We start from the raw sequence: 55,471 nt of genomic DNA, 5'->3' as shown, positions 1-55,471 counted from the left end.
TCCGGCGCGGAGGTGACGCCCGGCGGAGGTGCGGGCCGCGGTGCGGGCTCGGACGGTGCGTCACAGCCCGTCAGGAGGAACAGCAGTGCGCACGCCGTGGCTCCTTCGCGTCTCATCGGTCTGCCGGAACGTAGGTCAGTTCGCCGAACAGCGGATCGGAGACGACCAGGATGTCGACGCCGACGCTGTTGGGCAGCCGGGTCCAGGAGGCTGTGCGCTCCTGCGTTCGTACGCCGTCGGCCAGCACCGGGCGCAGCAGGATCTCGTCGGCGTCGCCCACGATCCAGCCCTTCTCGACGAAGGCGGGTATCGCCGGAGTCTCTTTGTGTTCCAGCTGGTACTGACCTTTCGACGTGGCGATGAATCGGTAGTCGGTGCGGTTGTCCTGGCCGCCGTGCCAGCTCCCCAGGACGAGCCTGGGCACGGTGCCTTCGGGGCGGGGCGGCTGGTTCACCGTGGTCTTCTCCTCGACCTGCCGCGCCGTGGTGGTCGTCGGCGCGGCGGCCGGTGCGGAGTAGTCGTACGTCTCCGGCGACGAGCACCCGGCGAGCAGAAGTCCATGGACCACCAGTGCCGTCGACACGGAGCGGACTGATTTCGGCGTACGCATCAGAGAATCCTTCACAGTCGTCCGATGGTGGTTTTCCGTCTGCTGGTACGGCCGATGTCAGGAACCGGATGGCGAACCGTCGTGCCGTTCGGTGTCGAATCAAGGACACCGGAGGCATAAGCGATCATGCGGAACGGCCGGACCGGCGGCGCGGGAACAAGCCCCGCCCCGGCGGCGCTGGAACGGTGGTGATCGACCACCCACCGCGGCTGTCCCTTCTGGACCGGTCCCGAACCCGCGTCGGCGAGGCCGAGTCCGTGTCGCTGCGGGCCACGGTGGCCCGGGCCGTCCAGGCCGAACGGCTCGGCTACCACCGGTTCTGGGTCGCCGAGCATCACGGGGTACCCGGGATCGCCGGCGCGTCGCCGGCGGTGCTGCTGGCTGCCGTCGCCGGCGCGACGACGACCATCCGGATCGGCTCCGCCGGCGTCATGCTGCCCCACCACCAGCCGCTCGTCGTCGCCGAGCAATTCGCCACGCTGACCGCTTTCGCGACCGGCCGGGTCGATTTGGGACTCGGCCGGTCACCCGGCTTCACCGCGCCGGTACGCCGAGCGCTGCGGCAGGCCGACAACGACTTCACGGCGGACCTCGTCGAGCTCCGCGCCTACCTCGCCGGGACGGCGGAGATCAGCCTGCACCCGCAACCGCAGGGCGCCCTGCCGCTGTACGTGCTGGCCACCGGAACCGGACTGCGGGTGGCAGCCGAACTCGGACTGCCGGTGATCGTGGGCGGCCCCCTGCTGGGAGTCGGCGGCGACCCGGAGCCCGGCCTGGCAGCGCTGGCCGGATACCGGCGTGCCTTCCGGCCGTCCCCGCAGCAGCCGCAACCGTGGGTGGCGATCAGCCTGGACGTGCTGATCGCCGACACCGCAGCCGAGGCCGCCGACCTGCTGTTACCCGAAGCATGGGCGATGGCGTGCGGCCGTACGACCGGGGTGTTTCCGCCGTTGGAACCGGTGGCCGCGGTCCGTGTCGCGAGCCGCACGCCGCGCCAGCAGCAGTATCTGGAGCAGACCGTCGCCGCCGCGGTCGCCGGTACGCCGGCCCGGGTCGAACGCGCGCTCGCGGAACTGGCCGACCGCACCGGGGCGGCGGAGATCGTCGCCTCGGGCAGCACCTTCGACCGGGCCGCTCTCGCCGCCTCGGACGCGGCTCTGGCCGCCTTGTTCGGTCGTGAGCCGTCGACGGTGGCCCCGGTCGAACCGGGTCGGTGAGGAATTCCCGACCCAAGGCTATTGATGTTACTGAATGAGTAGGCAACTCTTAACAAGCCTTACTTATTCGTGGCCCGGAGGTTCGTCGTGCGGAAGTCGTTGCTTGCCGTCGCTGTGGTTCTGGCCGTCACCGTGGCGCCGGCGCCGGCCTCGGCCTCGGTCACCGGCCATCACGGGGAGTGCGCCACCCCGTCGATCAACCGGTACCAGCAGTGGCTGGCCAGCGGGGAGGGCGCCACGATTCCCGCGACCGGCAGCATGCTGGTCCCGGTGCGCGGGCACGGGAAATACGCCGCACGCATCGAGTTCGTCGGCACCGAGTGGCACGTGGCGGTCCTGTGGCTGGCCAACGAGTTCGAGGCGCAGGCCGACCTGTCACGCTCGGCCGGGTTCCTGCTGACCTACAGCGCCACCGACGACCTCTACCTGCAACTGCGGCCGGCATCGCACTGGAGCGGCGGTGCACAGTGGGCCACCCTCATCCCCTCCACCCGCGGGCGTACGGTGACCCGGTTCTTCAGCCTGCGGCCGCACGCCTGGACATCGGTACCCGAACTCGGGGAGCCCGCCCACTCGTTCGAGACGGCCCGTACCGAGGCGCGCGGTTTCGTCTTCGTCGGCAAGACGGCCAACAGGATCGAGTTCCGCGGCCTGCGTATCGACCGCTACACGCCGCCCTGCCTCTGACCCGCGCGGAACGGCGGGCGAATCAGGACGGCTCTCTTGCCAGAGCAGTCACCGCGACGGCGATGATGCCGACCAGTAGGACGGCGAAGCACACGGTGTACCCCGCCGATCGGCCGGTGCTCAACGTCAAGAAGATGAGGCCCCCGAAGAACGGCACGCCGATGCCCAGGCCGACGACCGCACCGCGATGAGCCCGCACCCGGCGCTGCGATGCGGTGAGCGGTGGACGGTCATCGCGGCGGCCGGCGGCTCGGGGATAGGTCCGCTGCGCCCACCCGAGCGCCATCCACCCCAGGGCGAAGAGGGCTCCCCGCAGTCCGCTGGCGGCCACGATCTCGGCGATCGGATCGCCTCTGTCGAGCAGCAGACGAAACGGGAACCACGCCACGGTCCACGCCACACACGCCGCCGCGTACAGGCCGGGCGGCCCGCCGAGCCGATCCAGCAGTGCATCGCCCCGACTGCGTTTCACCCGCTCCTCGGCCATGGGCCGTAGGTTCCCACCACGACCCGGACATACTCAGATCACCGTGACTTGCGTTCCTGGCGAACTCGCAGCACCGATCGACGAAGTTGAAAGTGCCGCGGCGCGAAGCCATCCTGTGTGGATGAGCGTCCTGCCCACGGTTCTCGGCTTCGTCCTGGTCGCGTACGGCGGTTATGTCGTGGGGGGCGGCAATCTGTGGATCACCATTCCCCTCGCACTCGCCGGTGCATCACTGATCGACTGGGTCCGGGCACGGCAGGGTCCGCGTCTGCGGTTCAGCGTCGTGGTCGTCGGCGGCTGCTTCGTCCTGGCCGCTCACGGCGTCGAGTGGCTCCGCGACGGGCGTTCAGCCCTCGGAGCGGCCGCCGTCCTCATCAGCGTCGCTGTCGCCCTGATGGTCCAGAGATCCTTGAATTCCGTGCGACACCTGACGGCGCGACTGATCGATCTGTCCGAGTCCCGGCGACGCAACCGCGGCCGGCTCACCGCCATGGGGCCGCTGTTCCTGTCGCCCAAGTCGGACGGGATCATCAAACGGGGGCGGGCGGCCCAGCGGACGGGGGATCAACGCGCCGTCGACCGTACGATCAAGAAGCTCCTCTATGGCCATATCGGTTTCGCCAACGACGACGACGTCCCCGGCTGCATGGTCTACGCGGCCGAGTTCCTGTCCACCCGCGACGAGCCGGGCGATCTGGAGCCGGCGATCGCGCTCAGTGACGAATGCGCCTGGTGGATGCGATCACGGACGGGCATCATGATCGAGCTGCAGGTTCTCCGGGCCGACCTGCAGGCACGCTGGTACCGGAACACCGGTGACCCTGAAGCCCTGGCGAACGCGGTGGTGATGCAGTCCGACGCCGTCGAACTCGCGGGCCCTCCACGGGAAGCCGCCGAACCACATGCGGAAACGCTTGTCACGCTCCTGCTGAAGCATCACCGGATCTTCGCCACGACCGACAGCCTGGACCGCGCGGAGCAGCTCTGCCACCAGTACCCCGCGATCGGCGAACGCCACCTGGCCGAGATACAGGCCGCCCGCGGCAGCGATCCCGGATCCGATCCCGGCTGATCGAGTTGCCGTCATAGCCGAACGGTGAAGCCGGCAACGGTCGGGGAGACCCGAATTCCGGGGGCATCCCAAGGGTGAAGCCGAAAACCCTCGATCAGACGTCCTCTGCGGAAGCCTCAGCAGGTGCTTCTACGAGCCGGAAGCGCTGCGTCAGCACCTGGGTGTCGTCGTCGACGGTGAAATCGGGATCGCCCAGTTCGGCTCGGACCTCCTCGCTGTGCCAGAACTTCTCGTGCCCGGCCCGCCACTGCGCCACGGATTCGTCGCCCTCGCCCTCGTCGACGGCGTGCCGCAGATCCACATCGGCAAGGCGAATCACGCGTACGTCAGTCACCTCGATCGTCGCGACGGGCTGGTCGGCCGAGTCGACCACTACGCGCCGCTGTCCTGTCTCGGGTAGCGGCGCCCCATCGACCTCGTATCCCACCAGCAACGCCGTAGTCGTCGTCTTGGCCCCGGACAGCACCGCGGCGACCAGCCGGTCACGTAACGGGCCGGGGAAGGCGAACTCCATGCGCGGCAGGTCCTCGATGGTCATCCTCGAAACCGTACTCTCGGGCCTGGCCGCCAAGCCGACAGGCATGGCTGTCCGCGGTAATCCCGGCGGTCGACCGATGTGCCCGCAGTGGCGGCGATCGGGCGACGAGCCGTTGACTTCCGGCTGCGGAAGCAGCCATCCATAGATGGGCGGCCAGTCGCTTTCGCTGCTATCGCCCGAACTTTTGGAGCACACATGCAGGGCTTATTGATTTGCTTCGATTAGCGTCGTAGCGTTACGCACGTTCCGTGCGCTGCGAACAGGAGTGTGCGATGTCGCGCAAGACCGGCAAGCCATCGTGGATCAAAGCGGGGCCCAGGGCGGCAACAACCAGCCAGATGCCCGGTAAGGCGCTGCGCGCGGCCGTCGCGCTGCTGACGGCTGCCGCGGTAGGCCTGTTCATCGGGGTGCAGGTGGCCAGTCCCAGCGCCACCGATGCGGCGATCACCTCGCTGCGCGCGGACGAGGCCAAGCGGGAGGCCGCCCAGATCGTCGAGTTGACCGCGCTGGCTCGCAGCACCTCGCAGCAGATCAAACCGGTGGTGGACGGGCTGCAGTCCGGGTTGCCGGCTACGGACACCGGCGCTGCGGCTACCCGGCCGGTCACCGCCGAGCAGTTGGCCCAATGGAAGCAGATCATGGCGCAGCAGGTGGAGCGGCACAAAGGTACCCCGTCAGGCAGCACCGCCTCCAACGTCGCGCGCAACGGTCTGCGCAACGCGGTCAACCAGCTCGCGGTCGCGCTCGACACCGCCGCGGCCGCCCACGCGCTGCCGACCGACCGACAGGCCCCTCTGCTGGCAGTGGCCTCGCGCCAGCGACTGCTCGCGGTCAACGTCTGGTCCGTGACGGCCACCCAGCTCGACCAGCTCAACATCGACGCCGGCAACGGACACCAGCACGTCTACCTCACGGACACCCCCGAGGGCGGCGCGACCATCGGTGACGAGTCACCCGAGGGCCGCTGACAAGGTCCCGGGAGAACCGGATAACCCGGCGAAGCCTGGCGGGCTCGTCCGAATCAGGACACCAGCCATGATCCGTCGCCTATGCGCCGTATGACGTGGTCGGTCGGGTGGTCCTCTGATCTACCAGTGCCTGGGGCCGCGGTCCGCTGCCGCGTTGACCTACTCGGCGGGCGGCTTCATGTACCAGTACTGGCAGGGTGAACTCTGTTTCGAAAGCTCCGTCTCGAAGATACCTGGGCGGTGGGTGCCGCCGGTCCACCGTCCACGGGGCCTCGAAGGAGTTCTCCGCGCCGCCCAACCGGCCGGGCGTCTCGTTACGGACGTCATCGTTTCGTTGCCGCCGTCACGGTAGTGGCTCGTCATTGATCTCGTAGCCGACCAGCAACGTCGTCGTCTTCGCCCAGGACAGCGCCGCGGCGACCAGCTGGTCCCGCAAAGGGCCGGGAAAGGCGAACTCCAGGCGCAGTGTGTCCTCGATGTTCATCCCCGTACCGCGAGCCGTCCGGCCGCTACCGAGGTTCGGCGGTGTCCCAGGCGTAGTGGAACTGGTTCGGATCGAGCTGCCATTCCGCCAGCACCGCCAGGAGTTCGGCTTCGTCGACCGCGACGGCGCTGCGCAGCAGCACGGCGCCGATGTCGTAGTCGTATCCGTCGATCAGGTCGGCGTCGTACTCCCAGTGCTCGACCTTGAAGGACCGGCCGGTGCTTCCGTGGGTCCATCCCTCGCGGAGCGCCTGTGCGTCAGCGGCGACTCGGCCCGGTGTGATGTCGACGAAGGCGCGCCGTTCCGGTCTGGTGGCCGGTACCTCGATCGCCAGGCGCCTACCGAGCCGGAGCGCGGACAGCTTGTCCAGTGGCCAGGCGGACTCACCCGTCACGGTGGCCCTCGACGCGCACAGGCATGGCGCCAGCCTAAAGGAGCGCGCCTTCGACGGAACGTTCCCACCTGGTACTGCCCGGTCCGGGTCAGGCGGCGGTGCGTACCGGTGGCAGGGCGGTGAGGCCGAGGGCCGTGGCGGTGCGTTCGTAGACCCGGGCGGTCAGCGCCGGGTCGAGGGCCGTGGCCGGCGGTGACGCGACGGTGCCCTTGGCGAACAGGCCTCCGTTGGGCTGCGGCGCGGTGATGGCGGTGGCGAGCCCGACCGGTGTGCCGGCCGCCTTTTCGGGGCTTCCGGCGAACAGGTTGCTGACCGAGGCGGCGAGTTTAAGCAGGCCACCGGCCTTGGTGTTGAAGCCGGTCCGGATGACACCGGGATTGGCGCTGTAGGCGTGCATGCCGGCCGGGAGCCGGGCGGCGAGCGCCGTGGTCGCGAGCAGGGCCGCCAGCTTCGCGCTGCCGTAGACGTTCATCTGGGAGTAGCGGTCACGCCAGGTGACGCCGGTGACATCGGGGTCGTCGGTGTCCAGTCGTCCCCGGCTCACCAGGTCGCTGGAGATGGTGATGACGCGGGCGGTCGGTGCCAGCAGGTCGCCGGCGAGCAGGAGATGCGTGAGGTGGAACGGCGCCAGATGGTTGACGGCGTGGGTGCGTTCCACACCGTCGGCGGTCGGTGCGTAGGCGGCGAAGGCGGCGCCGGCGTTGTTGACCAGGACATCGACGCGGCCTACGGCCTCATGCAGACGGTGCGTCAGGGCCCGTACGGCGTCGTGGTCGGCCAGGTCGGCGTGCAGGGCCTGGACCGTACGGCCGGGGGCCTCGGTGATGAGACTCTGCCGGGTCGCCGCGGCGCTGGGCGAGTCGCGGGTGACGGCGACGACGTCGAAGCCGGCGGCAAGAAGCCGCCGGGCGGTGGCGTGGCCGAGGCCGCCTGCCGCGCCGGTGATGACGGCGGTGGGTGCGTTCATGGATCGCTCCTGGTCAGTGGCGGATCTGCAGGGTGATGTCGGCGCGGTGGCCGTCGCCGGCGGGATGGAGGGTGGGCCAGCTGCCGGGGGATCCCTTGGCGAGCCGGATCTCCACGTCGTGGTCGTTGACGTACGGGCTGCGGCCGCGGGCGGCGTACGGCGGCAGCGATGCGATGTGCTGGGCGAAGTCGTCGGGGAAATACAGTTCGGTGCCGAGCAGGGCGGTGCCGGCCCGGCTGACGCGGACGTGGATGTGCAGGGTCCGCGGCGTGTACCAGCCGGGCACGATGGTCTGGAAATCGGCGTACCCGTCGTCGTCGGTGGTCTGCCGGCCGCGCAGGAAGGTCGCGGTGTCGGTGGGCCGGAACCGGCGCAGTGTCAGTGAGACCAGTGCGGGGAAGCGGTCGGCGCCGTACCGCTGGTAGCCGGAGTAGATGCCGTCCGCGTCGCAGTGCCAGATCTCCACGGTCGCGCCGGTCAGCGGTGCGAGGGTGCCGGTCCGCACGGTGCGGAGGCGCAGCAGCAGTGGTACGCCGTCGCGTCCCTCGCGGATGTCGCGGCGGTGCGGCGATCCGGGTACGTAGTACGGGCCGTTGCCCTGGTGCGCCGTGGCCTGGTCCGCGTCGAGGCGGGCGGCCCGCTGGATGTCGGCCCGGTTGTCGATGCGGCGCAGCACCGTCGTCAGGATGCGGCGGCGCAGGGTGTCGCGCATCGGTGGGTCTCCCGTCGCCATTGCTTGGAGTGTCCAAGCTTAGTCGATCGTGGAGGAGAATGCTTGGAGTTGTCAAGCTTGGAGTGCCCAAGTAAATTGGGTGCGGTGGGAAGCGAAGCCTCGACCTACCGACTGCTGCGGCTGGTGCACGCCATGGACGGCGCCACCAACACCGCAATCCTGGACGTGCTCGGCGAGCTCAAGCTCACCCACGCCCTGGCCGACGCCCTGTGGCAACTCGACCCGGCCCTGCCGGCCCCCACGATGCGGCAGATGGCGGCCCGGCTGCAGTGCGACCCGTCGACCGTGACGTTCCTGGCGGACCGGCTGGAACAGCTCGGCTACACGACCCGCGAGGCGGCCGCCGGCGACCGGCGGGCCAAGGCGCTGCACCTCACCACCGACGGGCGTACGGCACGGGAGCGACTGGTGCACGCCGCGACCACCCGTACTCCGCTGGCCCGGCTGACCAGCACCGAACAGGACCAGCTGCACCACCTGTTGACCAGGGCGATGACCGACCGGGACGGCACCCCGACGTCACCTGGGGGTGAGGTCGCGGGTCCTCTGGTTGATCAGCTCGACGACGTGCGCCATCCCGGCCGGGCTGAGGGGCACGGCGTTGCGTGAGATGCTCCAGTCCTTGGCGCCCTGCAACCAGAGAAGCGTCTCGACGTCGCGCCGCTCCGGCTCACCGGGCTTGCGGACCGTGATCCACATCGCCTCGGCCGACTGGCGGCGAGCCGGCCCGACCCAGGCCCGCTCCACCTGCGACCAGGGAATGACGCGGGTCCACAGCACCATCCTGAGCCGGACACCATGGTCGTTGACGGCCACGCCGACGGTCGATATCCGCCAGGCATACACGCCGGCGACGACGAGACCGGCCGGGGGGACGAGCCATCCGAGGTGCGGTTCCCGCGCCTCCGCGACGAAGACACCGACCATGATCAGAGCCAGGAACGCCAGGAACAAGGTGAATGTCGTGTGGTCGCGGTGTACCTCGTACGGTTCAGCCCATGGGCACATGACCGCATGATCGCAAAGGCCTGCCAGCCGGATCTGCCGACGTCACACCGGCCGACCGGTGATCTCCTCGTAGATGGTGTCGTAACCCGCGGCATCGACCAGGTCCAGTAGGCCGCTGTCGTCCAACGCGTACACCGCCCGGGCGAAGCAGGTGTTGGTGACGGTCACCAGCTCCGCGATGGAACCGAACTCGACGACCGGGCTTCCGGGATCCAGCAGGGACACGACCACCGGTTCTTCGCCCACGCCGGACCAGGCGGCCGCGGGCAGGTCCGCACCGAGCACGGCGGCGATCTCCTCGGGCGGGCGTCCGGGACGTAGCCATGAGGCGACCGGCGCTAGTCACGTCACCGTGACGACCGGCGAGTCGGCCCCAGGATCAACAGCGCATACTCACCGACATGTCTGATCTGTCAATCCGGCCGACCGAGGCGACGTGAACCTCGGCAGCCTTCACGCCGAGGACCTCCGGGTTGACGCCCTCAACCGGATCGAGGCGGTCATCGCGCGGGAACCGGTCGGCTTCGTCTCGGCGGAACGGTACCGGGCGGAAATGGCCCGGCGGACATTCCGCCCGGAATGGACCTGGGTCGCCGAGAACGAGGGCCGTATCGCGGCCCGAGCGGTGTGGTGGGGCCGGCCGGACGGGGCCCGGCCGCTGCTGCTCGACTGCCTATGGACGGATCCCGCCGTCCCCGATCGGGCCGGCCTGGCCGCGCGCCTGCTCGTCGCCGCGCATCGGCGCTTCCGGGAGCACGGCGACCTGTCACCGGAGGCATTCCGGATGAATCTGCGAAACGACTGGCGGTCCGATCCGGCCACCCGTGACGCGGTGGCATGGCGCCGGGATGCCGCCGCGGCAGTCGGCTTCACGCATGCGGTGGAGCGGCTGCAGTTCGAGTGGACGCCGGCCTGCGGTGTGCCGGAGGCGGACGATCGGCTCGTCTTCGTGGCGGAGCCGGACGACGAGAAGATGCTCGAGGTCTTCCGCCGCATCGGTGACGGCAGTCTCGATGACGAGACCCGCAAGATGCGCGCACGGACGAGTGCGGACGAGGTGGCCCGGCATGAGATGGACTTCTATCTCAGCGCACCAGGCGAGCGCGACTGGTGGCGGGTGGCGTATCAGCCGGACGGCGCGCTGGCCGGTCTGGCGATTCCCTCCGCGACGTCGTACCACCCGAACGTCGGGTACCTCGGTGTGGTACCCGAAATGCGAGGGCGAGGGTACGCGCGGATCATCCTCGCCGCGATCACCCGTAGCCACGCGAGCCGGGGCGCCGAACGGATCACCGCGACCACGGACACGGCGAACTTCCCGATGGCCGCGGCCTTCCGCGAATCGGGATACCGCAATACCGGGATCCGCCTGATGCTGTCGGCGGCATAGGCACCCCCGCGACCTGCTGATGGTTCATGGGCGGGGGATCGGCAGCTCTCGCAGCGGGCTCCCACCGTCGATGAACAGGCGGGCATCCGCCGTGGTGGCGGCGGCGAGGCGGCGCAGTATCAGCCGGCCCACGCCGGGATGCCGCCCGTCCAGGCCGCCGACACGGATGGCGAAGACAAGGTCGTACGGCTGCTCCCCGGCCTCCAGGACGAAGTCCTCCGCCGCCACCTGGCGTACGCTCATGCGCCCCGCCGCGATGGCCTGCGCCGCCCCGGCCGTGGCCTGGGCGATGGCCGTCGCCGAACGGTCGACGGCCAGGATGTGACCGGTGTCGAGGCGGGCCGCCACCTCCCGCGCGGCCGCTCCGGGCCCGCATCCGATCTCCAGGACCCGGGAGTACGGCTTCAGCGGAAGAGCATTCACGACGGCGAGGAGGCGAGGCGACACTGAAACCGGCACGGGCGAAACGATAACGAGCGACGGCTACCGGGACCGGGGCCACGAAACGGGGCGGCCGTTCACCGTGAGCCGGAACCTGCTGCTGTGAACACCCACGGCCATCGGCTCGATCGCCACCCGCGGCCCGAACTTGGACAGGGTGATCAGCATGCCGCCGATCACCACCACGGCGATACCGAGCCACACCATGTTCATCAGGGTCACCACGATGCCGCCGATCGCGAGACCGGCACCGGTGACGGGCAGCATAGACTGATACACGAACTCTTCACTCCTTCAATGAGAACCGGCCGGCTCAGGTCGCCGACCAGGAGCCCTTCTTGCCGCGTACGAACGAGGCCAGGGCTTTGCTGTAGATGAACGTCAGCAGCAGCGTGTACAGCTGCTCCGGAACGAACAGGGCGGCATAGAGGCGGGCGCGCCAGCCCATCGCCCACACCGACCACACCCGCTCGGCCAGCAGCACCAGCGACGGCACCGTCCAGTACCAGGCGAAGTCGACACCACCCATCCACACCAGCGACACCGTCAGGGCCAGCAGGTAGATCGCGGCGATGAGCGCGGAGACGAGCAGCCCGGCCTGCTGGCGCCAGTACACCCATCGCATGTGGAACGGCATGCGGCGCCCGTACTGGGCGATGTTGCGCATCGCGCCGAGGTACCAGCGTTCCCGCTGACCGACCAGCTTCGGGACGGTCTCCATCACGTCGGTGGTCGCCCACATGCCCTGCGGGGACAGCACCTGGTAGCCGCACGTCTGGAGGGCGAACGTCAGCTCGTTGTCCTCGGTGAGGCTGTGCGTGTCGTAGAACGACCAGCCGTCCGGCAGCAGCCGGCCGGACCGCCGCTGGGCGCGCACGTCGAGCAGGGCACCGTACGAGAACAGGGTGCCGGTGCCGGTCAGTACGAAGGCCCGGCTGTTCAGACGTTCGGCGACCTTGCCGTAGCGGTGGTATTCCATGCGTTGCAGGTAGCCGAGCACGCTCCGGCACTGGCGCCCGGCGAAGGTGCCGCCGACCCCGCCGACGCCGGCGATGAGGTGCTTCTCGGCGACCTCCAGGAAGCCCGGCGACAGGGTGGTGTCGGCGTCCATGACGAGCATCGCCCAGTTCCACGGATCGCCGAGGTGCGGTTCGAGGCGATCGAGCGCGTAGTTGATCGCACCGGCCTTCTTGTCCGGGTTCCGTCCGGGGTACTCCATGACCTGGGCACCGGCCAGTCGTGCGGCGTCGGCGGTGTCGTCGGTGCAGTTGTTCGGTACGACCACGATCAGGTCGGGCTGCCGGGTCTGCTGCCGCAGCGAGGCGATGGTGGCCGCGATGGCGTCGCCCTCGTTGTAGGCGGGCACGATGGCCGCGATCTGCAACCTGGTCTGGTCTACTCCCACCCGCCTGGTGTACTCGCCGGGAACCCGCTGGATGGGGGCGCCTGTTGCGCGATGCCGTGGAGCGGTCCGGGTGCCCGAGGCCATACATTCATCCTTGATCGCTCAATCGATGTCGTTGCGTACCTCAATGAACGTAGGGGAAATGCGCGCTACTGACAGTCGCGCATTGGGGGTCGTCCAATCGGTGGCGTTCTCATCGATGATCGAGGCAGTGGGAATGAAGGCGAACGGGTGACCGGACCGTCAGGCGCCGTCGAGTTCGAAGTCGGCGCGGGCCGACTCGGTTCCGTTGATCTGTAGTGAGATCGCGTGCATGCCCGGGTGGTAGCGGCGTGTCGTGATCGGGCGGAACGAATGCTCCCGTACCACCGTGATCTGTTCTCCCGGGGCGAGGACGCGGGTGGTGAGCTTGAAGGTCTTGCCGGTCTGGCCGCCGTTGGCCTTGCGGTGGTGAACGATGTAGTCGATCGTGAGTCTGGCCTGGTCGGAGCCGGTGTTGCGGATCGCGGCGGTGAACCGGACGCTGCCGCCGGCCGGGACGGTGGTCCGGTCCAGATGGGGCCCGTCGACCTCCACGGTGGCGGGAGTGAAGCCGAGGAGTCCCAGCGCCGCGGGGTCGCCGCGTTTGATGAGCGTGCGCAGTCCGTGGCGGACGAGCCGTCCGGTGTCCGGGCCGGGGTCGGCGAGCCAGCGGCGGGCGGTGTCGACGACGAGTCCGGGATGGTCGCGGCTGAGATCGTTGAGGTGGTTGGCGACCGAACGGCGTACGTATTCGCTCTCGTCGCGGTAGAGGGCGTCCAGGATCGGCACGGTCACGCCGGGACGGGCCAGGATGCCCGGCACTCTCGTCGACCACGGCAGATAGGGGCGGGTGCCTTCGGAGGCGAGCCGGCGTACGTCGGTGTCGGCCGACGCGGTCCAGCCGGTGATGATGCCGAGGGCCCGGTCGAGGTCGTGCCGCAGCAGTGTCCGGATCGCGAATTCCGCGGTGAGACGCCCGGTCAGATCGGCGAGCAACGCCATCGCACCGTCGAACGCGGCCGTGCCGCCGTCCTGCACCGCGCGGGTGGCGACGGCGCCGGTGACCGGCCAGATCAGCCAGCCGGTGAACTGCGGGGCATGGTCGCGGGCGTGGCGTACCGTCCGGTCCAGTGCGGCGTAGTCCCCGGGCAGGTCGGTGAGCAGCGCATCGCGCAGCAGGTCGGCGCGTTCCCGCAACGCCAGCGGCGCGATCCGGGAGCGGGCCGCCCGCAGGGAGGCCAGGTCGGCGCCGGGGGCGGCGGTCCGGATAGCGCTGATCAGGTCGTCGACGGCCGGCAGGCCGATGAGTTCGTCGGCGGATGGCATGCGTTCTCTTCCTGGCGTGGGCGATCGGGGCCCCTCACCCTAGAAGGTCGCACATCCCTTCACCGGCAGGCCGGCGCCCGTACTGACGGTGCCGTGCGCTGGCCTCTGCTCAATACGCTGCGCCCATGACGAACCCTGAATTGATCGATCGGCTGATCGTGGAAGCGTCACAGGCGGCCGACTGGCGCAGCGGCTGCGCCCGGGAAGGGTACTTACCGCTTTTCAACAACTTCGGACAGGTCTCTTACCTGAGCCCGGCCGGTGACCTCCTCATCGACGACCTGGAGGACGGCCCGTTGCGGCCGGCCGACCCGGGCGAACGCGACTTCGCGCTCGCCCGGGCTGCCGAGAATTATCCGGAACTCACCGACCTGCGGCCATCGAGGCCGCAGTTCGCGACGACCTGCGAGCTGTGCCGTGGCGGAGGCAAGGTGAAGTTGTCCCAGGGGGCGATCGTGCCGTGGCAGGGCGACAACGAAACGAGGCCGTTCCTGTACTGTCCGGGCTGCAACAGCCTCGGATGGACCGTGACCGTCGCCTCCTAAGGAGTCCGTCGATGTCGTTTCCCCGTCTGGCCGGGCTGGCCGGCATCGGGTTCGTCGTCATTCTGATCCTGGCGAACCTGATCCTGACCGCCGCCGGATTCCCCACGCCGTCGCAGGCGGTGTCCGTTGAGGAGGTCGCCGCCGTCTTCACCGCCGAATCCGGGCGGCTGCGGCTGGCCTCGGCGCTCCTGCCGACCGCCTGGTTGCTGGCCACGGTCTTCGCGACCGGCGTGGCCGTCCACCTCGGCCGTCCGCGGGAGGGCCGGATCGACCCCTGGTGGATCGTCGGTCTCGCCGGCGTACTCATGCAGTCCGTGGTCTTCACCAGCGTCGAGGCCACCCGGCTGGCGCTGATGTCCGCCGGCCCGGACGGTGTCGCCGGGATCTGGGCCCTGCACAACGCGCTGTTCGGCTTCAACCAGGTGTTCCTGGCCACCGCCCTCATCGGGTTCTCGATGGCCGGCGTCCGTGCGGCCGCCGTCGCCCGGTGGCATGCGGCCATCGGCTTCCTCGCCGCCGCCCTGCTGTTCGCCACCGCGACCACCAGCCCGTACGGCATAGGTGATGTCAATCCGCTGGCGCTGGCCGGCCTCGCCGGATGGCTGCTCTGGCTGTTGTGGATCCTGGTCTTCAGTGCCCGGTTGATCCGGGACCGGGTGCACGGCGATCATTGACCTGCCGCCGGGCCGTCGCGAGCGGCAGCGACCGGGACGTGGTCGTGGGGCCGTTCAGCCTGCGGCAGGTCGGCTGTTCGCGATCATCCGTTGCATGACCTTGAGCGCTGCGACGTACTCCTCGTCCGGGATTCCCTCGTGGATCCGCGCACGCAGGTCCGTCACGAGTGCCCTGATGCGGCCTTGAGCCGCCCGCCCGGCCTCGGTCAAATGCAGCCGTCGGGCCTCGTCCAGCTCGAGCCAGCCGCGGTGCAGAAGCTGATCGACGGCACGAGGCACCTCGAACGGACTCTCTGCGACGTCTGCCAGCTGCGCCGCGACGGCCTCCCGGGTCAGTCCGTCACCGGCGTCCACCCGGGTGAGGGTCCACCATTGCGGCTGGGTGACGTCGATACCGGCCATGGCGTCGCGGAGCCGGTTGACGACGGCCTTGTGTACGGCGCCGCTCCAATATCCGATGGGCTGCGCGGCAAGGGCACCGTCGGCAGCGAACGGATCGGCGGTCGCGGGCACGACATCGGAGCTCACGGGACCTCGAATCCATCGGCGTCGAATGATGTCGGCCATCCTATCGGCGGCACCGGCCGGGCAGCCCACCCGGATCTCGCTCCGCTGCGGTGGTCAGGCGGCGTTCACGGGGATCCGGCGCCGCCGGGCGGCCTCGGTCTTGGGGACGTGGACGGTGAGTACCCCGCCGGCGAGGTCGGCGCTGATGTGCCCGCTGTCGATGTCGCCGGGCAGCCGGGTGTGGTGGGCGAACCGGCCGACGCGGCGGGTGCGGTGCCGCAGCCAGCCGATCTTCTCCTTCTCGACGATCTCGCCGTGCACCCGCAGCACGGTGCCGGTGATCTCGACGGTCAGATGCTTGCGGTCGACGCCGGGTACGTCGATCTCGACCAGGTAGGCGTCGTCGGTCTCGGTGATGTCCGCCGGTGGTGTCCACGCGCGCGCCGCCGGGAACGGGAAGGCGCCGAGCATGGTGGTGACGAGCCGGTGCAGTGACGCGAGCTCGCGTAGCGGTTCGACGCCGGTGGCAGTGGCCGGCGGGTTCTGCGATCGAAGAACGGGAAGTGTCATCGTCTTCTCCACAGGGGTGTCCGAAGCACCCGGGAGGGTGCCCGGTGCGGCTGGTCGCGGCCCGGCATCCGGTCGGGGTGCCGGGCCGCTTCGGAGGTGACCAGGAGAAGGTCACGGGTACGCCGGCCGCAACAGCAGGCCGGCGTGGGGTGCGGTCAGCCCTTGATCTGCCTGCGGCCGGTGTCACCGGTGCCGATGGCGATCCTGCGGGGCTTGGCCCGGTCGGACACCGGGATCTCCAGGGTCAGCACACCGTTGTCGTACGCGGCCTTGAGGTTCTCGGTGTCGAGGGTGTCGCCGAGGAACAACTGCCGGCTGAACACGCCCATCGGCCGCTCGCTGATCACGGTCTCGATGTCGTCCTTGCCGCGGCGCCGCCGTTCGGCCCTGACCTGGAGCACGTTGCGCTCGACGGTCAGGTCGATCGAGTCGGGGTCGACGCCGGGCAGATCGAAGTACACGTAGAAGGTGTCGCCGTCGCGTTCGGCGTCGACGTGCATCACCGCGGGCCGGCTGGTGGTGCCGACGATCTGCTCGAACACGCGGTCGAGGTCGCGGAACGGGTCGGTACGCAGAAGCATGGTCATCTCCTCCTTGGTGCTCCCTCACCGGAGTGTGGTGCGTCCCGGGTTCCCCCGGAGGTTGAGTGCCCTGGACTCAACTTACTTCTACCATTACTACGCTTCCCCGCCGTCGTCAAGTGCCCGGCCGGCGACCCGGCCGGGCGATAACCTACGGTGCCTCGGAACCGCGTGACCCCGGAGGGAACGATGACGGCAGAGCGGTCGATGCCCACACCGGACGACGTCCTCGGATACTTCGGCGCGCTGTCGAACTGGGGACGGTGGGGCGACGACGACCAGCGCGGAACCCTCAACCACATCACCGACGAGGTACGGCTGGCGGCCGCGCGGACCGTACGCCACGGCCGGAGCGTGTCCTGTGCGTGGGAGGTGGCCGTACCGCGGGACATGGAGCGGTCAACGACGACGTGCCCGTGTGCCGCCGACATGCCGGGGGCCGAGACCATGCCGGCCGCCTTCCACGCCGACCGTCGCTGGGGGTTCTCCCACGAGCGGCTCGGCATGATGTTCCACGGCAACACCGTCACCCACATCGACTCACCGTGCCACCTCTACTGGGACGGCACGATGTACAACGGGCGGCCGCACACGCTTGTCGACGCCGCGCGGGGCTCGGCCTGGGCGGCCGTCACGGCGGCGGCGGACGGGATCGTCACGCGTGGTGTCCTGCTGGACGTCGCGGCAGCTCGCGACGTGCCCTGGCTGGAGCCCGGCGAGGGCGTGTTCCCGGAGGATCTCGAGGAGGCCGAGCGTCGCCAGGGAGTGCGCGTGCGGCCCGGTGATGCGGTGCTCCTGCGGACCGGTCATGGCCGCGCCCGGCGCGAGGGCGGCGCGGACGGCGGGTTCCGCCAGGCCGGCTGGCATGCCTCCTGCCTGCCGTGGCTGCATGAACGCGAGGTCGCGCTGATCGGCGCCGACACCCCGCAGGACGTTCAACCCTCGGGGTACGACGACGTTCTGATGCCCGTGCACGCCGTCGGTCTCGTCGCGATGGGTCTGTGGCTGCTCGACAACTGCGACCTGGAGGCGTGCGCGTCGACAGCCGCCGAACTCGGCCGGTGGGACTTCCAGCTCGCGGTCGCGCCGGTCCGGTTCGCCGGCACGTCCGGCAGCCCGGTCAACCCGATCGCCACGTTCTGAACGCCGCACGCACGTCGCGTCTGCGCGGTCGCCGAGACGTGGCCCGGGGAGGGAGGCGCGGCGGGCGGACCGTAGCATCCACGGATGCAACATGTGCTGCGAGCCGCCGGCCTCGAGTCACACCGTGCCAAGGAGTATGCCGTCCACGACGAGACGGTCATCGTGGTGGACGTCGCCGGTGAAGCCCAGCAGATGTGGCGCTCGGCGCGTGCCGGTCTGACGGACCATTATCCGGTTCTCGCCCTGCCGTCATTTCTGATCACCGACGCCGACTTCCGCCACCCGATCGCGCCCGGTGAGCTGATCACCCGGGCGACGGCCCTGGACGTCACGACGTATCTGACGCAGCGCCCGGGGTCGCAGATGCCCGGCGCGCGGGACCGGGACCCGGAGATCCTCGGCACCGGCGACGAGGGATACGACCTCACCGGGTACGACGTGGCGGAGTTCGGCGATCCCGAGGTGCTGGTCATCGTGCCCCGGCCCGAGCCGTGGGCGGCATTCGCCTACCTGGACGCCTACGCCTCCCTGCTGGGGACGAGGTCGGAGCTGATGACCGCCGCGGCCCGCGGGTGGGGTGAGCGGTACGGCGCGGTTCCCACGGTCATCGGTCTGGCCTGCGGGTTCACGGTGTCACGGCCGCCGACCGAGCTGGCCGACGCCGAGCGGCTCGCGGCCGAGCACGTGGCCGTTGCGGGGCTGACCGCGGGTACATCGATACGCGCCTACGCACGCGCGCTGATGGAGCTGAGGCACTGGACCCTGTACGACCGGCCGTGATCGGCTGATCAGGACAGGAGCGACTCGAAGCCGTCCGCGGCGCGGGAGACGACGAACTCGGTCACCGCATAGTCGGCCAGGCCCCGGCTCCGGAACGGATCGGCGGCGAGACGCTGCTCCAGCTCTTCCGTGGACACGTCCCGGGCCAGGATCACACCGCCGACGCGGGGGACCCGGCGACCGGAGGCGATAAACACGCCGTCGGTGTACTGCTGATCCAGCCAGGCGATGTGGTCCGCCAGGGCGGCATCGATCTCCTCGAGGTCCACCCGGTACGTCAGCGTGATCACGAACATGCCGTGATCGTAGGGCAGCCGCCGGCCCGCGCGGACGGTGGCAACGGCGTCGGTGGGCCGGGACGCCGCATGAGGCGCCCCGTCGGTGCGATCAACGCCAGACCGTGTAGCGGACCGTCTGGGTGTCCGGCTCGATGTAGTCGACCTGGTACAGCACGCGGAAGACGGTGCCGTCGGGCACATCGGTGGCCAGCACCGTGCGCTGGCGCGGCGTGGTGGAGCAGGCCTGCACCGGCTCGGTGTAGGTCGGGTCGCCGCCCTGGGGTGGGAGGAAGGCCAGCAGGAAGGTCTGGCAGTTGTCGTCCGGGTTGCGGGTGTCCCTGATGTGGGAGACCGCGATGGTGGAGCATCCGGACTTCGGCACCGTCACCGGTGTGGAGGCGATCCGGCCGCCGGCGTAGAAGCTGTTCCCGGGGCGGGCCGGCGCACAGGCGCCGTGGGTGGAGGGATGGGCGGCGGCAGCGGTGACGGGTGCGAGCACGGCCGCGCCGGCCACCGCGAGGACGGTTCCGATACTTGCGGTTCTGTTCATGCGACCGACGGTCCTCCGGTCACCCCCGCCACCCCGATGACCAAGAGTAGCTGGCACGTATCCAGGAGTAAGCGGTGGCGGGGTGGGGCGCCCAGCTCGTGTGAGCGCCCCGTGGCCTATCGGTCCCGGCCAGACACCGCGGTCAGAACCCGGGGAAGACGCTGCGCAGGTCGTCGAGGGTGATGTTGCCGGTCACCTCGGTGCCGGCGGGGGTGTGGGCCGGGGTGAGGCGGCCGTAGAGCAGTCGCAGCGCGGACTCCAGCGAACCGGTGAAGGTCGCGGTGGCGGGCAGGGTGTCGGTGGTGAACCGGACCGACTCGTCGATCACGATGCGGTACGGCGTACCGCTGATCTCCACGACGGCGTGTTCGGGTGCCTCCTTGGCCCGTCCGACGAAGCCGAGCAGAAAGCCCAGTCCCCCGGTGAGATGCTCGGCGAGGACCTCGGTCGAGCCCTCGGCCAGGGTCGCCGCCGGGTCGAGACCCACCCGCACGTCCCAGGTGTGCTGGGCCACCTCGCTGAGCCGCAGCGCGGCGAACGAGGCGAAGGGCACCGGCTCGGGCAGGAAGGTCCTGACGCGGAGGTCCTCGTGACGGTCCTCGGGCACGGATTCGAGGCCGGTGACCAGGGCCTGATCCGACGCGATCGAACCGGTGGCCTGCTCCGGTGGGCTGAGGGCGTTCCAGCGGTCCCACACGCTCTGGTTGAAGTCCGGGCCGGGCGCCTCGGCCTCGCCGATCGCCGCCCGGAAACCGGCCAGGGTGATCTCGGCACCGCTGCCGAGGTGCGACAGCACGTCGGCGACGGTCCAGTCGGCGGAGCCGGACGAGCCGGTCAGCTGATCGTCGGAGAGTGACGGAACGAGGCCGGCAAGGCCGTCGTGTTCGCTGCGCAGGGCCGCGATGGTGCGGCCGGCAAGGGTCGTCATGGCCCCAGCCTAGATCGACGACCGCGCCGTCCCCGCGAAGCGCCCCGCACGCCGTTTACCACCAGGGCTGAGGGGTAGCCAGGCGATCTGTGGGGCGGTGCCCGCGGGGAGGGACCGCCGGGACCGCGTCAAGAAGCGGCGTAGATCTCGAACTCCTGGTCAGGAGTCCTACAGCGATCCGCGCATCACCGGCGCACACCGGCCGGTGGTGCGCCCTTCGAGGAGCGTTTCTCATGACGCACACCGAACCGATGGCGATGACGCTGACGGAGACGTTCGCCGAGCTGGGCCGCATCCGGCTGGCAGACCTCGATGCCGACACGATGCTGGCGGAGATCGCGCAGCTGACCAAGCGCGCTCTCAGGGGTGCGACGGAGGTCAGCGTCACCCTGCTGGACAGAGAACGCGCCCGGACGGCCGCGTGCACCGGCGAGCTCGCCCGCACCCTCGACGAGAGCCAGTACGACCACGGCCGGGGCCCGTGCCTGGACGCTGCGGGCCGCACCGCGATCCTGGCGGTACCCGATACCGGCAGTGAGGATCGTTGGCCCGACTGGGTGGCCACGGCTGAGCACCACGGCGTACGCAGCTCGCTGTCGGTGGGAATGCCGATCGGGGAGCAGATCGCCGGTGGGCTGAACATCTACGCCACCCGGGTGCACGCCTTCGACGACGACGCGATCACCCTCGCCCAGACGTTCGCCGGATTCGCCGCCGTCGGCCTGGCCGGCGCCCACCCTCGTCGAACGCCGGCCGAGGGCTCCCACCCGGCAGTGGCGGAGCTGGACACCGCCGCGATGGTGGACACGATGAAGGAGGCGTTCGTAGCGGTGGACCCCCACGGTGTGGTGGTCGAGTTCAACCGGGCGGCGCAGGAACTGCTGGGCTGGCCCGCCGAGCAGGCCCGCGGACGGCATCTGGACGACACGGTGCTGCCCGACTACGGCGGTGAGCCGATCGGCGAGGCGCTGAGCCGGCTGTTCGCCGCCGGTGCCCGCCGTGGGTTGCCGCGCCGGATGACCCTGCGCCACCGTGACGGCCGCCGACTGCCCGTACAGATGGTGTTGTCGGTGATCCGGGGCACGGCCGGAGCGCTGGCCTGCGCGTTCATCACCGATCTGTCACAACAGGAAGCGGCCGAGAACGACGCCGAACGGCAACGCCGGTTCCTGACCGCCTTGTTGGACAACCTCGACGTGGGCGTCGTCGCGCTGGACCCGGACGGCGAGCCGCTGGTGGTCAACCGGGAGCTGCGCCGGGTGCACGGTGTCGGACACGACGCGAGTGCCGCGGAGGTGACCCGGGCGGTCGCCGAGAGCATCTGCGATCTCGACGGCACGCCGGTGCCGCTGGAACAGACGCCGCTGGCCCGGGCTCTGCGGGGCGAGTACGTGCGCGGCGCCGACGTGCTGGTTCGCATGGCCGGCGTCCCGGACCGCATCCTCCTGGCCCACGCCCAGCCCATCACCACCGGCGACGGGACACGGCTGGGGGCGGTGGCGGCGCTGCACGACGTGACCGCGGTCCGCCGCGCCGAAGCCTTCCGGGCCTGTGAGCAGCAGGTCACCCGAACCCTCGCCGCCGCGGCCACCGTGGGTGACGCCGCCGCCGCCGTGCTGCGCGCGGTGTGCGAGGCGCTGGGCTGGCCGCACGCCGAACTCTGGCTGATCGACCCGCTCACCGACACCCTCCAGCAGAGCGGACACTGGAGCGTCACCGCCGGACAGTGCGGCGACCTGCACTCGGACCCGATCATCCGGGGCGCCGGTGTGATCGGCACCGTGTGGGCCACCGGACAGGCGCTGTGGGTGCCCGAGGTCACGGACCTCGTCGACCCGGCCGTCCGGCACTACCTCGCCGAGGCGCAGGCCTGCACCCGGATGGGCCTGCACACCGTCCTGGCGGTGCCGATCCGCGACGGCGACACCGTGATGGGCGTGCTGGCCTGCTACAGCGGCAGCCGGGAGCAGGAGCAGGATCTGCTCACCGTGCTGCTCAGCGGGGTGGCCGCCCAGTTCGGCATCTTCGTGGCCGAGCGCCGCGCCGCCGACCTCGCCGAGCAGCTGCTACGCACCCGTAACGACTTCCTGACCCTGGTCGGTCATGAGCTGCGCACCCCGTTGACCTCGATCGTCGGCTACGCCACCGTACTCGCCGGCGACTCCACCCTCGGCGACGACGAGGCCCGGCACATGCTGGAGGTCATCGCCCGCAACGCCGGCAGCCTGCGCACCGTCGTCTCCGACCTGCTGGACCTGTCCGGTCTGGAAGCGGGACACCTGCCGCTCACCGTCACCGAGCACGACCTGGCCGCCACCGTCACCGACGCGGTGGCCGACGCCGAGCCCACCGCCGCGGCGTCCGGCGTGCGGCTGCACACCAGAGTCCCCAGACGGCTGCCCCTGCACGGCGATGCGGCCCGGCTCCGGCAGGTCGTCGACAACCTGCTGTCCAACGCCATCACCTACAGCCCGCACGGCGGCGACGTCCGGATCCGCCTCACCGCCCACCCCGACGTGGCCGAACTACGGATCACCGATCCCGGCATCGGCATCCCCGAGGTTGAGCGCCACCGGCTCTTCGACCGGTTCTATCGCGCCAGCAACGTCGCCCACCAGGGCTTCCCGGGCGCCGGCCTCGGTCTCGCCCTGGTACACACCATCACCAGGCTGCATCACGGCGACATCAGCTTCGACACCGGTCACCACCAGCCCGGCACGAGCGTGGTGCTGCGGTTGCCGCGGCACAGCCCGACACCGCACCGCCATGCCGCTCCGTCACAAGGGTGAACAGGCCTTGACGAAGGAGGACGGTTGCTGTGATGCGGGCTCTCGGAATGGCATTGGCGTGTTGCATGCTGGCGGCGTGCGGCGGGCCTGGTTCTGCCTCAAGCAACCGCCCTCAGCCCCAGCCCGACCATGACGATGACGGATTGCGGGACGTTCAACTTGTCCCAGGGCGAAGAATTGCCGGAATCTGCAACGCGATGCCTGGTCGAGGCGGTGAAGACCGGATATCCCGCCCATCTGAAGGCGACCAGGCTCACCACCGAAGGCGACCCGACCCCCGTCACCTACGCCGGCGGCGTCGACGGCCGAGTGGAGGTCGTCACGGATTCGAGACAGGACGGATTCGGCACGCCGGGAATCACCCGCCAAATCTGCACCGGGCCGGTCGCCCTGCCAGAACTCGACTTCGATCAGTGCTCCGAGCCCACGCCCTTCGAATAGTGCGGAATTGTGAACGGGCCTTTCCGGTCGGCGGGCGGATTGGTCGCACCCGCATCCTGCCGCCGGAAGACCCGTCCCCTGCTTCAGGCCTTACTGAACGTCATGATCTGCGACCGTGCGCTGCCTCATACGGTCGCGTATGAGTAGCTGGCGGCGTACCAGCCACCGCCACAGTTGGCGACCGAGGTCTCGTGGACGCGAACCCGAGGTCCGTACACCACTTTCTGGGGCGTCAGTTCACGCCGGCAGTAGGCGATCGCGAAGACTGTAGTCATGGCGCCGGCGCTGCTCGTGCATCGGGCCCCTGTCCTCGTGGTATCGATGAGGAAACTGGAACAATTGGAGATCGCGCTGGCAGGAGAAGCGCTGAACGCGTTTGCTCCCGCGATGGCGAGGGCTGCTCCGAACACTGCTATCAGCTTGCGCATGCTCGCTCCGATCTATGGCGGATGGGTCGGCAACGCCGATCAGTGACAGCGATTCTCGAAAGAATGACGCCGCTTAACGCGATCGACACGGATAAACTGCTCCGGCGCCAAGGGTGGCTGCCCTGCCTCATTTTATTGTCATCGATTGCTGCGCGTTCCGATCTGGCCGGTTCCTGCCATCAGCGCGACCACGACGATGCGCCAGATCGGTCCACTGGCCGGACGCCGGCCTTGACGGTGCGAGTCTCACGACGGCCGTGACCACGCTCGCGGGTCCGGTCACCGACCGGGATCTGCGCCCAGGGAAGCCGCTTGAGCTGCTTGAACAGGGTCGGCTGGTTGCCCTTCACCTGCACGAGCAGATGCGCTCGACGGGCGGTGACCTCGTCGGCGTGCCCTGTCTGGGTGTGCAGGGCGTCAGCGATGAACAGCACCCCGGGTCACGCGGGTCGGAGACCTTCGTCAACGCGTTCAGCAGACCACTCTGTTCACCGTCGGTGACCGAGGTCGGTGCAACGGGATCGTGGGGTGTGGTGACGGTCAGTGCGGTGATGAGAGATGATGCCATCGGCGGTGAGGTCCTCGGGGTTGTGAAGCGTAGAGAACTCCATCATCACCGACGTGATCTCACCCGCTACCTTCGCCTCCACAGAGGCCACTCACTCCACAATTCCCAGCTCAGCGGCTTGCTACCCGACTACGCAATCACCCTGGGGGTGGCACGCGTCTGCCGCGCAGGTGGTGATGTTCGACCGTTCGAATACCGACGGGCTGAATATCCGGAAACGCGCACTCGAAGCGTTGAGGCGACGCGTTTCGGTGTTATGGCGCCGGGGACGGTGACTGCACGCAACGGATCATGCGGATCTCCCGTATCCCGTCCTCGACCTGGGCCGCCCCGTCGGCGATGAAGCCGTGCTTACGGTAGAACGCTTGCGCGCGAGGGTTGGGATCTGCGACCCACAGCGCGGCCGACTCCCCGACGTCGATGACAGCGTCCAACAACGCCTGCCCAGCGCCCGTACCGTGCTCGGCCGCAATCACATAGAGCAGATGCAGATGCTTTACCCACGCCGCCGCAGCGTCCAGGGATGGACCTGACATCGCGATGCCGATCAACTCGCCTTCCCGTTCGGCCACAGCCGTTCGGTTCTCGCGATATCGCCGGTCGGTAAGAGCCGCAGTCCAGAACCGCTCCCGTGCAGCCGGGAAACCCGGATCATCAAGGATCGCATCCGGCATGAGCCCTCGATATGTCTCCTGCCAGCACCGAACATGCACATCCGCCATCCGGGTAACGTCCCCGACCCGGGGCGGGCGGACAGTCAACGAGGAGTTCACCGCAGAATCGTAGGACGTGCCCACCTGCTCGCCGAACCCGGTTTCGGTGCCGATCGGCCGTCAGCCGACTTCCCGGCGGGCTGCCGAGTTGTTCATGCCCTGCGCCATGAGGCGACGGTAGTGACCACGTTTCGCGTGTTCTGGACCGGCGTCTGGGGCTCACGCGGACGACGGGGCTTGGGCACGGCAGCTCCTGATCGGGTCAGGTGTTGCGACGACCGTGAGAACCCGAGTTGGCCGAGTGGGGCCAACACCAGCCGCCGGGGCCGGGAGGACCTGGTGAGTGTTGGCCGAGGCCACGCCGGCATTTGCGCTACTTGCTGCGCACCCTGGTGAGCCCGTAGGTGCCGATCGCCTTCGCTGTCGTTCATGCTCCGGGTCGTGGCCGGTCGCCCGATTGGCTCCTTCTCCCTGGTGTCCGGTCGATGTTTTAATGTCGCCCTGCACATCCGAAGTGGAGGATGATCGTCTTGACCGATCTGCCGGCGACCCCACCCGCCGCGAGCGACACGCCGACCACGCCGGCCCTGGTGCTCGGCCGGTTCGAGAAGATCGTCGCGGTGGTTCTCCTCGCGCTGTTCGTGATCTTCATCGGCGTGCTGGTGGTGCTTCGGGGATCGGAGCACTGGGACCGGCTGATCTACCTCTTCGGTGGGCTCGAGGCGCTGGTGTTCGCCGCGGTCGGCGCGCTCTTCGGCACCGGTGTCCAACGGTCGCAGACCGCGCAGGCGCAGGCTACGGCCGAGCAGGAGAAGGCCCGCGCGGACGCCAACGAGACGAGCGCGGCCCACGGCTCGGCGCTCGCCGACTCGATTCGTGCGAAGCTGGACGGCGCCGAGACCACCGCCGCGCCGGAGGGCCGCGGGGCCCGTCCGGGGACGGGCCCGGCGAGCACTGATGAGGCTCGGTCTCTGGCCGAGCTCGGCCGGTTGGTCGACGTGTGGTTCCCGCGCCAACGGTAGCGACTCCGGGTGACCCGCCCGCGTTGCTGGTCATCCGGATTCACGATGCCGCGGCCGACACCTACGTCCATCGCGTCGAATTGCTCACCGGCGAGGGTGAGGAACTGGCCGCCGGCACGCTCGACACCGAGTTGCCGCCGTTCGCCGACGACCCGTACGGTGACGCCGGCCGGCTCGTCCGCGAGTCCGTGCTCGGTGCCTATGCCCCTGGTAGCGGGCGGGTCGAGAGGGTCGGCGCCTACCTCAGCGACCTGCTGCTGAAGGCCGGCGTGGGGGCGGCCTGGCACGACGCGCGGATCGGCGCACCCGACATGCTCACCGTGCTCGACATCCGGTCGCCGCGATTCGGGCGGCTGCCCTGGGAGTTGCTGACCGACGACGGTGTGCAGGTCCGCAATCTGGTGCGCGGGTGTCTTCCGTTCGGTGAGGCGCGCGCCGCTGAGCCGACCCCCATGCGGGTGCTCATCGTGGTCGGTTCGAACGATCCGAACCTGTCCGCCGAGACCGAGGTGGCCGCTGTTCAGCGGGCGCTGGCCGACCGGCCCTGGCAGGTGCACACCGAGGTGCTGGTCCATCCGTCGCGGAACGAGTTCTACGATCGTGTCGATCAGTTGCAGCCGCACGTTCTGCATTTCATCGGCCACGCAACGCTGTCTCCGGGCACCGATTCTCCGGTGCTCGACTTCACCGACGCCCTCAACGACGACGAGAGGTGGAGCCTCTCGGCCGCGCACATCCGTAACGGAATGCTCAACTGCGTCCCGCGGGTGCTGGTGCTGAACGCGTGCCGGACCGCGGAGATCAGCGACCAGGACGGCGTCTGGGGCATTGCGGACGCGGCTCTCGGCGTGGGGATGTCCGCTGTGGTGTGCATGCAGGGCCTGGTGGACTCGCACGTCGCGATCCAATTCTCCGACGTGTTCTACCGTTCGGTGAGCGCCGGGCATCGTGTCGACCAGGCGGTGGCCAAGGCGCGGTTCGAGATCAGCCGCCGGGTGGGGCTGGAGAAACGCGACTGGGGCCTGCCCGTGCTGCACCTCGGCACCCATCCCGGTCAGGTGCTGTCCATGGACTGTCCGTTGACGCCGTCGGACCGGCAACAGCTGCTCCAGGTCCCGGAGTTCGTCGAGGCTCGCAAGCACGTGGACCGCGACGTGCAGCGCCGGCACATGTGGTGGTCCGGTGGCCGGCCGGACGGGTCGGCCACCGGACTGGTCACGGTGACCGGTGCGACCGAGACCGGGCGGACCCATCTGGTCTTCTCCGCGTTGCTGACCTGTGCCGGGCAGGGACATCAGGTCCGCTATGTCGATCTCGCCAGTGCTCGCCGCCGGTCCTGGATCGAGGTCTTCTACGCGATCCGGGACGGGACACCGACAGCGAACGTGGATTCCGCGCTGCGTGAGCCGCTCCCCGCGCACGCGTTCGCCGACTTCGATCGGGAGGTCAGCCGGCTCGCCGAGGGCCGCGAGCCCCGGCCCGAGGATCCACGGCCGGGCGCTCCGCCGCGTCCGCACTTCTCCGCCACCACGGAGCACGCGCCGGTCTACGAGAAGCGGATCGCCGCCCGGTTCACCGAGGCGCTCGGCCGGGTGGCCGGTGACCGGCCCCTCACCATCGCGATCGACAATCTGGGCGGTGGTCACGGGGGCGGGATGGTGCCGGAGCAGATCACCAGCCACCTGAGCCCGCTGCTGCTGCGGGCCGCGGCGCGCGCTGAACTCGGGCCGGTCCGGTTGATTCTGGTCCTCCGGGAGGAGGAGCGTGAACTGCTCACCGCTGATGTCCGCGGCGCGATGCACGAGGTGCCGGTACACGGATTCCCGCGCCGGCTGTTCCCCTTCCTGCAGCGCGAGCACTTCGCCCGGGCCGGGCACCACGATGACGAGTGGCAACGGCTCGAAGGCCTGATCAAGTGGGCCCACAGCGACAACATCGGGGAGCATTGGCTGCCCGATTGGTTCGACATCGTCGACCGCGCACGACAGGCGGGCGCCCGATGACCGAGGCGTATCTGGACGAACTCGTCCGCCGGTTGCGCGCCGGGGAGGACCCCCGCAGGCTTCAGCAGTCCCTGCTCCCCGAGGCAACCCGGGAGACCCTGCGCCGCTGCGCGGTGGCCCGGACCTTCGACCCGGAGATCTACGGCCAGTGGCTGAGCGTGCCCGCCGGTCCGGGGCTCGACGAACTGGTCGAGGACGGCTTCGCCGAGCCGCTGCCCGGCCCGGACGCGCTGTACCGGCTACCCGAGGGCATCCGGACGGCATGGCTCGCCGACTGGCCCACCGGCGCGGGACGGGAGGCGTCCGCCGGGGCCGGACGGGAGGTACCCGCCGGCGTCGCCGAACTCAGCGGCCTTCTCGCCAAGGCCCATGCCGCGCGCGGTGACGGTGTGGAGCAGCTCTACCACCTGGCTCTGTCCGATCCGGAAGCCGCCGCAGTGCGGTTCAAGCAGCTCTTCCAGGAGGCCGACGCCCGGTTCGACCTGGCCGCCTGCCTGGACGTTCTGGACACGCTGGGCGAGCCCGGCCGGCAGCGGTGGCTGAGCCCCGAACTGGGGGCGCTGCACCTCGACCGGCGCACCTACCTGCGAGCGCGTTCGTTCTGGGCGACGGAATGGCGGCAATCGGCCCGGTATCTGGAGCGCCGTGGGCCGAACCGTCAGCTGGAACGGCTCATCGACGACGGCGATCACCGGATCCTGCAGCTGCACGCCCGGGGCGGCAGCGGCAAGACCATGCTGGTGCGCTGGTTCATCGCCCGATGGTGTGTGCCCGAGCCGCGGCGCATCCCGTGCGCCCGGATCGACTTCGACCTGGTCGACGTCGCCGAGGCAGCCCAGCGTCCGTGGCTGCTGCTGCTCGACGTCGCCGATCAGCTCAACCGGCAGATCCCCGGTACGCCGTTCCAGGAACTGCTGAACGACCGCGGCGTCCTGCGTGCGCTGCTCGACCCGCGCCGGTCCCCGGGGGTGGTCGGGGCGAGCGCACAACTCGAAGGCGAGCCGGAACAGGTTGCCCGGGAGGTGACCGAGCGGTTCGTCCGTACCCTGGCCGAGACCAGTGGTGAGCGGCCGGTGCTGCTCGCCTTCGACACCTTCGAGCGCATGCTGCTGGACCGCGACGGGCAGCCGGCGCCGCTGATGCACCTGCTCGCTCAGGTGCGGGACCGATGCCCCGCGGTCCGGCTGCTCGTCGCCGGGCGCTACGACCTGCGTGGACGGATGCCCTGGCTGCCGGATGTCCTTCCGGGACTGCGCACCGCGACCGTCGACCGGTTCACCGCCGGTGAGGCCCGGCGTTACCTGCACGATCGGCGTGGTATCACCGCACACGACCTGGCCGACGCGATGCTCACCAAGAGCAACGGCGATCCGTTCGTGCTGGCGCTGCTGGCGGACCTGGCGCAGGACCGGGCCGGGCTCACCGCCGAGCAGGTGCTCGCCTACGACGACCCGCAGGTCCTCTACCTGGTCGAGCGGATCATCTCCCGGATCGGCGACCCCACGGTGCGCTGGCTGCTGCGGTACGCCGTGGTCCCGCGCCGGCTCACCAGAGAGTTCGTCGCCGAGGTGATGGCCCCCTTCCTGCGGTCGGGGATGTCGGGCACCTCCACCGTGGACGACCCGGGCGCCGACGGGCTCCCCGGGCCGGATTCGGGGCAACTGTTCCGTACCGATGTGCTGGACGGCCCGGACGAACCGTGGAACCCGGACGCGGTCTGGCGCCAGCTGCTCCAATATGCGGCCGGTTCGTCGTGGGTGTCGTTGCGCCACGACGATCACGGCGTGGTCCAGTTCCATCCCGACCTGGTCATCCCCATGCGGCAGGTGCTGCGCCGGCATCCCGTCTACCTGGCACTGCATCGTGCCGCGGCCCGGTACTACGAGTGGAAGAGCGAACAGCAGCGGGAGAACCGGGTGTCCTGGCTGCTCGAGATGATCTACCACCGGTTCCAGGCCGGGGCGGCCGACGCGGCCGACGGCTGGCGGCAGGCGCTGCGGCTCGCCGAGGACGAACTCGGGCTCGAAGCCTGGGACCGGATCGCCGGCGAGGTGCTCGGACCCGACTACGTGGACGAGAACGGGACGCCGCTGCCCTTCCACGGCCGGCTGCCACTGGTCACGTGGGAAGTCGTGGCCGAGGCCCATGTCGAGCGTGCCCGGCTGGCCCTGGCCCGCGCGGCGCAGCTCCCCGGCGGTCCGGCGCACCTGCTCGCCGGCCGTGCCCTCGCGTCGTTGCAGCAGGCGGCGGCCATCCGTGAGCGGCACCGGCTCCGGGTTCCGGACGAGGCCGCGACGCGGCTGCTGTTCGCCACCGGTGAGCGCCTGCGGGCCAACGCCGATGCCGCCTATCAGGGCGCCATGCAGGCGCTGACCGAGGCTACCGATCCGGCGGACCGCGCCGCGGTCACCGAGGTGCTGGCCGACATCCGCCGCCCGGAGAGCCTCGGCGAGGCCGCGCGACTCTACAACCAGGCTCTCGAGGTGCTGACCGGCTTCGACCGGGTCGCCGCGGTCCGGGTCCGCCGTAAGCTCGTTCAGACGCTCGCCGAGCAGGGCCGCCTCCAACCGGCCGAGGAGCAACTGCAGGTCCTGCCCCGTCCGGATCTCGACGCCGAGAGCGGTGCGCTCGTCCTGATCGACGACGGCCGTGTCTGGCTGCGAGCCGGTCGGCCCGCCGAGCTGTTGCACCGGATCGCGCTGTTCCCGGCGGGCGACACCGCGACCCCGTCGGCGGCTGCGGCCCGGGACTGGTGCTGGGCCGCGGCTCGGCTGGCGCAGAACGAGCCGTTCGCCGCACTGGCCGCCTGCGACCGGGCCCTGGACCGGCTGAAGTCGCACTCCGCCGGCAACCTCTCCCGGCTACGCCTGGAACTGCGGGAGCTTCGGGCCCGCAGCAACGCCGCCGTGCTGCGTCTGAGCGAGGCCTACCAGGAACTCGAGGAGGTCACCGTCGGCTGGCGGAAACTCGGTGATCCCCAGCGCTCGGCGGCCGCCGCGGGCGTGCCGGCCGAGTTCGACCTGCGCGGCAACCGGACCCTGGGCGGGCACTCCGGCCAGCTGATCGACACCGCCTACGACGCGGAGACCGGTGGTGAAGGTTGGTTCTGGAGCCGGCTGAGTCTGCTGCGCTCCGCCGTGGAGCAGAACGCCCCGGACCGCGTCCAGCGCATCTTCGCCGACACCGTCGCGGCCCTGGGCCCACAACCGGCACCCCATCGCCAGGTGCGGCTGGCCTTGACGATGCTGCAGGGCGGTGCTGAAGAGGCGGTCGCTCTGCTCACAACCGGACTGCGCCGCATCGATACGGCGCCGGCCCGGCTGATACTGCTGACGCCACTGCGGTGGTGCGATCGCCTGCCGGCCGGTGTCGACGAGCGGTCGGCGATCGCCGAGTTGCTCGGCCCGGAACCCGGACTCGACGAGCCGCATCTGCTGCTGCTCTGGGCGGAGGCCATGCGGCTGCTGCGCGACGATGACACCGCCGTCCGGACGATCACGAGGGCGTGCACCTTCTGGCTGACCTATTACACGCCATCGCATGATGACCGTGATCGCGACTACTGGCGGTGGCTGGTGCTCGATGCGGCCGAGCGTCTGGGGCGGCCGGCCCTGCCGCTGCCGTCGGACGTCGGCGCCGACGTGATGCGGTTCGCTGCCCGGTCGCGGTCGACACCGGTGCTCGCCGCCTCGGCCCTGGTGCTGTGCGCCCTACGGGGCGGCGGCGAGAGGGAGACCACGGCGTGGCTCGATCGCGCCGAACGGCTGATCGCCGGCGGCGGAGCCAGCGGGTCGGAGTGGGAGTTCTACCTTCTTATCGCGTGGGCGCTGAGTTCTCGGGACCTGACCACCGGGCGTGCCCGGGTCTTCGCCGACCACGCGAGGCAGGTGTGGCAGCGGATCCGGCCGGGCCGCCCGATGCCCTACGCCGACCGGCTGACCGAGGGCGGTGGCTCCCGACCGTCCACGGACCTTCCCCTCGATGTCGGTGACGCATTGGGTACGTGGTCGCCGGACCAGCTGATATGCCGTATGGAAGCGACCGACGATGGCCCGGTGCTGGCTTCCGGCGGCGTGCCGAGGGACTTCGCCGTCGTCTTCGAGGCAGTCCGGGCCGACGCCGTGGCGAGTCACGCCGATTCGCTCAGCATCAGGCTCGACCGGATCTCCTTCGCCCTGCTCTCCGCATCGGAGATCCCGCTCTCCTACCGGCCGATTGGGCGCGATGTCACGATCGCCACCACATCGACTTTCCTCGGTGCGATTCCCTGGGAGTTCTGGGCACATTCCCGAGGAGGATTGTTCACCCGGGTGATGACCGACGAGCTGGTGCGCCGGCACACGGTCATGGCGCTTCAGCGGCAGTTGCGGACGGCGATGGGGATCCCGCTCGCCGTCGACGGCCTGATCGGTCCGATGACGTGGACCGCGGCCACGAATTTCCTGCGAGAGGAGGGTCTTGCCGCCCGGTTCGACGCGGCTGCATGGCGACTGTTGCGTCACCTTCCCACGATCCCGGAGATGCAGCAGGAATTTCCGGAGGTGCTGGTCGTCTCCGACGGTGATATCCGGCTTCTGGCGGATGTCGTCAGTGTTTACGACCGTGCCGGCTTCGCCGTTCGGCGGGCCGACGACACGCAGGAGCTGGCTCACCTGATCCAGGACATCGGCGGTCGCGGCCGGCTGGCGATCGTCCATGTCCTCGGCGGCTTCGGAGCGATCCGCAACAACGTCTACATCGAATCCGGATCCCGGCGTGAGCCGTCCGAGCCGGACGGGGAAACCGGCGAGGACGCGTATCCGATGGTGTCCAGCGCGGCTTTCGATCGGCCGTTCGCTTCGCTGCCTCCTCATCTGCCGCGACCGATGGTGATTCTGGATCCCCGGCGGCCGAGCGGCAACAGCGAGACGATGCGGCAGCTGGTGTGCCGCAACGCCTTCGCGCACCGTCTGCTGGAACTGGGCAACATCCCGGTGATCCTCGGCATCGGCCTGGAAGGCGAGTCGCTCGGCGGAAACTCGCTGCGCAACCTTTTCATCGAACAACTGGCCGCAGGCATCCCTGTTGACGAAGCCCTTCGCGAGCTGAACCGCGAGATCTCGAGGACGGACCCGATCAGCCGCAGTGTCGCCCTGTTCACCCACCTGCCGCCGTATGCCATGCCCAGCTGGCGGCTGCGCCGATGACCTCGACCGCCGGCGACCGTAAACGGGCCGAACTGGCGGCCAAGACCGCCGCCCTACGCGACGAGTTCGCCCACTGGCGTGCGGAGAGCGCCGCGGGCAAGCCCCTGGAGAAGCACCACACCCAGATCCACCGCATCACCGCCCGCCTGGGTGTCCTCCTGGAACTGCTGACCGCGGAGCCGGCCGCCGGCGATCTGCTCGATCATTGGCAGAGCATCGAGACGAGCCTGCTGGACGTCCACCACCTGTGGGACTTCTTCCGCACCAAGTTCGCCAGCCGATACCCGCCCTGGCTACGTGACATCCTGATAGTCGGCGACGAGCTGGTCTGGTCCTGCTACGAACCGGCGCAGCGGGCCGCCGTACAAGCGAATCAGATTGAACCGGAAGCGGTCCGGGAGCCGCCGCTGACCTTCTTCAGTACCGACGCCGGGCCGGTCGCCCTGGCCCGGCATGCGGTTTACCGCGTGCGAGGCCGTGGCAGTGAGTTGCACACCCAGGAGTTCGCCGGGGAGCTGCAGGCGCTGCCGGTGCCGGTCACCGCGGTGCCGTGGCATCAGGCCGGCCATCTGCCGGACGTGCTGATGCTGGCCCACGAGTCCGGTCACCACGTTCAGGATGACTTCCGTCTCACAGCGGTGCTGACGGCGGCCGTCGCCGCCGGTCTGAGCGCGGCCGGCACGCCCCAGTGGCGGCAGGATTTCTGGGTGGCCCGGTTCGATGAGATATTCGCCGACGTCTACGGCGTCCTGGCCGTCGGCGCGGCGTATGTCGCGGCGCTCATCGACTTCCTCGCGGCGCCGGCCGCGACGATCGCAATGCTGGCGGCCGACCGCCGATATCCGCCGCCGCATCTGCGGGTGCAGATCGCCTTGGCGGCGCTCCGCGCCACCTGCCCGGCGGATCCGCGGGGGCCTGCCCTGACCGGCGCCTGGTGGGATGCCCATCCGGAGCACGACTACCAGGAGTACGACGCGGACGTCACGCCGCTGGTCGACGCCATCCTGGCTGAGCCGCTGCCGGTGTTCGGTTCGGTGCCGTTGCCCGGTGTGCTCTCGTTCGGGCAGTGGTGGCGCGAGGCCGAAGTCGACAACGCGCGGATGATCGCCCGACGTAAGCCGGACAGCGGCAACCCGCGGGCGCTGCTGGCCGCGGCGGCCCTGGCGTTCCACGATGACCCCGCCACCTACGGTGATGTCGGCGTGGCCGCGCTGGCCCGTGCCCGGGTGCTGGCCGTCCAGGCGCAGGGCACCCGCTTCCGCAGCCAGGCGAGGGTGCAACCTCAGCTGGCCGCGGCCGACCGCGCTGCGGCGGAGGCCCTTCACCGGCGGTTGTCCGAGCGGCGCCGTCAGCCGGGATAGCCCTCGATCGCGGGCGCTGCGGCGTCGCCGGCCGGGCGCGCCAGCAGGTCCCATCGCATCGTCGTGACGAGTTCGGTCAGCACGTCGATCTGCATCAGGACCCAGCCTTCCGCGTCGGCGGCCGGTGATCGTACGGTCGACGCCGGATCCAGCCAGTTCTCGAATCCGTGCCGCACGTCGCCCACCCAGTCGTCGTAGGTCTGCCGATCGACGGCTGGCCGGGCGACGCGGAGCAACCGGTCCGGGCCGGGCGCGGTTGCGGCGAGGTCGGCGCGCAACAGCAGTGCCGTATCGGCCAGCTCGGCACACTGCTGGACAAGCGCCGGCGGCACCCGCCGGTGGCGAGGTACCAGCAGCCTGCGGGTGCCGTGGGGCAGCGTGGGCGTCGCCGCCGACGGCGGGCCGACCGCGTGTGTGACGCCGGCGCCGAGGTCGGTGAAGTAGCCGTCGAGAACGTCCGGACCGCCGCTGCGGATCGCCCCTCCGGCGGCCGCGGCCAACTCGGCGAGCAGGCGATGGTCGGGCCGCAGCGACGGTTCCGCGGCGGTTCGCCGTGATCCGGCCCAGGCGTCGAAGCCGGCCGGGTCACCGACGCCGATCGTCTGCATCTTGACTCCGAAGGACCGGTTCAAGTCGGCGATGAACGAGACGGGATCGGCGGTGGCGCTCATCAGCCGGCCGTTCGTCTCGGCTCCGGAGGGCGCCCCGTCGGCGCCGTCGCTGACCAGCACGATGAGCCGGTCGTTTCCCGGCACCCCGTGCCGGTGCAGCTGATCTGCCGCCTGATGCAGGGCGTTGCCGATGTCGGTGGGCTCGGGCCGGGGCGTGAGCATGGCGATCGCGTTCCGGAAGCGTCGGAGATCCGGGGCGTCGCTTGTTTCCGAGAACACCCACCGCACCGAGGTGCTGAACGTTCCCAGCGCGAGATGGGCGGGCCGGCCACGTATCCGCTGCCGCTCGTCGACCATGCGGGCCAGCGCCCGCTGCAGGGTTCGCATGCGGGACACGCGCCGGTCGCTGTCCGCGGCGTCCGGAATGTCGTCGACCGCCATCGATCCGCTGCCGTCGACGAGGACGACGACGTCGACGCCGGTACGCAGGGCCGGCGCGAACAGCTCCAATCGCGTCTGTGGGTCGATCCGGATCAGTCCGTGCAGTGGGCCGCCGCCGGCGTCGTAGGCAGCCCGGACCCGGAACGGCAGCCCGCCGGCGTGCACCCAGGCGGGCGGTGCCTCCACCCCGAGCCGACACACCTGGCCGACCGTTCCCGTCGCCCGCTGGAGTTGCGCCGCGAGCTGGTCCAGGCTGCCGTCGACCATGCTTTCCAGGACGATCGTGCCGGCGGGAGCCGACTCGGTAGCCGTCAGCGTCCACCGTTGTGCCACGCCGAGACTGAGTTCTGCGGCCAGTGACGAGCCGATCAGCACCTCGTCCGGGCCGAGACCGGCGGCCGGTTGGACCTGGACGGCCTGCCGCCGGCCGGCAGCGAGGTAGGCGACGGGCGGCGCTGTGGGATGCCCGACGAACACGGTGTTTCCCGGCGGGGATGCCGGGCCCTCGGTCACCAGCAGGTCGGCGTCGGCGTTCGACCAGGACTCGCGGGTCATCGGCCCTCCATCCGGATCGTCACGCCGAGGTCCGACGACAGCAGCCGGACCCGGCTGCCCTCCCGGCCGATGAACTGCCCGCGCAGCCCCGCGGGCACGTGCACGTAGAGGACGTTACGCCCGGGCAGGAACTCCGCGAGAAGGACCGCGTCGGCGAGCGCTGTCAGGCCCATGGCGCGCAGTCTCGACCGGAGCTTCTCGACGTGCTCGTGACCGGCATTCCGGGCCATGACCTGTTCGTCGAGAGCGATCCGGCGTTGCGGAGCATGCGCGCGCAGCAGGCTGCGCATCGTCGTCTCCCGTGGGCTGTCTCCCAGTTCGTGTTCCAGAGCGGTCAGCCAACCGTCCAGCACGGGCGCATCGACCAGGTCGCCGCGGACGCTCATCAGGGCCTGCCCGACGTTTCGCAGCGAGGGGAGTTCCGGGCGCCCGCTGCCCGCGGTCGCGGCGACGATCTGGAAAACGAGCTGATGGTCGGTCAGGTCCCGCAGGCGGAGACCGTGATCGGGACACAGGCCCAGTCCGAGGCTGTCCGTCGAGTGGAGCCGCCACCGCATGCCATGGCCCGCGCAGGCCCGGCGGCCGCAGGTCAGCAGTGCGGGTCCGGACACGAAGTCGCAGGAGACGGTGCCGGTGGCGGTGCAGTCGGCGACGGCGCAGGCCGCGAAGACCTCGTCGTGGCAGTCGAGGCAGGAGAAGAACTCGAGATCGCCGGGATGGCGGCGCCGGTGCTGGCCGCAGTGCGCGATCCGGCCCTTGCACTGGGGTCCGTGGCACCAGAAGCGGGCGCGTTCACCGCAGCCGCAATACGGTGCATGTGCCGGGCAGAAGGCGCGATCGTCACCGACGAGGATCGCATGCCGGTCGCAGAGGCGATCCTGCTGATCACCCGGTTCGGCCTGGAAACAGACGAAGGGCGCGTAGCTGACGTCGCCGGCCTTCTGGCACTGCGTGCAGGGGTATCGCACGGTGTCCCGTTCGAGGACCCCGCGCAGCGAGAAGGACAGGTCCGGGGTGACGACGGCGGGCGCGGTGTCCGGGTCGGTCACCCACAGCACACAGCTGTCCCCGTCGGGCAGTTCGACCCCAACCGTCGTCTGCCCGGACAGCGACCGGCCGGCGAGTGCGGTCTCCACCGTCGACCAGAGGGTGACCAGTTCCCGCGCAGCGGCCGGGGGCCGGTACCGGCTGTCCCGCAGATCCAGTACGACAGAGACGGCACTGACCGGGGCGGCATCGGTCAGCAGGCTCGCCCAGTGGTCGCGTACCGTCCGGAGCCCGCCGGGGGCCAGTTGCCGGTTGGCCGCGGTGAGATGGTCCATCGCGAGTACGGTGGCGTCGCTGAGCAGTGTCTCCTGGCCGCCCGGCCGGCGGGGGAGCAGGTCGTTCTCGGTGCGCGCCGCCTCGCGATGGCCGGCGGCGTGCAGGGTGAGGCCGCCGATCAGGGGCATCAGCTCGTCGGCGGTCACCTCCATCATGCGCAGCTCCGGGACCAGGTCCCGGATCATCGTCCGTACACGGAGAGCCGCCGGCCGGCAGTCGCCGGACAGTTCGGCCGCCAGCCCCCACGCGATCGCCGCCGATCGATCGCGGTCGTGCACCTGCTGCGGATCCCGTGCCACCCGCCGGCCGGTCCGTGCCATCCGGCGGGCCTTGACCGCCAGAGCATGGATCAGCACGGCGTGGGCGACGGCCTGCGCCGGGAACACCTGCGCGTCGATGCAGCCCACCTCGACGCTGTCCATCCGGGGGTCGCTGCCACCGATCGGGTCCACGTCCCGTCGCGGAATGTTCGTGACCCGCAGCAGGTGCAGCGGCTGCGCGGAGTCGATGAACCGGGCGGGCAGCCGGTCGGCGGCGTCGGCGAGCCGCTGGGACCCGTGGTTCTGACCCGGAGCGGACCGGCCGGTGAGAGCGATCAGCTCCGGCACGTACCGCCGCAACAGGTTGGCGGTGACCTCGCGATGGGCGTCGCCGATGACCTCGGCGCCGTGGCGGTCCTCGCACAGCCAGTCCTGATCGCGCGAGGTGACGGTGGCGGCGGGAACCAAGGCGCCACCGTGCTTCGCGGTGGCCTGCGCGAGTACGGCGGTGGCCTCGGCGAGTGCGGTGCGCAGGGCCGACCGGCGGGTGGGGTCGCTGATCCAGACCGGACCGGTGTCGATCCAGAGCAGACCGGGCCGCGTCGCGTCGGTGTGCAGTCGCAGCGCCGTACCGCCGAGGGTAGGCAGCGCCGGCCGCCTGTCGAGCAGTTCTTGAACGACGGCTGCCGGGTCGCCGGCATGCACCACGTATCCCTTTCGGAGCAGGTGCCGCAGGGGACCGTCACGGAAGACATTGACCAGCATCTCGGCTATCCGACCTTTCTGGACCGGCCCGAGCCTGCCAGGATCGCCGGGCGAACTCAATCGCCCTTTCGGTGGCGGCCGCTCGCTCCCAGCAGCCGCAGTCGCCGCCCCAGTTCAGTGATCGTGGGGCTGGTCAGCGCCCGATCGCTCGACGCGCCGGCTGCCTGAGTGCTCGGCGCGGATGCGTTGTTCGAGCTGGTTGACGCCGTGTTGTGCGGGGACACGGCGGTGCGTTCACTGGCGGAGCTGTCGCTGACCGGTCAGCATCACCGGGGTCACGGCTCGCTGTATGCCGCGCTGAACCGCGGCCGCATCGACGTCGACCGGCTACGTACCGCCCTGACCGCGGTGCCGGTGCCCCGAGCCGCCGACGGCCGATCGTGCTGGCGGTGGACGTGACGTGCCGGCTGCACCCGGAAGCACATACCAGCCCGCAGCGGGTGCTGTGTCACACCTACGGCCGCACCAAGGACACCCACATCGGAGTCTCGGGCTGGCCCTACTCGATGGTGGTCGCCCTGGAACCGGGCCGCCACACATGGACCGCACCGCTGGACGCCCGCCGGCTGCAGCCCGGTGACGACGCCGCCACAGTCACCGCCGGCCAGCTACGCGATGTCGTGCACCGCCTCATCGCCGCCGGGCAGTGGCAACCCGGCGAGCCGGACATGTGGATCGTCGCCGACGCAGCTCAGCGGCTTGCTACCCGACTACGCAATCACCCTGGGTCCTCCGCGGGGAGCCGCTTGCGATATCCAGGATGCTCAGCGATTATTGAGTCAATGAACGCTGAAACGTTGTCGCTCCAGGCACGGGCCAGGGTGCACGCCGCCCTCGGTGACCCCGCCCGCCTTGCCATCGTCGACGCGCTCACCCTCGGCGACGCCTCACCCGGCGAGATCGCCGCCGGTCTCGGCATGCCGACCAACCTGGTCGCCCACCATGTGAAGGTCCTGGCCGACGCCGGCCTGCTCGGCCGCACCCGCTCCGAGGGCGACCGCCGGCGCACCTACCTGCACCTCATCCCCGGCGTCCTGTCCACACTGACCGCACCCCGGCTCGACGGCGCGGAGCGGGTCGTGTTCGTCTGCACCCGCAACTCCGCCCGCTCGCAACTCGCCGCGGCCCTGTGGCGCAGGCGTATCGGCGGCCAGGCCGCCTCCGCCGGCACGCACCCGGCCCCGCGGGTCCATCCCCGGGCCGTCCGGGTCGCCCATGAGCACGGCCTCGCCCTCGATCCGGCCGGCACCCACCACGTCGACGACGTGGTGCACGACGGGGACCTGATCATCGCGGTCTGCGACAACGCCCACGAAGACCTCACCGGCCCGGTCCGGCCCCGCCTGCACTGGTCCGTCCCTGACCCGGGCAGGGTCGACACCGACGAGGCCTTCGAGGCCGCCTACGCCGAGCTGGCCGACCGCATCGACCGGATCGCGCCGGCCCTGCACCCGGGCGCCGGCCACGGCTGACCCGTTACCGACCGCGGCACCCGCCGACCTTCCTCGACGACCGGAGTCAGACCACCTCATGCACCAGATCACCCTGTGGCGGCGGCTGCTCGCCGAGTTCCTCGGTACCGCACTGCTGGTCACCGCCGTCGTCGGCTCCGGCATCATGGCCGTCGAGCTCTCGCCGGACGACGTCGGCCTGCAACTGCTGGAGAATTCGGTCGCCACCGCGTTCGCCCTCGGCGCGCTGATCCTGATGTTCGGCCCGGTCTCCGGCGCCCATTTCAACCCGGTGGTGTCGGCCGCCGACTGGTTCCTCGGCCGCCGTTCGGGCACCGGTCTGACGATCGGAGACCTCGGGGGGTACGCCGTGGCGCAGACCCTGGGAGCCGTCGCCGGTGCGATCCTGGCGAACCTGATGTTCGACCTCGCCCCGGTCACGATGTCGACGAAGGACCGTAGCGCCGGCAACCTGTGGCTCGGTGAGATCGTCGCCGTGGCCGGCCTGCTCCTGCTGATCTTCGCCCTCGGCCGGTCCGGTCGTGCCCCGGTGGCGCCGGCCGCGGTCGGTGCGTACATCGGTGCCGCCTACTGGTTCACCTCGTCCACCAGCTTCGCGAACCCGGCCGTCACCGTCGGGCGCGCCTTCACCGACACCTTCGCCGGCATCGCTCCGGGTTCGGTGCCCGGTTTCCTGTTGGCGCAGGTGGCCGGACTGCTCGTCGGAGTGGGCCTGGTGGCGGCGCTGTACCCCGGCGCCGGCCGGACCGCCGACATGGTCGTGGTCGAGCACCCGGCCGGCGACGCCCGTACCTCCTGATCCGCCCACTCCTCGAAGGAAGACCGAACACATGAGCGACTCCAGGCCCACCGTCCTGTTTGTCTGTGTCCACAACGCCGGGCGCTCCCAGATGGCCGCTGGCTGGCTGCGGCACCTCGCCGGTGACCGGGTCGAGGTGCGTTCGGCCGGCTCCGAGCCGGCCGAGACGATCAACCCGGCCGCGGTCGAGGCGATGAGGGAGGTCGGCATCGACATCACCGACCAGACCCCGACCAAGCTCACCTGGGACGCCGCGAAGGAGTCCGACGCCATCATCACGATGGGCTGCGGCGACGCCTGCCCGGTCTTTCCCGGCAAGCGGTACGAGGACTGGAAGCTGGAGGACCCCGCGGGCAAGGGCGTCGAGTCCGTTCGGCCGATCCGCGACGAGATCAAGGCCCGCATCGAGGTGCTGCTCACCGACCTGCTGCCCGCCTCCCGATCCTGAATCCCGAGCCCCGCGCCGTCCGGCTGCCTCAGAGTTCGCGCTGGTCGCGGCGCAGCGATGCGGAGAAGAACCGCCAGCCGACCGTTCTGATCTCCGTTTGCCAGCCGAGGGCTTCCAGTCGTGCCCGCAACTCGTCGGGGGAGTAGAGGACCTTGACGGCGCGAAAGACCCGGCCGCCGGTGACGTCGCGGTGCACGGCCGGTGCGGGCTGCTCGGCGGCCGGGCGCTCCACGGCGGCCACCGCCGGCAGTTCGTCGATCACGAAGACCCGGCCGTCCGGCGTCAGACAGTCGCTGACGAGCGCCCAGAAGGCGTCGAAGCGCTGCGGTGGCACATGGGACAGCCAGGCCGAGAAGAAGACGAAGTCGTAGCGCTCCCGCGGCCGCCAGCTGAACAGGTCGGCTTCGACCAGATCCACGTGAGCCGCCCCGACGCGCCGGCGGCAGATCGCCAGGGCCTCGGGGGCGGCGTCGACGGCGGTCAGCGTCGTGGCGTGGCGGGCGAGTTCGGCTGTCCACTGCCCGGTCCCGCAGGCGAACTCCAGGGTCCGGCCGAAGGGTGCGAGCCCGTCCAGGGTGGTCAGGAGTTCGGCACGGGCGGCCGCGTCGGCGTGAACGTCCAGGGGGTACGTGGCGTCGTACTCGTTCGCGCGTGCCCGGTAGTAGGCGATCTGCTCGGCCAGCAGGCCGTCCAACTCGTCCTCGGCCATCGGGCTCCCCTCAGTGGATGTCGGTGTCGGCGCAGCAGCTGTCGGTACAGCCCGCGGCAGCGTCCGCCGTGGTGGTGAGGCCGGGCGCACAGCAGGCGTCCCCGCGCCACGCGTCGCGGCCCTCCTTGACGGCGACGGCGGCGATGACCAGCGCCGCGAGCGGGTCGGCCCAGAACCAGCCGAACAGGCTGTTGACCGCGAGCCCGACCAGCAGGACGGCGGACAGGTAGGTGCACAGCAGCGTCTGCCGGGAGTCCGCGACCGCCGAGCGGGAACCCAGTTCGCGGCCGGCGCGGCGCTGGGCGTAGGACAGGCCAGGCATGATCACCAGCGAGAGCGCGGCCAGGATCAGGCCGACGGGGGAGTGCTCGGCCTCCGCGCCACCGATCAGGTCGCGTACCGATGCGACGGTGATGTAGGCGGCCAGGGCGAAGAACGAGATCGCGATGATCCGCAGTGCGGTCTTCTCCCGGCGCTCGGGATCCCGGCCGGCGAACTGCCACGCCACCGCCGTCGCCGAGGACACCTCGATCACCGAGTCGAGGCCGAATCCGATCAGGGCGGTCGACGACGCGACCGTACCGGCGGTGATCGCGACGATCGCCTCGATCACGTTGTAGGTGATGGTCGCGGCCACCAGTAGCCGGATCCGGCGGCTCAGCACGCTGCGGCGCTGGGGTGCGGGCCCGGCCGGGCTGATCCGAATCAGGGGACCGGTCATCAGCAGCAGCCTTTCCCGGCCGAGTCCGGGCACGCGTCCGGGTCGACGGCCAGGACCACGCCGAGCAGGTCAGCCAGCGCGTGCGCCAGCCGCTGGTCGGCCAGCTCGTAGCGGACCCGGCGGCCCTCGGGCACGGCCACCACCAGCCCGCAGCCGCGCAGACAGGCCAGATGGTTGGACAGCTTCTGCCGGGTGCAGCCGATCAGGTCGGCCAGCTCGGCCGGGTAGCCGGGCCCCGCTTGCAGCGCCAGCAACAGCCGGGCCCGGGTCGGATCCGACAGTGCATGGCCGAAGCGGGCCAGCACCGAGCCGTGAGTCAGGATCTCCACCTCCCGCACAGTACAGCGAAATCTGTACCGTCTCCAGTGCGGAGTCGCCCGAGCGGCGCTCCGTGGTAACAAATCCGTAACGCGCTCTTCCGGCGGATCATGTGACCGGTCACACTCGTGCGAGTGACCGGTCACATCGACAGCCGTACCCCTGGGTGGCCGTGAGTCCTTGATCGTGGGGTTTCTGCGGTCGCCCGGCGAGAGATCGTCCGGCGCGCCGACCAGTGGGGAGAATCAGTGAACAGACTTGCCATGCTGACCGCGGGAGTCACGCTCGCGGCCGGTGTCCTGTCCGTACCGCAGGCCGTCGCCGCCGCGGAGGCGGCGGCCGACGTGCTGAGTGTCGACTTCGCCCGCGGCACCGGCGAGTTCCGGGGCGGCGCGACCGGAACGCTGTACGGCTTCGGCGACGACGGCGCACCCACCCAGGCCCTGATCAACGGCGCGCACATCACCAACACCTCGCAGAAGGCGCCGTACGGCACCCAGCACCCGAGCGGCGACGCGATCAAGGTGGAGGACGGGTTCTTCCGCAAGCACGGCGAGGACATGTACATCTACGTCCAGGACTACTACCCGGACTGGTCGTACCACGGCGGCGTCCGCCCCGGTGACACCCGCACCTACAACCAGGCCGACGGGACGTACACCGCCACTCCGAACGGGATCTGGGACTACCTGGAGGTCGTGGAGTTCGTGACCGAGGCCGTCGCCACCACGTCGTCGCGGCCCGAGGACTACGTCTTCATCCCGTTCAACGAACCCGACGGCGGCAACTGGTACGCCGACTGGGGCACCCTGAAGGACACTTTCCTGGCGGACTGGACGGCGACCTACGACAAGATCCAGCAGGTGTACGCCCGGCACGGCCTCGGCCACGCCCGCATCGGCGGCCCCGGCGACACCCGGTGGCAGCCCGAGCGTTCCGCCGACTTCCTCGGGTACGCCAAAGCCGGCGGCGTACTGCCCGACGTGTTCATCTGGCACGAGCTCGGCATCGACAACCTGCGCACCTTCCGCTCGCACTACGCCGGCTACCGCGCGCTGGAGAAGCGGCTGGGCCTGCCGCCGATCCACGTCAACATCACCGAATGGGGCATGCTGCGCGACATGGGCACCCCGGGCCAGCTGGTCCAGTGGCTGTCCATCATGGAAGACCTCAAGATCGACGGGCAGACCGCGTACTGGGCGTACGCCGGGAACCTCAGCGACAACAGCGCCCGGACGAACGCCGCCAACGCCGGCTGGTGGATGTTCAAGTGGTACGGCGACCTGGCCGGCAGCCGCACCGTCGCCGTCACCCCGCCCGCACTGAACACCGTCGACACGCTCCAGGGCATCGCCGCCGTCGACAAGCGCAACCGGCGGGCCACCGTCCTGTACGGCGGCGGCGACAGCCCGGTCACGCTACGCCTGTCCGGGCTCGACCGGGACGTCTTCGGCAAGCGGGTCGACATCGAGGTCCGCGAGATCACCCTCACCGGCGCCGAGGGCGTCGCGGGCGCGCCGCCGGTCGTCAAGGTCCTCGACGGCGTACGACTCGACCGCGGCACGATCGACCTCGACGTGCCCACCTACGACCGGTACGCCGCCTACCAGGTGGTCATCACCCCCGAGCAGGACCGCACCCCGGTCGCCGGCGCCGTCTGGAGCACCGCCGTCGAGGCCGAGGACACCCGCCTCACCGCGGCCACCGTCTACGACCAGGACCCGCTCTCCGGCGGCGGCTGGAAGTTCCTCGCCTCCGGCAGCCGCGACGTAGGCTCGTTCAACCGCCCGGCCTCCCGGGCCGAGTGGACGGTCACCGTGCCCCGCACCGGCCGCTACCGGTTCCAGGTGATCGGCGCGGCACCCGGCGTCCCCGGCCGGCACGCGCTGTTCGTCGACGACGCGAACCCGGTGATCGTCCAGTACACCGCCGACCTCGCCCTCACCTCCGTCCAGCGATGGCAGTACCGCGGCAGCTCCGAGGTCACCGTCCCGCTGACCGCCGGCACCCACACCCTGTCGCTGCGGGCCGGCCTGGACGGCGCCACCGTGCTGCCGAACTCCGACATCACCCTCGACAAGTTCCTGCTCACCGACGTCACCGACGGTGAACCCACCGCCTACCCGGCCTCGACGCTGCGCTACTTCGGCGGCGCCCACGTCACCTACGACACCTCCCGGGCGCGCGGCCACGGTCAGATCCGCGGCAAACGCGAGCGCGCCGACGCGTACGTGCACGCCTGGGAGACCGGCTACCACGACGTCGGCCTCGACTACCGCAGCACCGGCCGCACCGACGTCGACGTCACCGTCAACGGCCGCGCGATCGCCACGGTGTCGGCGCCCCGGGCGGGGGCGTGGCGCTCGACCGTACGCCTGCATCTGAGCCAGGGCATCAACGAGATCGAGATCCGTTCCAAGCGGGGCGTGCTGCTCCAGCAGCTGACCACCACCCGCGTCGCCGCCGCCGACGCGGCCGCGGTCACCATCGAGGGTGAGGACACCATCCGGCACGGCGCCGTCGCCGTCACCACCCATGCCGGCGCCTCCGGCAGCAACGCCTCCGGCGGGAAGTCGATCGGGTACGTCGGATCCGGCGCCGCCAACACCTTCGAGGTCGTCCGGCGGCCCGGCTTCGACCGGCCCGGGGCGTACGACATCGCCGTCACCTACGCCAACGCCGAACTCGGCGGACGGCACGACTACAACCCGCAGGTCATCGACCGGCGTCTGGACGTCACCGAGACCGGTGGCGGCAGCGCGTACGGCTACTTCCGCTACACCTACGCGTGGAACAGCTTCCTGGAGAAGACCGTCCCGATCACGCTGACGACCGCGGGCGGCTCGCTGACCTTCGGCAACCCGCAGGCGTACGCCCCGGACATCGACAAGATCACCATCGCCCCGGCCGTCCTCGGACAGCCGGTCACCGTGCCCCGCCGGTAGACGGCATCGCGCTGCGGCCCGGGTGGGCACGGTTGCGACGACCGGCCCACCCCGCCCCACCCGCCTGGACGACCAGCACCGCGGCCACCGCCGCGCCGAAGGCACCCGGGACACCGACCGGGACCAGCAGCACCGCCAGCACCAGACAGAACGCCGCGAAGCCGACCAGTCCCCGGATCACCCCGGCGAGGGTCCGTACCATCGCGGCCGGCCCCTGCCGGGCCAGCACGAACGCGGCGACCACACTCGTCGCGATCGGGAACGGCGCCAGAATCCCCGTCACCACCGGGCCCACCTGCGCGGCGATGCCGGTCACCAGCAGCACCAGCGCCCCGGTGGCCAGTGCCCGGCCCGGAAGATCCCACCACGGCGGGGCCGCCACGGTCCGCTCCGTGGGGCCGTCGTCGATGGCGGCGATCAGCCGGTACGCCAGCCCGATCGACACCAGCACCAGCAGCGCGGCGACACCCGGGCCGACGCTCAGCGGCACCAGGGCCACATCGGCCAGCAGACTCGCCGCCCACGCCAGAGCCAGGGTGGTCGGCCACCGCCGGCGGCGGCCGGCATGGGCGAACACGACCGCGAACACCGCCAGCGAAACCAGCCCGAGAAGTGACGCCGTCGCCGCCCGCGCGCCGAACCGGACCCCGTGCTCCCAACAGCTGATCAACAGAATCGGGCCGGCCACGATCGGGAACGCCACCAGCGTGCCGGCGACCCGGTCTCCCCACCGCCGTCCCGCCAACGAGGACCCGACCACCAACAGTGGAGCAAGAACCACCTTCAACAGCAGAATCACTGAGGTGACGGTATCGGCAGAGAGTTCCCGGGCGGGTGCGGGGCTCCGGCGCCGTCGATCCTCGCTGACGCCGGACTATGCGCGCCGGATGTGCAGATGGCCGTCGAGCGGGTAGGCCGGGGGAGCCGGCGGCAGGACACTGTCGAGTCGGTAGCCGCTCTTCTCCGCGACGCGGCAGGACGCCACGTTGTCGACCTGGTGGAGAAGTTCCAGATATTCCAGGCCGTCGGCCCGGAAGGCGTCGAGGGACCAGGCGGTGAGAGTGTCCAGGGCCCGTGAGGCCACGCCCCGTCCCCGAGCCTGCGCCGCCGTCCAGTAACCGACCTGGGCGCAGGGCCTGCCGGGGGCGACCTCCTTGAGGACCACGTTGCCCACCAGCCGTGGCGGCACCGCGTCACCGGCCGCTTCGAGGACGGCGAAGGCGAACCGGTCGCCCGTGGCCCAGCCCTGTTCCTGGGCCCGTACCCACCGCAGTCCATCGTCCGCGCCGTCCAGCGGCGAGACCGTCCACCGGCGCAGATCCGGGTCCTGATACACCTCGATCAACGCGGTGACGTCTGCCGCGCGCCAGGGCCGAAGCAGGAGAGCGGGAGTGCTCGGCGTCGCGGTGGCGGTGAGTGTCACGGGAGCGTTCATCGCCGGATCATAGAAGTCGACGGCACGCGCTTCGGCGGTGATCGGTGGAGCACCGCGAAGCCGGCCAGTGTGCGGTGGCGTCGCCACCACGGTCCACACTCGGGCGCCTGCGATGATGCCCCCGTGACTGAAAACGGCCTCTGGTATGCCATGCCCGCTCTGGCCGGCGACCGGATCCGGCTCGAACCTCTCCGGTACGAACACGCGGCCGACTACCTGGCGGCGGCCGGCGACGACGACGAGGCAGCCGAGATCTTCCGATGGCAGAGCCCGCCGGCCGGGGCACTGACCCGGCCGGTGACCGTGGACGACGCCCGCGCCCACATCGTTGCCGCGCTCGCCGCGCGCGCCCGCGGGGCCCGTCTCCCGTACGCCCAGATCGACACGGCGACGGGCCGGTTCGCGGGTACGACGTCCTTCGCCGATCCCGATCCGACGTTGCGCACCCTGACGATCGGATACACCTGGCTCGGACGGCCGTGGTGGGGCACCGGCGCGAACGCCGAGGCGAAGCTGCTGATGCTCGGCTTCGCCTTCGAAACCCTCGGCGCGATCCGGGTCACGCTGGTCACCGACGTCCTCAACGAACGCGCGCAGGCCGCGATCGAGCGGCTGGGCGCAAGCCGGGAGGGGATACTGCGCAAGCATCGCCGCCGCGCCGACGGCTCATGGCGTGACACCGTCGTGTACGCCGTCACCGACGACGACTGGCCCGAGGTGAAGCACGGGCTCAACACCCGCCTGCGCCGGGAAGCGGCGTGACTGCGCCTCACCGGGGTGTGTGGGTCAGCAGGAAGTCACGGGCGACGCGCTGGTGGTCGGCGGCCCGCGGGCTCAGCCAGAAGCCGAGGTGATCCTCACCGGGCATCCAATGGTGCTGCGCACCGCTGATCAGGGCGGCGGCATTCTCCCCGTCGCGAAACGGGACGTCACCGTCCGCGAGGCCGTGCACGACCAGTGTGGGCGTGCTTATCCCGCGCAGCGGAAGTGCCAGATTCCTCGCCTGCCGGGCGTCATTGTCGGTGCCCGGCATCCTCTCCTCGTACGGGAAAGTGGTTTCCACCATCGCCGTGAAAAGATCTCTGACGTCGGGATCGCCGATGATGTGATTCTTCCGCTCCGTTTTCTCGGCCGCGGTGAAGAGGCTGGTCTCGTCGAGAGTCGCGGAGACGATCGTGTCGACGGAGATCGAGCCGGTGAGGTAGGCGATCTTCTGGACGACCTTGTCGACGAAGAACCGGCGAACCGGCGTGGACGGCGTCCAGTCCGGATTCGGAAGGCTCACGCCGGCCACCGAGATCAGAGCCCAGACCCGGTCCGGATGGCGGGCGGCGAAGGTGTACGCGACCGGGGCCCCGGCCGAGGCGGCGAAGAGCCCCACCTGCTCGATGTGCAGGCTGTCCAGCAGGGCGGCGAGCAGATCAGCCTGTTCCTCCAGGGTTCGGCCGCTGCTCAACGGCGTGCCGGGGTAACCGGGCCGCGACGGGCTCAGAACGCGGAAGCCGCCGTCGCGCAGAAAGCGGGCGAACAGCCGGCCCTGGTCGGCGCCGCCCAGACCGGCGTGCACCGAGAGGACCACCGGACCGTCGGTGCCGTCCAGGTCGTACGTCATCGGGCCGCGCGCCGTCTCCGCCCGGGCGAATGCGGGAGGTGAGCCCGGCTCCCACAGAATCAGTCCGGTGCTCGCCAGCACCACGATGGCGGCGATCACGGCCGCGATTCTGATTATCCTGCGCATTTATCGTTCCCCGTTTTCTCGTGTCGCCTCGATACGATCAGACGGTATTGCGGGAAACGAGCGTGCAGAATAGAGCAATTTTATGCGACCTTGCGGGGGTTCGTGATGGGGCGGGTGAGCAAGCTGCTGGTATGCCCCTACGGCGGTTCGGGCGTGGGCGGCAAGTGGATGTTCTGGAGCATGGTCCACCTGCTCGACGGTCCGCTGCGGTTGTCCGATCTGCGCCGGCGCATGCCCGATGCCGGCCGGCAGATGCTCGTCGTTCAGCTACGCGCGCTGGAGCAGGCGGGCGTGGTCCGCCGGGTGGTCTTCCCGGAGCGCCGGATCCGGGTGGAGTATTCGTTGACGTCCACGGGACGGCAGCAGGAGCCCATTCTGCGTCATCTGCTCGAGTGGGGGGAGTGGTTCGACACCCGCGGCGACACGGACTGGCTGGTCAGCCTGGGCGGCCGGTGGAAGGTGTGGGTGGTGCACACGCTGACCGGCGGCGCCCGCAGGTTCTCGGAGATTCAGCGGCTCCTCGACCCGATCAGCAAGCCGTCGCTGGCACGGGAGCTCCGCGAGCTGACCGATCTGGGTCTGGTCGAGAAGCTGTCGACCGGCGGATATGCCCTGACCGGGGTGGGCGCCGCGTCGAAGCCGTTGTTCGAGCAACTGTATGCCTGGGGCAGGCGGGTCGCCCCGGACTTCCCGTGGCCTCTCGACCTGGCCCCGGCTCCGATACCCGAGAGCTGACGTCGCGAGACGCCGTCGACGTCACTGTCGTTCGATGCAGAACTCATTGCCCTCGGGGTCGCGCAACGTCACCCAGCCACGGTCCTCGGGACCGCGGTGGTCCTCGTGGATGGTGGCTCCGAGGTCGACGGCCCGGTCGACCTCCTCGTCGCGGGACCGCCCGTCGGGCTTCCAGTCGAGGTGCACCCGGTTCTTGACCGTGCGCGGCTCGGCCACCCGGACGAACAGCAGACCGGGCACCGGGTCGGGCGCCTCGACGAGCACCTCGTCGTCGCCGGGCTGATCGATTCCGGAGACCGGCCAGCCGGTCAACCGGCTCCAGAACGTGGCCAGCTGATAGGGGTCCGCACAATCGACGGTCACGTGACGCAGTCTCATCCGCAGCACCCTAGGGCAGGGCCGGGCCCGCTTCAAACGGATAACACCCGCGTCGTCGTACGGCTGGGCTATCCTCGCCGTCGTGGATCACCAGGAGGCGTTCGCCCTGCTCGACCGGATCTACGCCGCCGCGAACGCCTACCTGGACGTCCACGGCCGGCACGCCCACCACATACCGGCGACGATCACACCGGAGCAGTTGCGGGCCCTCGCGGACCGTGGACTGGCGCCCAACACCTTCCGGACCTTCACCCACGACGAGGCGGTGACGCGCCTGCGCGCGCTCGCCGCCACGGTCGACGAGCGCACCGCCGCCGACGCCTTCGTGGCCGGCCTGGGGTCGGCGCCGCCGCGCTGGCGGGGACCACTGCCGGCGGTGGCCCTCGCCGGGGCGATGCCGGCCCACCCCTACCCGGCCGGCCGGCGAACCTGCGACGTGTGCTTCGTCGACGCGACGGTCACCGTGGACACCACCGGATCATGGCGGCTCCGCGAGCATGACTCACCGCTGCCCGGAGACGTCTGTGCCTACGTCCTGGTGCTGGAGGACGTCACCCAGCCGGTGCCGGTACCCGGACCGCACGACGTGTGGACCCTCCACGAGATCCTCGACGTGCTGCGGGCGCTGCCACCGGCCACCCGCCCCGGCCAGGCCGCGCAGGCACTGCGCGCCCGCGATCTGCTTCCCGGCGGGCGGAGACTCGGCGCGTACACGTCCCTGCTGGAAGATCTCGCCTTCCTCGGCATACTCCAGACGCCGTCACATCCCGGGATGCTCACCCGATTCACCACCGCCCGGCAGCGCGACGAACGCCCCAGCGTCCGCGTCGAGGTCAGCGCCCCACTGTCGTTCTGGACCGCCGGGCACGGCATCACCGAACCGCTCGTCGACCGGCTCTTCGGCCACCTCGACCGGCCGACCGCACCTCCCCGGCCGCCGGCGGCGCCGCCCCGACGGCCGGCTGCCAGGACGGTGCGGGCCGCGCCGCTGCCGCCCGAACTACGGGGGGAGCCCCGGGGCGGCGACGTGTACGCGATCGGATGCCGCGAGGACGCCTGGGTGCTGTGTTACTGCCACCAGGTCGAAGAACGCAGCGGCCGGCCGTACGGCCTGGTGGAGTTCCTCGACGGCGTGTTCCCACGACTTCCCACCGCGGACGACATCGACGGGCGCCGGTTCCAGCCACGCTACGACGGGCCGTGGCGGCAATGGACCTCCCACCTGGACAAGACCCCCCGGGTACGCCGGCTCGCCCGTGACGTACCCCGCCCCGGCGCCGATCGCCCACCGGCCGGTGGTGTCGCGTACGACAACGCCAAGAATCTCGGTCACTACGCACGAAGCTGCTTTCCCGAGCTTCAGACATAGGCCGGACAGCCGCCCGATCAGTCTTTCGTCTCGATCTCCGCTCGCATGTCGGGGAAGTCGCCCTTGACGTCGACCGCGGTCTGGTAGAGGAACAGGAACATTCCCACGCTGCCCTCGTCGGCCCAGCCGCAGATCGCCATGTTCTCCTTGCCGACGGTGGTGCTGCCGCACTGGGCCACGCCGCCGAGCGAGCCGGTGCTGGCCGGTGAGACACCGGTCAGCTGGTTCTCGCCGCTGAACGACTGGAACACGGTGTCGAGCATCCGCTGCGGGTCGTCGATGTCGACCTCGGCCGCGATGGCCGCGATCATCTTCTTGTCGGCCGGGGAACCGTAGACGGCTCCGAACGCGTTCGCCGCGCCCGGATAGCCCTCCAGCACCTTCTCCAGTTCGCCGGTGAGCGAGGAGAACTCCTTGGCCTCGATCTTGGCGTGGCCGTTCAGGGTGTCCGGCTCACTGATGCTGATCCCATCCGGTGCCGGCTGCGCGCTCGCGCTGGGACCGGCGCTCGGACTCGTACCCTGTGTGACGGTGTCCTTCTTTTCGCGGGAGCTGTTCTCACCGATCAGGTAGACGGCGACGCCGCCGCCCACGAGCAGGACCAGGGCGATCGCCGCCGACAGCAGGGCGATCATCACCGTCCGGGACGTGGCCGCGGGTGAGGGCGGTGCCGTCGGATAACCCGGCCCGCCGTAGCCGGGTTGAACCGGCTGGCCGTAACCGGGATGAGTGGGGGCCGCCTGCCCGTAGCCGGGTCGTCCGTAGTCGGGCTGAGCGTAGAGCGGCGCCGTGTGCTGCGGGGAGTCATACGGGTCGACGGGCGGCGGGAGCGGCTCACCGGGGGACGGCGGAAAGGGCGGCTGTCCGGGCGGTGGAGGGTAGGTCATCAACGCTCCAGAGTTCGAACTGTCCGTGGATACTACCGACTACCGGATGTGGACGCCCTGACCAGCGGGCCGGCCGGTACGTGAGCTCGGGAACACCCGCCCCCGCCGGTCACGCACGCCGGTGAAGGACGACGTCCTTCAGCTCCATCAGAGAGCCGATGCGATGGGCGGCCCCAGCGAAGTCCTGTGACGCGGTGAAGTCGTTGTGGACGACGGCACAGTCGATGCCGGCCGCCACGGCGGAGTTCAGCCCCCGGGAGGAGTCCTCCACGACCAGGGTCTCCTCCGGTGTGGCCCCGAAACGCCGCAAGCCGGTCAGGTAGGGCTCCGGGTGCGGTTTGGCGAGCTCATAGTCCCCGCGGGCGAGGACGAAATCCATGAACCGCGTGATCTGGCGGCGTTCGTGGATGATGTTGAAATCCACGCGCTTCGCGGTCGTCACGATGGCCATTCGAACATGCCGCGACAACTCGGCGAGGGCGTCGACGACACCGTCGATCTCGATGTCCTCGGTCCTCAGATACTCCTGGTAGTACCGATCGCGGACCGCACGCTGCCTGGCGATGGTCTGCTCGTCGACACCGGCGGCTCGGGCCTGCTCCCAGGTGCCCCATCCGCGGCTCATGTCCCGCAGATACCGCTCCCTGTCCAGGGTGACGCCGATGTCTGCCAGGGCACGTTCGCCGGCCAGGTAGTACCAGGACTCGGTGTCGACCAGAACGCCGTCATGATCGAAGAGGATGTACTTCTTCACCTTCTTGATCCTTTCACCCCGCGCACTACGCCGGCGGGCGGGTCCGCCACGGGCCGTAGACTCCGGCCCGTGGCGGAATCCGGCAGCCCTCGGCGACCTGCGCGACGTGCTGACCGGCATCCTCGGCGACGTCGAAGTCCCGGCACGGCGGGCTTCGGGAGAATCGCCGTACCCCTCGCCCTCTCGCTGACCGCCCTCCCGGGGTGCGTGGTCGGCGGCGTGACGACCGGCGCTCCGTCCGGATCGTGGGGGCCGAACGGATTCGAGCTGACGCCCACCTGTGCCCTGACGTCGGTGCAGGCAGCCACACCGGTGGTACACGGCCGGCGGGTCACCACCGCCCAGCGCGTCGTGATGACGAACGGCCGGATCGAGAGTGACGTGACCGTGGCCGGCGACACGGAGAGAGGACGCGTCACCTGGACCGCCGCCGGCATCGGCACGATCGCTGACGTCCTGCGGCTGCTCGCCCCCGAGGTGGCGGCGCGGTTCTCCACCGACCGCAGCCCCGGCGAGGACGCGGTGGCCGTCGTCAGGACACGGCACCGGCTCGCCGACGGTATCCACGTCGCCTACGCGGCGGTCCGCACCGTCACGGTCGACTTCACCGGCACCTGCTCCGACGGCACCACCACCAGCGGCACCCTGATCGGTTGGACCGACCCCGAGAGCGACGTCGTCGGGTGCCCCGACCCGCAGGCCACCGAATCCGGCCGTCTCGCGCAGGAGAGGTACTGCCGGGCCTGACCGGCGCCGGCACCCCGGATGCTGGGGGCGTCACCGTCCGAACAGTTCGTCCTCGGCCTCGCGCTCGGCCTTACGGGCCCGCTTGCGGTCCCGGCGGGTCGGTTTACGCCGCAGGGTCGACGGGTGGGGGCGTTCGGGCCGCCGGTACTCTCCCCGCCAGTCGATACTCCAGCCGAAGTCGAAGTCGTTGCGCGACCACAGGGCCAGAAGCGCGGGCAGGAGGAAGGCGCTGCCCCAGCCCAGGCCGGCCAGGCTGTCACCGAGCCCGCCGAGGGTGTCGCAGGGGCGCATGTTCTCGGGCCGGGTCGCGTCGATCTCCACGCACACCTTCGCGCCGACGTCCGGGTTGCCGGGCAGCCCCCGTAGCGGCGTTCGGAAGCCACGGTCGGCGTAGGCGTACGAGACGATGTGCTTGTCGTCGTGGAACTTCCCCTCCTTGTCCAGCTCGACGAAGGTGCCGGGGAGCCGGACGGTGTGCGCGTCGATGCCGCGCTGGACGGGGATCTGCTGCGCGATGCCGACCACTTCGGAGGCCAGCCCGATGGTGCAGACGGCCACGACGAGCCAGAGGAAGGGCGTTATCCGATCGAGGAACGACACGGCGCCGATTGTCGCAACCAGGGGCAACAGGCGATAGGCGTCGTCGCCGCCACCTGCCTCCCACTGCTGCCTCCCACTGCTGCCTACCAATGCCGGGCGCCACTTGATGCGTTACGGGTCTAGGCCAGATGATCCGTGACAGCTCCGGCTAGTGCCCTGACCAGTAACGTTCACCGGTCTAGGCTCCCAGTAGCCTCAGGTCGTGGGCGACCATGAGCAGTACTTGGCGATACCGGGATGACCGGACCGTGCTCGCAGCGATCGGTACTCGGCTGGAGTCCCAGGTCAATCGGATCAGTGTGCGGTTGCCTCGATCTCTGGCCGAATCGGCGATCGCCGCCTGGGACCGTGAGGAATCGGGTGGGTTCGGCGAGGAGAGTCGCGAAGAATACGAAATGCGTGACGATGCTGCTGAACTGGCCTGGATCGGTCTGGCCATCAGCGAACGCGGTGTGTGGGATGGCGAGGAGGCCGTCGTCGATCTGAATGTCGTCCAAGTCGCCGCGGCGTTGCGGGCCGCGCAGTAGGTCGGGCAGCAGCGGCGACAGGGCTATAGAGCCTGTTTCTGATCTATATAGCGGTGGTTGTGGTACGGGCGTGGCGGCGGGTCATCTGAAGGATTGCCGCCCAGTAGATAATGGTTTCG

General features: G+C 70.2%; 59 protein-coding genes and 2 pseudogenes (1 of these 61 cut by a window edge). 27 read left to right on the top strand and 34 right to left on the bottom strand.

Annotation, left to right across the window (positions count from 1 at the left end; genetic code table 11):
- Positions 1-116: the 5' portion of a hypothetical protein gene (locus tag BC793_RS39405; RefSeq protein WP_109601711.1), read on the bottom strand. It extends 406 nt beyond the left edge of the window; the window shows 116 of its 522 coding nt (coding positions 1-116); it begins with the start codon at positions 114-116; the stop codon falls past the left edge of the window.
- On the bottom strand, positions 113-610 hold the full coding sequence (locus tag BC793_RS39400) for a hypothetical protein (protein ID WP_146246666.1): 498 nt from the start codon (positions 608-610) through the stop codon (positions 113-115). The genes BC793_RS39405 and BC793_RS39400 overlap by 4 nt, the downstream gene beginning before the upstream one ends.
- 185 nt (positions 611-795) lie before the next feature.
- Here BC793_RS39400 and BC793_RS39395 point away from each other — a divergent pair, with 185 nt between their 5' ends.
- Positions 796-1,827, top strand: a complete 1,032-nt coding sequence (locus BC793_RS39395) for an MsnO8 family LLM class oxidoreductase (protein ID WP_249037404.1) — start codon at positions 796-798, stop codon at positions 1,825-1,827.
- 87 nt (positions 1,828-1,914) lie between these two features.
- Positions 1,915-2,514 (top strand): hypothetical protein, encoded by a 600-nt coding sequence (locus tag BC793_RS39390; RefSeq protein ID WP_109601766.1) that lies wholly within the window; start codon positions 1,915-1,917, stop codon positions 2,512-2,514.
- A gap of 22 nt (positions 2,515-2,536) precedes the next feature.
- Here the strand turns inward: BC793_RS39390 and BC793_RS39385 are convergent, their stop codons facing one another.
- Positions 2,537-2,986: a hypothetical protein gene (locus BC793_RS39385; protein ID WP_158319509.1), complete on the bottom strand. Its 450-nt coding sequence runs from the start codon at positions 2,984-2,986 to the stop codon at positions 2,537-2,539.
- Between the two features lie 136 nt (positions 2,987-3,122).
- Between BC793_RS39385 and BC793_RS39380 the strand changes: the two genes are divergently transcribed.
- Positions 3,123-4,073, top strand: a complete 951-nt coding sequence (locus BC793_RS39380) for a hypothetical protein (protein WP_146246665.1) — start codon at positions 3,123-3,125, stop codon at positions 4,071-4,073.
- Between the two features lie 94 nt (positions 4,074-4,167).
- Here the strand turns inward: BC793_RS39380 and BC793_RS39375 are convergent, their stop codons facing one another.
- Complete coding sequence (locus BC793_RS39375) at positions 4,168-4,611, bottom strand: ASCH domain-containing protein (protein ID WP_109601765.1); 444 nt, start codon at positions 4,609-4,611, stop codon at positions 4,168-4,170.
- Between the two features lie 272 nt (positions 4,612-4,883).
- Here BC793_RS39375 and BC793_RS39370 point away from each other — a divergent pair, with 272 nt between their 5' ends.
- Positions 4,884-5,579: a hypothetical protein gene (locus BC793_RS39370; RefSeq protein ID WP_146246664.1), complete on the top strand. Its 696-nt coding sequence runs from the start codon at positions 4,884-4,886 to the stop codon at positions 5,577-5,579.
- 346 nt (positions 5,580-5,925) lie between these two features.
- On the opposite strand, the pseudogene BC793_RS39365 reads toward BC793_RS39370, so the two are convergent.
- From BC793_RS39365 to BC793_RS39350, 4 genes and pseudogenes are all read right to left on the bottom strand, one after another.
- A pseudogene (locus BC793_RS39365) lies at positions 5,926-6,063 on the bottom strand (ASCH domain-containing protein); the annotation flags it as partial.
- A gap of 25 nt (positions 6,064-6,088) precedes the next feature.
- A complete protein-coding gene (locus tag BC793_RS39360; RefSeq protein ID WP_109601705.1) occupies positions 6,089-6,457 on the bottom strand; it encodes a hypothetical protein in 369 nt (122 codons plus the stop codon).
- Positions 6,458-6,545: 88 nt separating this feature from the next.
- Positions 6,546-7,424 (bottom strand): SDR family NAD(P)-dependent oxidoreductase, encoded by an 879-nt coding sequence (locus BC793_RS39355; protein WP_109601704.1) that lies wholly within the window; start codon positions 7,422-7,424, stop codon positions 6,546-6,548.
- A 13-nt stretch (positions 7,425-7,437) separates the two neighbouring features.
- Entirely contained in the window at positions 7,438-8,157 is a 720-nt protein-coding gene (locus BC793_RS39350; RefSeq protein WP_109601703.1) for a dioxygenase family protein, read from the bottom strand.
- A gap of 84 nt (positions 8,158-8,241) precedes the next feature.
- Between BC793_RS39350 and BC793_RS39345 the strand changes: the two genes are divergently transcribed.
- Entirely contained in the window at positions 8,242-8,766 is a 525-nt protein-coding gene (locus tag BC793_RS39345) for a MarR family winged helix-turn-helix transcriptional regulator (protein WP_203896541.1), read from the top strand.
- Here the strand turns inward: BC793_RS39345 and BC793_RS39340 are convergent.
- Together BC793_RS39340 and BC793_RS39335 are read right to left on the bottom strand one after the other, a co-directional pair.
- Entirely contained in the window at positions 8,677-9,165 is a 489-nt protein-coding gene (locus tag BC793_RS39340; RefSeq protein WP_109601702.1) for a PH domain-containing protein, read from the bottom strand. The two genes, BC793_RS39345 and BC793_RS39340, sit on opposite strands and share 90 nt — an antisense overlap.
- Positions 9,166-9,207: 42 nt before the next feature.
- Positions 9,208-9,450, bottom strand: a complete 243-nt coding sequence (locus tag BC793_RS39335; RefSeq protein WP_109601701.1) for a hypothetical protein — start codon at positions 9,448-9,450, stop codon at positions 9,208-9,210.
- Positions 9,451-9,601: 151 nt separating this feature from the next.
- On the opposite strand from BC793_RS39335, the gene BC793_RS39330 reads away from it, so the two are divergent.
- Positions 9,602-10,555: a GNAT family N-acetyltransferase gene (locus BC793_RS39330; protein ID WP_239170552.1), complete on the top strand. Its 954-nt coding sequence runs from the start codon at positions 9,602-9,604 to the stop codon at positions 10,553-10,555.
- A gap of 24 nt (positions 10,556-10,579) precedes the next feature.
- Here the strand turns inward: BC793_RS39330 and BC793_RS39325 are convergent, their stop codons facing one another.
- The 4 genes from BC793_RS39325 to BC793_RS39310 all read right to left on the bottom strand — a co-directional run bounded on the left by BC793_RS39325 (position 10,580) and on the right by BC793_RS39310 (position 13,748).
- Positions 10,580-11,014, bottom strand: coding sequence for a class I SAM-dependent methyltransferase (locus tag BC793_RS39325; RefSeq protein WP_109601700.1), 435 nt, complete (start codon positions 11,012-11,014; stop codon positions 10,580-10,582).
- Between the two features lie 24 nt (positions 11,015-11,038).
- Positions 11,039-11,275 carry a hypothetical protein gene (locus BC793_RS39320; protein WP_146246663.1) on the bottom strand — a complete coding sequence of 79 codons (237 nt, stop codon included), beginning with the start codon at positions 11,273-11,275 and terminating at the stop codon, positions 11,039-11,041.
- Positions 11,276-11,309: 34 nt separating this feature from the next.
- Positions 11,310-12,401 carry a glycosyltransferase family 2 protein gene (locus BC793_RS39315; protein WP_158319508.1) on the bottom strand — a complete coding sequence of 364 codons (1,092 nt, stop codon included), beginning with the start codon at positions 12,399-12,401 and terminating at the stop codon, positions 11,310-11,312.
- A gap of 243 nt (positions 12,402-12,644) precedes the next feature.
- A complete protein-coding gene (locus BC793_RS39310; protein ID WP_109601697.1) occupies positions 12,645-13,748 on the bottom strand; it encodes a DNA alkylation repair protein in 1,104 nt (367 codons plus the stop codon).
- A gap of 125 nt (positions 13,749-13,873) precedes the next feature.
- Between BC793_RS39310 and BC793_RS39305 the strand changes: the two genes are divergently transcribed.
- Positions 13,874-14,293 (top strand): hypothetical protein, encoded by a 420-nt coding sequence (locus BC793_RS39305; protein WP_146246662.1) that lies wholly within the window; start codon positions 13,874-13,876, stop codon positions 14,291-14,293.
- An 11-nt stretch (positions 14,294-14,304) separates the two neighbouring features.
- Positions 14,305-14,967: a hypothetical protein gene (locus BC793_RS39300; protein WP_109601695.1), complete on the top strand. Its 663-nt coding sequence runs from the start codon at positions 14,305-14,307 to the stop codon at positions 14,965-14,967.
- A gap of 54 nt (positions 14,968-15,021) precedes the next feature.
- Here BC793_RS39300 and BC793_RS39295 read toward each other — a convergent pair whose 3' ends face one another.
- The 3 genes from BC793_RS39295 to BC793_RS39285 all read right to left on the bottom strand — a co-directional run bounded on the left by BC793_RS39295 (position 15,022) and on the right by BC793_RS39285 (position 16,625).
- The gene (locus tag BC793_RS39295; RefSeq protein ID WP_109601694.1) at positions 15,022-15,534 is read right to left on the bottom strand and encodes a MarR family winged helix-turn-helix transcriptional regulator; all 513 of its coding nucleotides are present in this window, start codon (positions 15,532-15,534) and stop codon (positions 15,022-15,024) included.
- A 54-nt stretch (positions 15,535-15,588) separates the two neighbouring features.
- On the bottom strand, positions 15,589-16,044 hold the full coding sequence (locus tag BC793_RS39290; RefSeq protein ID WP_109601762.1) for an Hsp20/alpha crystallin family protein: 456 nt from the start codon (positions 16,042-16,044) through the stop codon (positions 15,589-15,591).
- Positions 16,045-16,199: 155 nt separating this feature from the next.
- Positions 16,200-16,625 carry an Hsp20/alpha crystallin family protein gene (locus tag BC793_RS39285; protein ID WP_109601761.1) on the bottom strand — a complete coding sequence of 142 codons (426 nt, stop codon included), beginning with the start codon at positions 16,623-16,625 and terminating at the stop codon, positions 16,200-16,202.
- 189 nt (positions 16,626-16,814) lie between these two features.
- On the opposite strand from BC793_RS39285, the gene BC793_RS39280 reads away from it, so the two are divergent.
- Both BC793_RS39280 and BC793_RS39275 read left to right on the top strand, forming a co-directional pair.
- Positions 16,815-17,768, top strand: a complete 954-nt coding sequence (locus BC793_RS39280) for a cyclase family protein (protein ID WP_239170553.1) — start codon at positions 16,815-16,817, stop codon at positions 17,766-17,768.
- An 84-nt stretch (positions 17,769-17,852) separates the two neighbouring features.
- The gene (locus BC793_RS39275) at positions 17,853-18,548 is read left to right on the top strand and encodes a DUF4253 domain-containing protein (protein WP_109601692.1); all 696 of its coding nucleotides are present in this window, start codon (positions 17,853-17,855) and stop codon (positions 18,546-18,548) included.
- Between the two features lie 8 nt (positions 18,549-18,556).
- On the opposite strand, the gene BC793_RS39270 is transcribed toward BC793_RS39275, so the two are convergent.
- The 3 genes from BC793_RS39270 to BC793_RS39260 form a co-directional block, all read right to left on the bottom strand.
- Complete coding sequence (locus BC793_RS39270; RefSeq protein WP_109601691.1) at positions 18,557-18,844, bottom strand: YciI family protein; 288 nt, start codon at positions 18,842-18,844, stop codon at positions 18,557-18,559.
- 91 nt (positions 18,845-18,935) lie between these two features.
- A complete protein-coding gene (locus BC793_RS39265; protein WP_109601690.1) occupies positions 18,936-19,376 on the bottom strand; it encodes a hypothetical protein in 441 nt (146 codons plus the stop codon).
- A gap of 142 nt (positions 19,377-19,518) precedes the next feature.
- Positions 19,519-20,304 (bottom strand): maleylpyruvate isomerase family mycothiol-dependent enzyme, encoded by a 786-nt coding sequence (locus BC793_RS39260; RefSeq protein WP_109601689.1) that lies wholly within the window; start codon positions 20,302-20,304, stop codon positions 19,519-19,521.
- 233 nt (positions 20,305-20,537) lie between these two features.
- Here BC793_RS39260 and BC793_RS39255 point away from each other — a divergent pair, with 233 nt between their 5' ends.
- The 3 genes from BC793_RS39255 (at position 20,538) to BC793_RS49210 (ending at position 24,008) form a co-directional block, all read left to right on the top strand.
- Positions 20,538-23,093, top strand: coding sequence for a sensor histidine kinase (locus tag BC793_RS39255; RefSeq protein ID WP_109601688.1), 2,556 nt, complete (start codon positions 20,538-20,540; stop codon positions 23,091-23,093).
- Positions 23,094-23,222: 129 nt separating this feature from the next.
- On the top strand, positions 23,223-23,534 hold the full coding sequence (locus BC793_RS39250) for a hypothetical protein (RefSeq protein WP_146246661.1): 312 nt from the start codon (positions 23,223-23,225) through the stop codon (positions 23,532-23,534).
- 273 nt (positions 23,535-23,807) lie between these two features.
- Positions 23,808-24,008 carry a hypothetical protein gene (locus tag BC793_RS49210; RefSeq protein WP_146246660.1) on the top strand — a complete coding sequence of 67 codons (201 nt, stop codon included), beginning with the start codon at positions 23,808-23,810 and terminating at the stop codon, positions 24,006-24,008.
- A 133-nt stretch (positions 24,009-24,141) separates the two neighbouring features.
- Here BC793_RS49210 and BC793_RS39245 read toward each other — a convergent pair whose 3' ends face one another.
- The gene (locus BC793_RS39245; RefSeq protein WP_239170554.1) at positions 24,142-24,396 is read right to left on the bottom strand and encodes a hypothetical protein; all 255 of its coding nucleotides are present in this window, start codon (positions 24,394-24,396) and stop codon (positions 24,142-24,144) included.
- A 388-nt stretch (positions 24,397-24,784) separates the two neighbouring features.
- Positions 24,785-25,204 carry a GNAT family N-acetyltransferase gene (locus BC793_RS39240; protein WP_239170555.1) on the bottom strand — a complete coding sequence of 140 codons (420 nt, stop codon included), beginning with the start codon at positions 25,202-25,204 and terminating at the stop codon, positions 24,785-24,787.
- A 569-nt stretch (positions 25,205-25,773) separates the two neighbouring features.
- On the opposite strand from BC793_RS39240, the gene BC793_RS39235 reads away from it, so the two are divergent.
- From BC793_RS39235 to BC793_RS39220, 4 genes are read left to right on the top strand one after another with little or no spacing between them, the layout of a single operon-like run.
- The gene (locus BC793_RS39235; RefSeq protein WP_146246659.1) at positions 25,774-26,265 is read left to right on the top strand and encodes an ABC transporter permease; all 492 of its coding nucleotides are present in this window, start codon (positions 25,774-25,776) and stop codon (positions 26,263-26,265) included.
- Positions 26,266-26,288: 23 nt separating this feature from the next.
- A complete protein-coding gene (locus BC793_RS39230) occupies positions 26,289-28,268 on the top strand; it encodes a CHAT domain-containing protein (protein ID WP_109601685.1) in 1,980 nt (659 codons plus the stop codon).
- Positions 28,265-33,454: a Clp protease/crotonase-like domain-containing protein gene (locus BC793_RS39225; RefSeq protein WP_109601684.1), complete on the top strand. Its 5,190-nt coding sequence runs from the start codon at positions 28,265-28,267 to the stop codon at positions 33,452-33,454. The genes BC793_RS39230 and BC793_RS39225 overlap by 4 nt, the downstream gene beginning before the upstream one ends.
- Positions 33,451-34,815 (top strand): hypothetical protein, encoded by a 1,365-nt coding sequence (locus tag BC793_RS39220; protein WP_109601683.1) that lies wholly within the window; start codon positions 33,451-33,453, stop codon positions 34,813-34,815. Before BC793_RS39225 ends, BC793_RS39220 begins: the two co-directional genes overlap by 4 nt.
- Here BC793_RS39220 and BC793_RS39215 read toward each other — a convergent pair.
- Complete coding sequence (locus BC793_RS39215) at positions 34,803-36,422, bottom strand: vWA domain-containing protein (protein ID WP_109601682.1); 1,620 nt, start codon at positions 36,420-36,422, stop codon at positions 34,803-34,805. The two genes, BC793_RS39220 and BC793_RS39215, sit on opposite strands and share 13 nt — an antisense overlap.
- Complete coding sequence (locus BC793_RS39210; RefSeq protein WP_109601681.1) at positions 36,419-38,770, bottom strand: KH domain-containing protein; 2,352 nt, start codon at positions 38,768-38,770, stop codon at positions 36,419-36,421. Before BC793_RS39210 ends, BC793_RS39215 begins: the two co-directional genes overlap by 4 nt.
- Before the next feature lie 177 nt (positions 38,771-38,947).
- Here BC793_RS39210 and BC793_RS52510 point away from each other — a divergent pair.
- The 4 genes and pseudogenes from BC793_RS52510 to BC793_RS39190 form a co-directional block, all read left to right on the top strand.
- A pseudogene (locus BC793_RS52510) lies at positions 38,948-39,496 on the top strand (transposase); the annotation flags it as partial.
- Between the two features lie 56 nt (positions 39,497-39,552).
- On the top strand, positions 39,553-40,242 hold the full coding sequence (locus tag BC793_RS39200) for an arsenate reductase/protein-tyrosine-phosphatase family protein (RefSeq protein ID WP_109601759.1): 690 nt from the start codon (positions 39,553-39,555) through the stop codon (positions 40,240-40,242).
- 58 nt (positions 40,243-40,300) lie between these two features.
- Positions 40,301-41,041, top strand: a complete 741-nt coding sequence (locus tag BC793_RS39195) for an aquaporin (protein WP_109601680.1) — start codon at positions 40,301-40,303, stop codon at positions 41,039-41,041.
- A gap of 31 nt (positions 41,042-41,072) precedes the next feature.
- Positions 41,073-41,489 carry an arsenate reductase ArsC gene (locus BC793_RS39190; protein ID WP_109601679.1) on the top strand — a complete coding sequence of 139 codons (417 nt, stop codon included), beginning with the start codon at positions 41,073-41,075 and terminating at the stop codon, positions 41,487-41,489.
- A 28-nt stretch (positions 41,490-41,517) separates the two neighbouring features.
- Here the strand turns inward: BC793_RS39190 and BC793_RS39185 are convergent, their stop codons facing one another.
- Genes BC793_RS39185 through BC793_RS39175 form a run of 3 tightly spaced genes read right to left on the bottom strand, consistent with a single transcriptional unit; the run spans position 41,518 to position 43,248 of the window.
- Complete coding sequence (locus BC793_RS39185) at positions 41,518-42,198, bottom strand: class I SAM-dependent methyltransferase (RefSeq protein ID WP_109601678.1); 681 nt, start codon at positions 42,196-42,198, stop codon at positions 41,518-41,520.
- Between the two features lie 10 nt (positions 42,199-42,208).
- Positions 42,209-42,919, bottom strand: coding sequence for a cation efflux transmembrane domain-containing protein (locus BC793_RS39180; RefSeq protein ID WP_109601758.1), 711 nt, complete (start codon positions 42,917-42,919; stop codon positions 42,209-42,211).
- Positions 42,919-43,248 (bottom strand): ArsR/SmtB family transcription factor, encoded by a 330-nt coding sequence (locus tag BC793_RS39175; RefSeq protein ID WP_109601757.1) that lies wholly within the window; start codon positions 43,246-43,248, stop codon positions 42,919-42,921. Before BC793_RS39175 ends, BC793_RS39180 begins: the two co-directional genes overlap by 1 nt.
- Positions 43,249-43,485: 237 nt before the next feature.
- Here BC793_RS39175 and BC793_RS52505 point away from each other — a divergent pair, with 237 nt between their 5' ends.
- A complete protein-coding gene (locus BC793_RS52505; protein ID WP_275416291.1) occupies positions 43,486-46,182 on the top strand; it encodes a carbohydrate-binding protein in 2,697 nt (898 codons plus the stop codon).
- Here the strand turns inward: BC793_RS52505 and BC793_RS39165 are convergent.
- A complete protein-coding gene (locus BC793_RS39165; protein ID WP_203896542.1) occupies positions 46,163-46,981 on the bottom strand; it encodes a hypothetical protein in 819 nt (272 codons plus the stop codon). The genes BC793_RS52505 and BC793_RS39165 overlap by 20 nt on opposite strands.
- A 75-nt stretch (positions 46,982-47,056) precedes the next feature.
- On the bottom strand, positions 47,057-47,617 hold the full coding sequence (locus BC793_RS39160) for a GNAT family N-acetyltransferase (protein WP_109601756.1): 561 nt from the start codon (positions 47,615-47,617) through the stop codon (positions 47,057-47,059).
- 123 nt (positions 47,618-47,740) lie between these two features.
- Here BC793_RS39160 and BC793_RS39155 point away from each other — a divergent pair, with 123 nt between their 5' ends.
- Positions 47,741-48,379 carry a GNAT family N-acetyltransferase gene (locus BC793_RS39155; RefSeq protein ID WP_239170557.1) on the top strand — a complete coding sequence of 213 codons (639 nt, stop codon included), beginning with the start codon at positions 47,741-47,743 and terminating at the stop codon, positions 48,377-48,379.
- Between the two features lie 7 nt (positions 48,380-48,386).
- On the opposite strand, the gene BC793_RS39150 is transcribed toward BC793_RS39155, so the two are convergent.
- A complete protein-coding gene (locus BC793_RS39150; protein ID WP_158319507.1) occupies positions 48,387-49,328 on the bottom strand; it encodes an alpha/beta fold hydrolase in 942 nt (313 codons plus the stop codon).
- Positions 49,329-49,469: 141 nt separating this feature from the next.
- Between BC793_RS39150 and BC793_RS39145 the strand changes: the two genes are divergently transcribed.
- Positions 49,470-50,090 carry a winged helix-turn-helix transcriptional regulator gene (locus BC793_RS39145; protein ID WP_203896543.1) on the top strand — a complete coding sequence of 207 codons (621 nt, stop codon included), beginning with the start codon at positions 49,470-49,472 and terminating at the stop codon, positions 50,088-50,090.
- 21 nt (positions 50,091-50,111) lie between these two features.
- Here the strand turns inward: BC793_RS39145 and BC793_RS39140 are convergent, their stop codons facing one another.
- Positions 50,112-50,468 carry a VOC family protein gene (locus BC793_RS39140; RefSeq protein ID WP_109601673.1) on the bottom strand — a complete coding sequence of 119 codons (357 nt, stop codon included), beginning with the start codon at positions 50,466-50,468 and terminating at the stop codon, positions 50,112-50,114.
- A gap of 82 nt (positions 50,469-50,550) precedes the next feature.
- Here BC793_RS39140 and BC793_RS39135 point away from each other — a divergent pair, with 82 nt between their 5' ends.
- Entirely contained in the window at positions 50,551-51,837 is a 1,287-nt protein-coding gene (locus tag BC793_RS39135; protein ID WP_109601672.1) for a hypothetical protein, read from the top strand.
- A 17-nt stretch (positions 51,838-51,854) separates the two neighbouring features.
- Here the strand turns inward: BC793_RS39135 and BC793_RS39130 are convergent, their stop codons facing one another.
- Both BC793_RS39130 and BC793_RS39125 read right to left on the bottom strand, forming a co-directional pair.
- A complete protein-coding gene (locus BC793_RS39130) occupies positions 51,855-52,724 on the bottom strand; it encodes a hypothetical protein (RefSeq protein WP_146246657.1) in 870 nt (289 codons plus the stop codon).
- A 109-nt stretch (positions 52,725-52,833) separates the two neighbouring features.
- Positions 52,834-53,478, bottom strand: a complete 645-nt coding sequence (locus BC793_RS39125) for an HAD family hydrolase (RefSeq protein ID WP_109601670.1) — start codon at positions 53,476-53,478, stop codon at positions 52,834-52,836.
- A 219-nt stretch (positions 53,479-53,697) separates the two neighbouring features.
- On the opposite strand from BC793_RS39125, the gene BC793_RS39120 reads away from it, so the two are divergent.
- Positions 53,698-54,225, top strand: coding sequence for a hypothetical protein (locus BC793_RS39120; RefSeq protein ID WP_146246656.1), 528 nt, complete (start codon positions 53,698-53,700; stop codon positions 54,223-54,225).
- A gap of 30 nt (positions 54,226-54,255) precedes the next feature.
- On the opposite strand, the gene BC793_RS39115 is transcribed toward BC793_RS39120, so the two are convergent.
- Complete coding sequence (locus BC793_RS39115) at positions 54,256-54,825, bottom strand: hypothetical protein (RefSeq protein WP_146246655.1); 570 nt, start codon at positions 54,823-54,825, stop codon at positions 54,256-54,258.
- Positions 54,826-55,073: 248 nt separating this feature from the next.
- Between BC793_RS39115 and BC793_RS39110 the strand changes: the two genes are divergently transcribed.
- Positions 55,074-55,352: a hypothetical protein gene (locus BC793_RS39110; protein ID WP_203896544.1), complete on the top strand. Its 279-nt coding sequence runs from the start codon at positions 55,074-55,076 to the stop codon at positions 55,350-55,352.
- Positions 55,353-55,471 lie beyond the last annotated feature (119 nt).

This window comes from Actinoplanes xinjiangensis (genome assembly GCF_003148685.1).
GTDB lineage: Bacteria > Actinomycetota > Actinomycetes > Mycobacteriales > Micromonosporaceae > Actinoplanes > Actinoplanes xinjiangensis.
Note: the sequence above shows the minus strand (reverse complement) of the source record. Positions and strands in the feature narration are given on the sequence as shown.

Excerpts from the sequence above, each read along its gene's own strand:
- BC793_RS39350 (WP_109601703.1), bottom strand. The coding sequence starts at position 8,157 with ATGGCGACGGGAGACCCACCGATGCGCGACACCCTGCGCCGCCGCATC.
- BC793_RS39195 (WP_109601680.1), top strand. The coding sequence starts at position 40,301 with ATGCACCAGATCACCCTGTGGCGGCGGCTGCTCGCCGAGTTCCTCGGT.
- BC793_RS39355 (WP_109601704.1), bottom strand. The coding sequence starts at position 7,424 with ATGAACGCACCCACCGCCGTCATCACCGGCGCGGCAGGCGGCCTCGGC.
- BC793_RS39285 (WP_109601761.1), bottom strand. The coding sequence starts at position 16,625 with ATGCTTCTGCGTACCGACCCGTTCCGCGACCTCGACCGCGTGTTCGAG.
- BC793_RS39300 (WP_109601695.1), top strand. The coding sequence starts at position 14,305 with ATGTCGTTTCCCCGTCTGGCCGGGCTGGCCGGCATCGGGTTCGTCGTC.
- BC793_RS39265 (WP_109601690.1), bottom strand. The coding sequence starts at position 19,376 with ATGAACAGAACCGCAAGTATCGGAACCGTCCTCGCGGTGGCCGGCGCG.
- BC793_RS39375 (WP_109601765.1), bottom strand. The coding sequence starts at position 4,611 with ATGACCATCGAGGACCTGCCGCGCATGGAGTTCGCCTTCCCCGGCCCG.
- BC793_RS39305 (WP_146246662.1), top strand. The coding sequence starts at position 13,874 with ATGACGAACCCTGAATTGATCGATCGGCTGATCGTGGAAGCGTCACAG.
- BC793_RS39340 (WP_109601702.1), bottom strand. The coding sequence starts at position 9,165 with ATGTGCCCATGGGCTGAACCGTACGAGGTACACCGCGACCACACGACA.
- BC793_RS39370 (WP_146246664.1), top strand. The coding sequence starts at position 4,884 with ATGTCGCGCAAGACCGGCAAGCCATCGTGGATCAAAGCGGGGCCCAGG.
- BC793_RS39215 (WP_109601682.1), bottom strand. The coding sequence starts at position 36,422 with ATGACCCGCGAGTCCTGGTCGAACGCCGACGCCGACCTGCTGGTGACC.
- BC793_RS49210 (WP_146246660.1), top strand. The coding sequence starts at position 23,808 with ATGGCGCCGGCGCTGCTCGTGCATCGGGCCCCTGTCCTCGTGGTATCG.
- BC793_RS39275 (WP_109601692.1), top strand. The coding sequence starts at position 17,853 with ATGCAACATGTGCTGCGAGCCGCCGGCCTCGAGTCACACCGTGCCAAG.
- BC793_RS39200 (WP_109601759.1), top strand. The coding sequence starts at position 39,553 with ATGAACGCTGAAACGTTGTCGCTCCAGGCACGGGCCAGGGTGCACGCC.
- BC793_RS39130 (WP_146246657.1), bottom strand. The coding sequence starts at position 52,724 with ATGACCTACCCTCCACCGCCCGGACAGCCGCCCTTTCCGCCGTCCCCC.
- BC793_RS39290 (WP_109601762.1), bottom strand. The coding sequence starts at position 16,044 with ATGACACTTCCCGTTCTTCGATCGCAGAACCCGCCGGCCACTGCCACC.
- BC793_RS39180 (WP_109601758.1), bottom strand. The coding sequence starts at position 42,919 with ATGACCGGTCCCCTGATTCGGATCAGCCCGGCCGGGCCCGCACCCCAG.
- BC793_RS39270 (WP_109601691.1), bottom strand. The coding sequence starts at position 18,844 with ATGTTCGTGATCACGCTGACGTACCGGGTGGACCTCGAGGAGATCGAT.
- BC793_RS39140 (WP_109601673.1), bottom strand. The coding sequence starts at position 50,468 with ATGAGACTGCGTCACGTGACCGTCGATTGTGCGGACCCCTATCAGCTG.
- BC793_RS39310 (WP_109601697.1), bottom strand. The coding sequence starts at position 13,748 with ATGCCATCCGCCGACGAACTCATCGGCCTGCCGGCCGTCGACGACCTG.
- BC793_RS39190 (WP_109601679.1), top strand. The coding sequence starts at position 41,073 with ATGAGCGACTCCAGGCCCACCGTCCTGTTTGTCTGTGTCCACAACGCC.
- BC793_RS39250 (WP_146246661.1), top strand. The coding sequence starts at position 23,223 with ATGACGATGACGGATTGCGGGACGTTCAACTTGTCCCAGGGCGAAGAA.
- BC793_RS39185 (WP_109601678.1), bottom strand. The coding sequence starts at position 42,198 with ATGGCCGAGGACGAGTTGGACGGCCTGCTGGCCGAGCAGATCGCCTAC.
- BC793_RS39280 (WP_239170553.1), top strand. The coding sequence starts at position 16,815 with ATGACGGCAGAGCGGTCGATGCCCACACCGGACGACGTCCTCGGATAC.
- BC793_RS39220 (WP_109601683.1), top strand. The coding sequence starts at position 33,451 with ATGACCTCGACCGCCGGCGACCGTAAACGGGCCGAACTGGCGGCCAAG.
- BC793_RS39225 (WP_109601684.1), top strand. The coding sequence starts at position 28,265 with ATGACCGAGGCGTATCTGGACGAACTCGTCCGCCGGTTGCGCGCCGGG.
- BC793_RS39380 (WP_146246665.1), top strand. The coding sequence starts at position 3,123 with ATGAGCGTCCTGCCCACGGTTCTCGGCTTCGTCCTGGTCGCGTACGGC.
- BC793_RS39240 (WP_239170555.1), bottom strand. The coding sequence starts at position 25,204 with ATGCCGGATGCGATCCTTGATGATCCGGGTTTCCCGGCTGCACGGGAG.
- BC793_RS39210 (WP_109601681.1), bottom strand. The coding sequence starts at position 38,770 with ATGCTGGTCAATGTCTTCCGTGACGGTCCCCTGCGGCACCTGCTCCGA.
- BC793_RS39400 (WP_146246666.1), bottom strand. The coding sequence starts at position 610 with ATGCGTACGCCGAAATCAGTCCGCTCCGTGTCGACGGCACTGGTGGTC.
- BC793_RS39160 (WP_109601756.1), bottom strand. The coding sequence starts at position 47,617 with ATGAACGCTCCCGTGACACTCACCGCCACCGCGACGCCGAGCACTCCC.
- BC793_RS39255 (WP_109601688.1), top strand. The coding sequence starts at position 20,538 with ATGACGCACACCGAACCGATGGCGATGACGCTGACGGAGACGTTCGCC.
- BC793_RS39260 (WP_109601689.1), bottom strand. The coding sequence starts at position 20,304 with ATGACGACCCTTGCCGGCCGCACCATCGCGGCCCTGCGCAGCGAACAC.
- BC793_RS39295 (WP_109601694.1), bottom strand. The coding sequence starts at position 15,534 with ATGGCCGACATCATTCGACGCCGATGGATTCGAGGTCCCGTGAGCTCC.